Annotated in this window: 47 protein-coding genes, 1 tRNA gene and 2 pseudogenes (1 of these 50 running past the window's edge); 20 read left to right on the top strand and 30 right to left on the bottom strand. The window is 71.4% G+C overall.

The features are described 5' to 3' along the window. Together ACFPIH_RS48230 and ACFPIH_RS48225 are read left to right on the top strand one after the other, a co-directional pair. On the top strand, positions 1-1,208 hold the 3' portion of the coding sequence (locus ACFPIH_RS48230; RefSeq protein ID WP_381173295.1) for a phosphopantetheine-binding protein. Its footprint begins 385 nt before the window's first position; 1,208 of the gene's 1,593 nt are visible here — the last part of the coding sequence; the start codon falls outside the window, past its left edge; the stop codon is at positions 1,206-1,208. 110 nt (positions 1,209-1,318) lie between these two features. Continuing rightward, a complete protein-coding gene (locus tag ACFPIH_RS48225) occupies positions 1,319-2,557 on the top strand; it encodes an MFS transporter (protein WP_381173292.1) in 1,239 nt (412 codons plus the stop codon). Between the two features lie 57 nt (positions 2,558-2,614). On the opposite strand, the gene ACFPIH_RS48220 is transcribed toward ACFPIH_RS48225, so the two are convergent. Then, entirely contained in the window at positions 2,615-3,850 is a 1,236-nt protein-coding gene (locus tag ACFPIH_RS48220) for a cytochrome P450 (RefSeq protein WP_381173289.1), read from the bottom strand. A 31-nt stretch (positions 3,851-3,881) separates the two neighbouring features. Then, positions 3,882-5,165 (bottom strand): FAD-dependent oxidoreductase, encoded by a 1,284-nt coding sequence (locus ACFPIH_RS48215; protein WP_381173287.1) that lies wholly within the window; start codon positions 5,163-5,165, stop codon positions 3,882-3,884. A gap of 258 nt (positions 5,166-5,423) precedes the next feature. Here ACFPIH_RS48215 and ACFPIH_RS48210 point away from each other — a divergent pair, with 258 nt between their 5' ends. From ACFPIH_RS48210 to ACFPIH_RS48200, 3 genes are all read left to right on the top strand, one after another. Then, entirely contained in the window at positions 5,424-7,616 is a 2,193-nt protein-coding gene (locus tag ACFPIH_RS48210; RefSeq protein ID WP_381173285.1) for an MMPL family transporter, read from the top strand. Positions 7,617-7,945: 329 nt separating this feature from the next. Next, positions 7,946-8,242: a hypothetical protein gene (locus ACFPIH_RS48205; protein ID WP_381173283.1), complete on the top strand. Its 297-nt coding sequence runs from the start codon at positions 7,946-7,948 to the stop codon at positions 8,240-8,242. 78 nt (positions 8,243-8,320) lie between these two features. Next, positions 8,321-8,848, top strand: coding sequence for a hypothetical protein (locus ACFPIH_RS48200; RefSeq protein ID WP_381173281.1), 528 nt, complete (start codon positions 8,321-8,323; stop codon positions 8,846-8,848). Between the two features lie 332 nt (positions 8,849-9,180). Here ACFPIH_RS48200 and ACFPIH_RS48195 read toward each other — a convergent pair. Further along, positions 9,181-9,253: transfer RNA gene (locus ACFPIH_RS48195), tRNA-Arg, on the bottom strand. Positions 9,254-9,574: 321 nt separating this feature from the next. Here ACFPIH_RS48195 and ACFPIH_RS48190 point away from each other — a divergent pair. The 4 genes from ACFPIH_RS48190 (at position 9,575) to ACFPIH_RS48175 (ending at position 15,901) form a co-directional block, all read left to right on the top strand. Further along, on the top strand, positions 9,575-11,200 hold the full coding sequence (locus ACFPIH_RS48190) for a dynamin family protein (protein ID WP_381173279.1): 1,626 nt from the start codon (positions 9,575-9,577) through the stop codon (positions 11,198-11,200). 3 nt (positions 11,201-11,203) lie between these two features. After that, positions 11,204-13,378 (top strand): YfjP family GTPase, encoded by a 2,175-nt coding sequence (locus ACFPIH_RS48185; protein WP_381173277.1) that lies wholly within the window; start codon positions 11,204-11,206, stop codon positions 13,376-13,378. A 237-nt stretch (positions 13,379-13,615) separates the two neighbouring features. Next, positions 13,616-14,092 (top strand): single-stranded DNA-binding protein, encoded by a 477-nt coding sequence (locus ACFPIH_RS48180; protein WP_381173275.1) that lies wholly within the window; start codon positions 13,616-13,618, stop codon positions 14,090-14,092. Positions 14,093-14,359: 267 nt separating this feature from the next. Further along, positions 14,360-15,901 carry a TQXA domain-containing protein gene (locus ACFPIH_RS48175; RefSeq protein ID WP_381173273.1) on the top strand — a complete coding sequence of 514 codons (1,542 nt, stop codon included), beginning with the start codon at positions 14,360-14,362 and terminating at the stop codon, positions 15,899-15,901. Between the two features lie 48 nt (positions 15,902-15,949). Here the strand turns inward: ACFPIH_RS48175 and ACFPIH_RS48170 are convergent, their stop codons facing one another. Both ACFPIH_RS48170 and ACFPIH_RS48165 read right to left on the bottom strand, forming a co-directional pair. Then, positions 15,950-16,420 (bottom strand): carboxymuconolactone decarboxylase family protein, encoded by a 471-nt coding sequence (locus tag ACFPIH_RS48170; protein ID WP_381173271.1) that lies wholly within the window; start codon positions 16,418-16,420, stop codon positions 15,950-15,952. A gap of 89 nt (positions 16,421-16,509) precedes the next feature. Then, positions 16,510-17,391, bottom strand: a complete 882-nt coding sequence (locus tag ACFPIH_RS48165) for a sigma-70 family RNA polymerase sigma factor (RefSeq protein WP_381173269.1) — start codon at positions 17,389-17,391, stop codon at positions 16,510-16,512. Positions 17,392-17,604: 213 nt separating this feature from the next. Here ACFPIH_RS48165 and ACFPIH_RS48160 point away from each other — a divergent pair, with 213 nt between their 5' ends. From ACFPIH_RS48160 to ACFPIH_RS48145, 4 genes are all read left to right on the top strand, one after another. After that, a complete protein-coding gene (locus tag ACFPIH_RS48160; RefSeq protein WP_381173267.1) occupies positions 17,605-17,895 on the top strand; it encodes a hypothetical protein in 291 nt (96 codons plus the stop codon). A 246-nt stretch (positions 17,896-18,141) separates the two neighbouring features. Continuing rightward, positions 18,142-19,806 carry an energy-dependent translational throttle protein EttA gene (gene ettA / locus ACFPIH_RS48155; protein ID WP_381173265.1) on the top strand — a complete coding sequence of 555 codons (1,665 nt, stop codon included), beginning with the start codon at positions 18,142-18,144 and terminating at the stop codon, positions 19,804-19,806. Between the two features lie 6 nt (positions 19,807-19,812). Then, positions 19,813-20,223: an acyl-CoA thioesterase gene (locus ACFPIH_RS48150; protein ID WP_381173263.1), complete on the top strand. Its 411-nt coding sequence runs from the start codon at positions 19,813-19,815 to the stop codon at positions 20,221-20,223. Then, positions 20,220-20,894, top strand: coding sequence for a DUF8185 domain-containing protein (locus ACFPIH_RS48145; protein WP_381173262.1), 675 nt, complete (start codon positions 20,220-20,222; stop codon positions 20,892-20,894). Before ACFPIH_RS48150 ends, ACFPIH_RS48145 begins: the two co-directional genes overlap by 4 nt. Before the next feature lie 29 nt (positions 20,895-20,923). Here ACFPIH_RS48145 and ACFPIH_RS48140 read toward each other — a convergent pair whose 3' ends face one another. Then, complete coding sequence (locus ACFPIH_RS48140; protein WP_381173260.1) at positions 20,924-21,337, bottom strand: globin; 414 nt, start codon at positions 21,335-21,337, stop codon at positions 20,924-20,926. 99 nt (positions 21,338-21,436) lie between these two features. Here ACFPIH_RS48140 and ACFPIH_RS48135 point away from each other — a divergent pair, with 99 nt between their 5' ends. After that, the gene (locus ACFPIH_RS48135; RefSeq protein ID WP_381173258.1) at positions 21,437-22,438 is read left to right on the top strand and encodes a methyltransferase domain-containing protein; all 1,002 of its coding nucleotides are present in this window, start codon (positions 21,437-21,439) and stop codon (positions 22,436-22,438) included. Positions 22,439-22,482: 44 nt separating this feature from the next. Here ACFPIH_RS48135 and ACFPIH_RS48130 read toward each other — a convergent pair whose 3' ends face one another. From ACFPIH_RS48130 to ACFPIH_RS48060, 15 genes are all read right to left on the bottom strand, one after another. Then, positions 22,483-24,513 carry an FHA domain-containing protein gene (locus tag ACFPIH_RS48130; protein WP_381173256.1) on the bottom strand — a complete coding sequence of 677 codons (2,031 nt, stop codon included), beginning with the start codon at positions 24,511-24,513 and terminating at the stop codon, positions 22,483-22,485. Between the two features lie 82 nt (positions 24,514-24,595). After that, a complete protein-coding gene (locus ACFPIH_RS48125) occupies positions 24,596-25,942 on the bottom strand; it encodes a vWA domain-containing protein (protein ID WP_381173254.1) in 1,347 nt (448 codons plus the stop codon). A gap of 95 nt (positions 25,943-26,037) precedes the next feature. Next, positions 26,038-27,474, bottom strand: coding sequence for a PP2C family protein-serine/threonine phosphatase (locus ACFPIH_RS48120; RefSeq protein WP_381173252.1), 1,437 nt, complete (start codon positions 27,472-27,474; stop codon positions 26,038-26,040). A gap of 3 nt (positions 27,475-27,477) precedes the next feature. Next, complete coding sequence (locus ACFPIH_RS48115) at positions 27,478-29,937, bottom strand: serine/threonine-protein kinase (RefSeq protein WP_381173250.1); 2,460 nt, start codon at positions 29,935-29,937, stop codon at positions 27,478-27,480. 2 nt (positions 29,938-29,939) lie between these two features. Continuing rightward, positions 29,940-31,265, bottom strand: a complete 1,326-nt coding sequence (locus tag ACFPIH_RS48110) for a hypothetical protein (protein WP_381173248.1) — start codon at positions 31,263-31,265, stop codon at positions 29,940-29,942. A 78-nt stretch (positions 31,266-31,343) separates the two neighbouring features. After that, positions 31,344-32,375 (bottom strand): glutamate ABC transporter substrate-binding protein, encoded by a 1,032-nt coding sequence (locus ACFPIH_RS48105; RefSeq protein ID WP_381173245.1) that lies wholly within the window; start codon positions 32,373-32,375, stop codon positions 31,344-31,346. 14 nt (positions 32,376-32,389) lie between these two features. After that, a complete protein-coding gene (locus ACFPIH_RS48100) occupies positions 32,390-33,757 on the bottom strand; it encodes a hypothetical protein (protein WP_381173242.1) in 1,368 nt (455 codons plus the stop codon). 162 nt (positions 33,758-33,919) lie between these two features. Then, on the bottom strand, positions 33,920-34,891 hold the full coding sequence (locus ACFPIH_RS48095) for an N-acetylglucosamine kinase (RefSeq protein WP_381173240.1): 972 nt from the start codon (positions 34,889-34,891) through the stop codon (positions 33,920-33,922). After that, a complete protein-coding gene (locus ACFPIH_RS48090; protein ID WP_381173238.1) occupies positions 34,882-36,147 on the bottom strand; it encodes a 6-phospho-beta-glucosidase in 1,266 nt (421 codons plus the stop codon). Before ACFPIH_RS48090 ends, ACFPIH_RS48095 begins: the two co-directional genes overlap by 10 nt. Positions 36,148-36,153: 6 nt before the next feature. Further along, positions 36,154-37,047: a carbohydrate ABC transporter permease gene (locus tag ACFPIH_RS48085; protein ID WP_381173236.1), complete on the bottom strand. Its 894-nt coding sequence runs from the start codon at positions 37,045-37,047 to the stop codon at positions 36,154-36,156. Between the two features lies 1 nt (position 37,048). Then, positions 37,049-38,020, bottom strand: coding sequence for a carbohydrate ABC transporter permease (locus tag ACFPIH_RS48080; protein ID WP_381173234.1), 972 nt, complete (start codon positions 38,018-38,020; stop codon positions 37,049-37,051). Positions 38,021-38,022: 2 nt separating this feature from the next. Beyond that, entirely contained in the window at positions 38,023-39,366 is a 1,344-nt protein-coding gene (locus ACFPIH_RS48075) for an ABC transporter substrate-binding protein (RefSeq protein ID WP_381173231.1), read from the bottom strand. Between the two features lie 117 nt (positions 39,367-39,483). Next, a complete protein-coding gene (locus ACFPIH_RS48070) occupies positions 39,484-40,695 on the bottom strand; it encodes an ROK family transcriptional regulator (protein WP_381173229.1) in 1,212 nt (403 codons plus the stop codon). A 216-nt stretch (positions 40,696-40,911) separates the two neighbouring features. Continuing rightward, on the bottom strand, positions 40,912-41,745 hold the full coding sequence (locus ACFPIH_RS48065) for a hypothetical protein (RefSeq protein ID WP_381173227.1): 834 nt from the start codon (positions 41,743-41,745) through the stop codon (positions 40,912-40,914). A 159-nt stretch (positions 41,746-41,904) separates the two neighbouring features. Next, positions 41,905-43,014, bottom strand: a complete 1,110-nt coding sequence (locus ACFPIH_RS48060) for a mechanosensitive ion channel family protein (RefSeq protein WP_381173225.1) — start codon at positions 43,012-43,014, stop codon at positions 41,905-41,907. A 321-nt stretch (positions 43,015-43,335) separates the two neighbouring features. Here ACFPIH_RS48060 and ACFPIH_RS48055 point away from each other — a divergent pair, with 321 nt between their 5' ends. After that, on the top strand, positions 43,336-43,872 hold the full coding sequence (locus ACFPIH_RS48055) for an HNH endonuclease (RefSeq protein WP_381173223.1): 537 nt from the start codon (positions 43,336-43,338) through the stop codon (positions 43,870-43,872). Between the two features lie 144 nt (positions 43,873-44,016). On the opposite strand, the pseudogene ACFPIH_RS48050 reads toward ACFPIH_RS48055, so the two are convergent. Further along, positions 44,017-44,466 (bottom strand): annotated as a pseudogene (locus ACFPIH_RS48050) (FtsX-like permease family protein); the annotation flags it as partial. Next, complete coding sequence (locus ACFPIH_RS48045) at positions 44,456-44,998, bottom strand: PadR family transcriptional regulator (protein ID WP_381173221.1); 543 nt, start codon at positions 44,996-44,998, stop codon at positions 44,456-44,458. The gene ACFPIH_RS48045 and the pseudogene ACFPIH_RS48050, both read right to left, overlap by 11 nt. A gap of 154 nt (positions 44,999-45,152) precedes the next feature. Between ACFPIH_RS48045 and ACFPIH_RS48040 the strand changes: the two genes are divergently transcribed. Both ACFPIH_RS48040 and ACFPIH_RS48035 read left to right on the top strand, forming a co-directional pair. Continuing rightward, on the top strand, positions 45,153-45,986 hold the full coding sequence (locus tag ACFPIH_RS48040) for an SDR family oxidoreductase (protein WP_381173219.1): 834 nt from the start codon (positions 45,153-45,155) through the stop codon (positions 45,984-45,986). A 223-nt stretch (positions 45,987-46,209) separates the two neighbouring features. Further along, positions 46,210-46,878 carry a Type 1 glutamine amidotransferase-like domain-containing protein gene (locus ACFPIH_RS48035; protein ID WP_381173217.1) on the top strand — a complete coding sequence of 223 codons (669 nt, stop codon included), beginning with the start codon at positions 46,210-46,212 and terminating at the stop codon, positions 46,876-46,878. A 79-nt stretch (positions 46,879-46,957) separates the two neighbouring features. Here the strand turns inward: ACFPIH_RS48035 and ACFPIH_RS48030 are convergent, their stop codons facing one another. Continuing rightward, positions 46,958-47,200: a hypothetical protein gene (locus ACFPIH_RS48030; RefSeq protein WP_381173367.1), complete on the bottom strand. Its 243-nt coding sequence runs from the start codon at positions 47,198-47,200 to the stop codon at positions 46,958-46,960. 158 nt (positions 47,201-47,358) lie between these two features. Next, positions 47,359-47,991: pseudogene (locus tag ACFPIH_RS48025) on the bottom strand (DUF6415 family natural product biosynthesis protein); the annotation flags it as partial. A 106-nt stretch (positions 47,992-48,097) separates the two neighbouring features. On the opposite strand from ACFPIH_RS48025, the gene ACFPIH_RS48020 reads away from it, so the two are divergent. Continuing rightward, complete coding sequence (locus ACFPIH_RS48020; protein WP_381173215.1) at positions 48,098-48,640, top strand: GntR family transcriptional regulator; 543 nt, start codon at positions 48,098-48,100, stop codon at positions 48,638-48,640. After that, positions 48,637-49,416 (top strand): GntR family transcriptional regulator, encoded by a 780-nt coding sequence (locus ACFPIH_RS48015; RefSeq protein ID WP_381173213.1) that lies wholly within the window; start codon positions 48,637-48,639, stop codon positions 49,414-49,416. Before ACFPIH_RS48020 ends, ACFPIH_RS48015 begins: the two co-directional genes overlap by 4 nt. Before the next feature lie 27 nt (positions 49,417-49,443). Here the strand turns inward: ACFPIH_RS48015 and ACFPIH_RS48010 are convergent, their stop codons facing one another. The 5 genes from ACFPIH_RS48010 to pepN all read right to left on the bottom strand — a co-directional run bounded on the left by ACFPIH_RS48010 (position 49,444) and on the right by pepN (position 56,252). Beyond that, positions 49,444-49,704, bottom strand: coding sequence for a hypothetical protein (locus tag ACFPIH_RS48010; RefSeq protein ID WP_381173211.1), 261 nt, complete (start codon positions 49,702-49,704; stop codon positions 49,444-49,446). 62 nt (positions 49,705-49,766) lie between these two features. Next, positions 49,767-51,830 carry a 4-alpha-glucanotransferase gene (gene malQ, locus ACFPIH_RS48005; protein ID WP_381173209.1) on the bottom strand — a complete coding sequence of 688 codons (2,064 nt, stop codon included), beginning with the start codon at positions 51,828-51,830 and terminating at the stop codon, positions 49,767-49,769. Continuing rightward, positions 51,831-52,043 carry a hypothetical protein gene (locus ACFPIH_RS48000; protein WP_381173206.1) on the bottom strand — a complete coding sequence of 71 codons (213 nt, stop codon included), beginning with the start codon at positions 52,041-52,043 and terminating at the stop codon, positions 51,831-51,833. Between the two features lie 296 nt (positions 52,044-52,339). Beyond that, complete coding sequence (locus ACFPIH_RS47995; protein ID WP_381173204.1) at positions 52,340-53,455, bottom strand: peptidoglycan recognition protein family protein; 1,116 nt, start codon at positions 53,453-53,455, stop codon at positions 52,340-52,342. Positions 53,456-53,684: 229 nt separating this feature from the next. Next, on the bottom strand, positions 53,685-56,252 hold the full coding sequence (gene pepN / locus ACFPIH_RS47990; protein ID WP_381173202.1) for an aminopeptidase N: 2,568 nt from the start codon (positions 56,250-56,252) through the stop codon (positions 53,685-53,687). A 165-nt stretch (positions 56,253-56,417) separates the two neighbouring features. Between pepN and ACFPIH_RS47985 the strand changes: the two genes are divergently transcribed. Next, a partial coding sequence (locus ACFPIH_RS47985; protein WP_385878994.1) for an MFS transporter occupies positions 56,418-57,671 on the top strand: 1,254 nt, incomplete at its 3' end.

Raw genomic sequence — 57,671 nt, 5'->3', positions numbered from 1 at the left:
CCTTCGGCGACCTGGAGCGCATCGGCGCCGCCGCGCACGCCCAGGGCGTCACCGCCGACTGCGTGCTCCGCATCAACGCGGCCGGCGCCCCCGGCGAGGCCGGCCTGCGCATGACCGGCGGCCCCTCCCAGTTCGGCTTCGACCTCGACGACCTCGCCGCGGACAAGGCCCGCCTGCTGACGCCGGGCACCCGCATCGTCGGCATGCACTTCTTCCCGCTCACCAACGCCCGCGACGAGGACAGCCTCGCCGCCGAACTCGCCCAGAGCGTCCGCACCGCGGCCCAGCTCCGCGAGGAACTCGGCATCCCGCTGCACCTGCTGGACCTCGGCGGCGGCTTCGCGGCACCGTACGCCACCCCCGGCGAACGCCCCGTCTACCGGGGCCTGCGCACCGCCCTGACCGCCGTACTCGACGAGCACCTCCCGGGCTGGCGCGACGGCGAACCCGTCGTCGCCTTCGAGTCCGGGCGCTATCTGGTGGGCGACAGCGGAGTCCTCGTCACCGGCGTCACCGACGTCAAGAACAGCCGGGGCAGCGCGTACGCCGTCCTCGACTCCGGTATCAACCACCTCGGCGGGCTGTCGGGCCTGGGCCGCCTGCTGCCGCTGAAGGCGACTCCGCTGAGCGGCCCGGGGGAGACGGGCGAGGGCACGATCACCCTCGCCGGCCCCCTCTGCACCCCGGCCGACGTCCTCAACCGCGCCGCCGCGCTCCCCGGCATCCGCCCGGGCGACCTGCTGGCCTTCCCCAACGTCGGCGCGTACGGCATCTCAGCGAGCCTCCTCGGCTTCCTCGGCCACCCGGCGCCGACCGAACTCCTGGTCGACGGCGGCGAGGTCGTCTCCACCACCCGTCTGGAACTGCGCCGCCATCCGGTGGCGCCGCCCACCGCCGCGAAGGACGACACCACCGCCATGACCGACACCGCGACCGAGACGGCCGTGCCCTGGGACGAGACCTACGAGGAACTCCTGCACCAGACCCTGCCTCGCCTCGCCGCCAAGGGCCCGCTGCGCACCGACAGCAGCCTCAAGGCGGCCGGCCTGGACTCCATGGCCATGGTGGAGCTGCTGGTCCAGGTCGAGCAGGCGTACGGCGTCTCGATCCCCGACGAGCAGCTCGTCGCCGACACCTTCGCCACCCCCACCTCCCTGTGGGCCGTGGTGTCCGCGCTGCGCGCGCAGGCCGCGGGCCACCGGGCCTGACCGCCCGCACCGGCATCGAGGCCGACCCGGCGGGCAGAGTCGCTGCCCGCCGGGTCGACGTGCGTCCGAACCCCTACCGATCGAACCCCTACCGACCCGAGGTGCATCGCATGACCACCACTCACCGGCGCCCCATGGACGCCGACACCGGGAAGCGGCAGGCGCGACCGCCGGGCAGGCGGATCGTCGTCCTCGCCTTCCTGACCATCTTCCTCGACGGATTCGACACCTCCTCGCTCGGCTTCGTCGTCCCCACGCTCGCCGACGAGTGGAAGCTCGACGAGTCGGCGTTCACGCCCGCCCTCGTCGCCACGAACCTGGGCGTGGTGATCGGGTACGTGTGCTCGGGGCGCGCGGCCGCCCGCTTCGGGCACAAGAACCTGATCGTCACCGGGACCGTGATCTTCGCGGCCGGTTCGGCGCTCACCGTCCCGGTGGACGCGGTCGACTCGGTGGTGCTGCTGAGCGTGGCCCGCCTGGCCACCGCGCTCGGCCTGGGCGTCGTCCTGCCCGCGTGCGTCGCGCTCACCGCGGACCATGTGCCGCCCGCCCGGCGGGAGTCGGTGAGCGTCGCGGTCGTCCTGGCGATCGCCGTCGGCGCGGTCGCCGGGGGCCTGGTCGGCACGCCGCTGATCGAGGCGTTCGGCTGGACGTCCGTGTTCTGGGCGGGTGCCGTGATCCCCGCGCTGCTGGTGCCGTTCCTGGTGCGCGCCCTGCCCCGCACCGCGCCCGTCACCGCGCGTACGCCGACGGCGGCGGACCCCTCCGTACGCCGGCTGTTCGCACCGGGAACCGCGGTCGGGACCGTACTCCTCTGGTCGTTCGCCCTCCTGATGTACACGACCAACTACGGCCTCCTCACCTGGCTCCCGACCCTCCTCACCCGCGGCTACGGCTTCACCTCCGAGCAGGCCCCGGTGGGCGTGTCGATGATCGCCGTGGGCGGTGTGGTCGGCGGACTGGTGATGATCCCGCTGTGCTCGCGCTTCGGTACGCCCCGCGCGCTGACCGGGATGGCGCTGCTGGCCGTCGTCTTCCTCGTCGCGACCTCCCAGGAGCACTTCGGCAGGGGGCCGCTGCTGCTGATGCTGGCCGCGGCCGGCGCGGGCATCGTCGCCGGCGTCCTCGGCCAGACGGCCCTCGCGGTCACCATGTACCCCGCCGCGTCCCGCACGACCGGTGTGGCCTACGCCGCCGCGCTCGGCCGTACCGGCTCCATCATCGGCCCGGCGGTGGGCGGCGGACTCCTCGCCCTCGACGTCCCGGGCCGCGAGATCCTGCTGCTGTCGGCGATACCGGTGGCGCTGGGCGCGGCGGTCGCGTCGGTGTTCGTCGTACGGGACAGGTGAACAGACCACGGCTCCCGGTCGGATGATCCGACCGGGAGCCGTGGTCTGTGCGGTGGTTCACCAGGTGACGGGCAGTGCGGTGATGCCGTGCACCAACATGCCGTGCGGGCGCGGGAGTTCCTCCGGCGAGACCGCCAGCCGGAGGGTCGGGAAACGCTGGACGAGCGAGCCGACGGCGATCTGGAGCTCCAGACGGGCGAGGCCGGAGCCGATGCAGTAGTGCGGGCCGTGGCTGAAGGCGAAGTGCGCGTTGGCCGGCCGGCGGAAGTCCAGCTCGTCCGGGGCGGTGAACTGGCGGCCGTCCCGGTTGGCCGAGGCCAGGCCCGGCAGCACCGCGCTGCCCGCGGGGATGACGACACCGCCGAGCTCCACGTCCTCGGTGGTGATCCGCAGCAGCGCCTCGTCGCCGGGCGGGTAGGCGCGCAGCATCTCCTCCACGGCGTTGCCGATCAGCTCCGGCTCGGCGCGCAGGGCGGCCAGGTGTTCGGGGTGGGTGAGCAGCGCGACCACGCTGTTGGCGATCTGGTTGACCGTGGTCTCGTGGCCGGCCACCAGCAGGCTGATGCCCAGGAAGATGAGTTCCTCGTGGCTGAGCCGGTCGCCGTCCTCGTCGTGGATCTGGACGAGCGCCGAGAGCAGGTCCTCGCCGGGCTTCTCGCGCTTGGCCTCGACCAGTTCGGAGAGGTACGTGAACAGCCCGATCTGGGCCTCCAGCATCTCGTCCTTGGTGCGGGAGGTGGTGGCGAGGAAGGCGGTGGCCCAGGCCGCGAACTTCTCCCGGTCGTCGAAGGGCACGCCGAGCAGCTCGCAGATCACGATCACCGGGAGCGGGAAGGCGAGGGCGGGGATGAGGTCGAGCGGGCCGCCGTCGTGCTCGGCCATCGCGTCCAGCAGCGCGTCGGTGTGCTCCTGGATGCGGGGGCGCAGCGCCGCGACCCGGCGGGCGGTGAACTCGCGGGAGACCAGCTTGCGCACCCGGGTGTGCTCGGGCGGGTCCATGTTGAGCAGGCTCTTGAACTTCTGCGGGGCGGCGGCGAGCCGTGGAGCGCCGTCCTCCAGGGTGGCGGCCCGGCTGAACCGCTGGTCCGAGAGGACGGTGCGGACCTCGTCGTACGTCGTCACCAGGAAGGCGTTGTCACCGCTGGGCATCCTCACCCGGGACACCGGGCAGGTCTCGCGCAGGTTCTTGTAGACCGGGCAGGGCTGCATGGCGGAGGGCCGGTCGAAGGGGTAGGGACGGACGTCGGTCTCTTCGGGGGCGGTCTCGGGCGCGGTCTCGGGCTGTGCGGTCATGGTCGTGGATCCTCTGTGTCAGACGTCTGTGTCAGACGTCGGAGGGGACGGACGGAACAGGTGCTGAGGGGGTCGCGACCCGCACCACCGTGCGCCCACTGCGGTGCGCCTCCTGGAGCGGGTAGTAGATGCCCGAGACGATCCGCCGCTTGAGCGCGCCATTGGCGCTCACCAGCCGGTACGTGAGCCTGCGCAGCGCGACCGGAACCGTGCCGGAGAGCGCGAACGCCCGTTCCTGGCGCAGCTGGAGGCCGCGTGAGCGGGCCACCGCCTGCTCCCGTTCGCGCTGGAAGCGCTCGGTGGCGCGCAGGAGGTCGGACCGTCGGCCGCCCGGGCTGCCGGGGCCGCCGCGCAGGACCGGCGCGACGAGCGGGGCGAGCATCACGGCGTCGGTGATGGCGTGGTTGACGCCCTGCCCGAGCACCGGGGTGAGGGTGTGCGCCGCGTCGCCGATCAGGACGAGGCCGGGCATCGACCAGCGCGGCACCACCGTGGTGAAGATGTCGAGCATGGAGGTGTCGGACCAGCTGGTGACCGACGCCCGTACGCCCTCGGAGATCTCGGGGGCGAGTTCGTCGATCCGCTCGTACAGCGCGCCCAGGCCCTGCTTGCGCATCTCGCGCAGGCCGCCCTTGGGGATGTTGAAGCCGACCCGGACCAGGTCGGGCACGGTGGGGATGAACAGTCCGTGCCGGTCCCCGCGGATACGCACCCGGTAGGTGTGCGGGTCCCAGACCTCCGGCACCGGCACCTTGAACCAGACGAAGTCCCGCTCCAGCGGGATCTTCTCGTACGGCAGCCCGGCCATGTCGCGCACCTTGCTGAACCGTCCGTCCGCGCCCACGGTCAGCGCGGCGCGCACCTCCAGGTCCCCTTCCGGGCCGCGTACCCTGACGCCGGTCACGGCCTCACCGTCGCGCAGCAGCCCGACGGCGGTGGCGCGGCGCAGCAGGGTGAACCCGGGCAGCGCGGCGGCCTCCTCGGACAGCGCGGTCAGCAGCGGCGGCTGCGGCAGCTCCATCGGGTAGCGGCACGGCTGGTCGAACGCGGAGAAGTCGGCGTCCAGGACCACCCGGCCGCCGTCCACGATCTGCATCCGCCGGGTTTCCAGGGTGCTGTCCCGGACCTTGTCCAGGATGCCCAGGCGGTCCAGCAGCCACACCGAGTCGGGGGAGATGGACTCGCCGCGGAACGAGCGGTCGAAGTGCCCGCTCTGCTCGATCACGACGACCTCCACCGACCGGCGGGCCAGCTCCAGACCGAGCGTCATCCCGGCCGGCCCGCCGCCGATGACGCACACCTGGGCGTGGATCACCGCCCCACTCTCTGATCCTTCGGCTCCCGCAGATCCGGTCACGGGCTTCCCTCCTGCACGTCGGCCCCGTGGGTCGGGGAGAGGTCGTCCTACTGGCTGACCCCCGCATGCTGCGAATCGCGACTAAAGCCCCCCTTGCGCCCGCGCGGCCCGCCCTCACCGGGACTACAGCGGTTCTTCAGCGCCCTGCCGGACGCTGGCCGTCGCGGCCCGCGCGTACCCGTAAGCCCCCACACGGGTGGAAGGAAAAGAAGCCCCATGTTCTCCGCTCTCGGTTCGGCCCTGCACCGCCGACGGATCGCCGTACTCCTGCTGGCCCTCCTGGTCACCGCGCTGGCCACCGCCTACGGCGGCAGCGTGTCCGAGCGCCTCTCCAACGGTCTGTCCGACTACGACGATCCCGGCGGCGGCAATGTCGCGGCGAGGGAGATCATCGGGAAGGCCACCGGCACCGACCCCCAGCAGGGCTACGTCCTGCTGGTCCGCACCGACGAACGCGTCACGGCGGACACCGCCCCGCCGGCGGCCGTCACCGCCGCCGCCGGACTGCTCCGCTCCCGCGCCGAGGTCGAGCAGGTCGTCGACTACACGTCGGCCACCGGCGGCGCCGCGCTGATCGCCCGCGACGGCCGCAGCACGGTGGTCGTGGGCGCCGTCGGACCGCTGACGGACCAGGAGAGCGTGCGCGCCACGGACGAACTGCGCGAGGCGATCGAGGACGACCCCGCCCTGCGCGGGCGCACCTGGCTCGGCGGCGCCACCCCCGGCCACGTCCAGGTCGCCGAGGTCTCCGACGAGGATCTCGCCCAGGCGGAACTCCTCGCCATGCCGGTCATCCTGATCGTCCTCTTCCTGGTCTTCCGGGGACTGGTGGCCGCCCTGATCCCGCTGCTCGGCGGAGTCGTCTCGCTCATGCTCACGATGGCGGGCCTGCGCGTCGCCACGGAGTTCACCCAGGTCTCCACCGGCTCGATGAGCCTGGCCTTCGCCCTCGGTCTGGGCCTGTCCATCGACTTCGGCCTGCTGATCGTCTCCCGCTACCGCGAGGAACTCGCCGACCGCGGCCCGGGCGCCGAAGCGATCCTCCGTACGGTCGCCACGGCCGGCCGCACCGTCCTCTTCAGCGCCCTCACGGTCGCCGCCGCGCTCGCCGCCCTGCTCGCCTTCCCGCAGCCCTACCTGCGCTCCATGGGCCTGGCGGGCGTCGTCACGGTCGTCTCGGCGGCCCTGTTCGCCCTCGTGGGGCTCCCGGCCCTCCTCGCCCTCCTCGGCCGGCGGATCAACTCCCTCGCCCCGCGCCGCTGGCAGCGCACGGCCGGCGTGGCGCGCGCCGAAGGCCGCTGGTACCGGCTGGCCCGCACGGTGATGCGCCGCCCGGCCGTCTTCGCGCTGGCGGCCACGGCCGTCCTCCTGACGATCGCCTCACCGCTGCTCGGCGTGCGCTTCACCGGCGTCGACCCCACGGTCCTGCCGGAGGAGACCAGCGCGGGCCGGGTGGCGGCCGTCATGGACAAGGACTACGACGCCCGTGCCACGTCCCCCCTCCAGATCGTCCTGGACACGAAGGGAACGCCGGACGCCTCCCGCCTCACCGACTACACGGACCGCGTCGCGGCGATCCCCGGCATCGAGTCGGCCGGCACCCCCTTCCGCCTGGACGCCACCCACTGGGAGATCGACGCGGTCCTGACCCACAACCCCCTGGACGAGACCTCCAAGGACGCGGTCGCCGACGTACAGAACCTCACCCCGCCCCACCCCGCCCGCTACACCGGCACGACGGCGGACTACCTGGCCCAGCGCGAGAGCATCGCCGACAGCATCCCGCTCGCGGCCGGCATCCTGGTCGGCGTCACCCTGCTGCTGCTCTTCGCGTTCTCGGGCTCGGTGGTGCTGCCGGTGAAGGCCCTGCTGATGAACCTGCTCTCGACGGGCGCGGCGTTCGGTTTCCTGGTCTGGGTCTTCCAGGACGGCAACCTGGGCCTGCCCGCCCAGAACGCGCTGGAGACCACCACCCCGGTCCTGGTCTTCGCGCTGGCCTTCGGCCTGTCCACGGACTACAACGTCTTCCTCCTCAGCCGCATCAAGGAGGCCCGCTCCCAGGGCCTGGACGACCGCGAGGCGGTGGCCCACGGCCTGTCCCGCACCGGCGGGATCGTGACCTCGGCGGCGATCCTGTTCTGCGTCCCGGTGGGCGCGCTCGCCCTGTCCCGCCTGGTCTTCGTCCAGGAACTGGGCCTGGGCGCGGCCTTCGCCGTCCTCATCGACGCGACCGTCGTCAGGGCCCTCCTGGTCCCCTCCCTGATGGCCCTCCTGGGCACCGCCAACTGGTGGTCCCCACCCTTCCTGCGCACCCTCCACCGAGCCCTCCACCTGGACCGCATGGAACACACCCCGGCGCCGCCCCCGGCCGCCCCCCTCCCGGAAAAGGCATCCTCCTCGGCCCTCTGACCCCCACACGAAGAGCGCCCCGCCAGAGCCTCACCGCTCCGTTGATGTCAGCGGAACAGCTGCGGCACCGGGCAGGCATCCAATGGCTCCTCCGGCCGGTCGGCCCAGCCCCACCAGACATGCCGACCGGTACACCTCCACAGCGACCGGCAGGCTCGTCGGCCGTCGTCCTCCCGCCGGGACAGTACGAAGCCACCGGACTCCATGGGCCGGCCGCAATCAGGACAGGCCGGGGCGTCGTTGGTCATGCGGCGGACCCTAGCGGAGCAGGCAGTCATGAACTCACCGGTTCACGGGGCGCTGTCGTAGGGCTCGGCTACGTTGCACGCATGACTGACAGGGATCCGCTCGTGCCGGCACTCACCGGCGTGCTCGTCGATGTCGTGTGGTGGCTGGAGAGCTGCGGGGATGAGGAGGTGGATCCCGATTCCGCGGTGAAGATGATGGAGAGCGTCGGCGGAGAACTGCTGCGCCTGCCCTCCGGCCAACGCGAGCGACTCGTGCAGGTGCTCGCGGACTTGGCCGAAGCGGAGCAAGACCCTGCGAGGCGCGACTTCCTGAAGTCGTTCCCCTTCGCCATCGGCCTGGCCGAGGACCAGGAGAGTCGAGGCACGGCTGGCTGGTAGGCACCAGTTCAGCTGTCGCCCTGGGTACGTCGCGCCTCGACGGCAAGCAGGCGGCGGCCCGTCGACAAGCGGTCCTTGATGAACGCGGACCAGGCGGCGGCCCTCCTCGACTGGATCCGGCGCCGGCCCCGTGGAGGAAAGCGGCTGCGCGCGTTCTTCGCCACGCTGAACTTCTGCGGTCTGCGACCGGAAGAAGCCGTAGCCATGCGCGTGCAGAACGTGACGTTTCCCAGCTCCGACGCCGGGGACCAGTGGTGCGAGCTGCTGATCCACACCGCGACCCCGGAGGTCGGCAAGCGGTGGACCGACACCGGAGAGAGTCACGAGGAACGTGACCTGAAGGGCCGTGCCGAGGGCGAGACGCGCACCGCGCCGGGGCATCCCGCCCTGACGCGCATCATGCGGCAGCACATCGAGGACGAGCAGTTCAAGCCCGGTGACCTGCTGTTTCAGGGGGAAGGCGGGCGGCATTTCCCGCCGGATCGGTCATCCGCCGCGCGTGGCGCAGTGCGCGCAAGGCCGTCCGGCCCCCGCACGCCTTCGAGTCGCCCACCGGAGGCGGGTGTACGACAGCCGGCACGCGCGCCTCACGAAGTGGCTCGATGAAGGGCTCCCGCCCGCTCAGGTGGCCGACTGGGCCGGGAACGGCGTGCCGGTGCTGCTGGCCGATTACGCTCGGTGCGCCGAGGGGCAGCTGCCTGGCCTGAAATGGCGCCTGGAGGCCGCGGGGGATCTCCGCGAGCTGCCCGACGCGGGCTGAGGCCTCTCGCCGAGAGCTTCGACACGTATTCGACACGGTCACCCGCGAAAACCCGGTGAAAGTCGGACAGCCCCGGAACCTCTCCTTGATCGTCGGGGGAGTGTCCGGGGCCTCGTCGTGGCGAGTGAAACCCGCTCTGACCAGTAAAAAGCCCTCCCAAAGGGAGGGCGGAGACTTGCGCCCCCGGCAGGACTCGAACCTGCGGCCAAGCGCTTAGAAGGCGCCTGCTCTATCCACTGAGCTACGGGGGCCGGGTGTGGTGGCCTCGTACGTGCTGCCCGGGTGTGGGCCGATCCGTGACGTTGCCGGGGACAAGGATAGGGCTCCCGGTTCCTTGTCCCGGTTGCTTCGCCTCCGTGGCTCAATGTGGAGGTTCGGTGAAGCGGTCCTGATAATCGCAGGCAGGTGCGAATCGTGCACCGCTTTTGCCGCCTCGAACCCCGGGTGTTGTGCACTCGTTATGCCTGGACTGTGGCGGTGTCCCAGTCGCACCTTCCGTCCCTTGTGTCCTATCGGCGCGCAGACATGCCTATATGCTTCATAAATCCCCTAAAATTGGGCATTCTTCGCATGTGGTGACCTTGGACGTACGGCCTCAGCTGCTCGACGCACTTTCCGCCCTGCGCGACCGTGTCGCCGCCGCACGCTTCCCGCTGCCCCTGGCCGGAGCGCCACGCGCGCGTGCCAACCGCGACGAACTGCTCGCCCAGCTCGACGACTACTTGGTGCCCCGCCTCAGACAGCCCGAAGCGCCACTTCTGGTCGTCATCGGCGGATCCACCGGCGCCGGAAAGTCAACACTTGTCAACTCCCTGGTGGGACAACGGGTCAGCGAGGCCGGCGTGCTGCGCCCGACCACCCGCACCCCCGTCTTGGTCTGCCACCCGGAGGACCACCACTGGTTCAGCGGCATGCGCGTCCTGCCCGACCTCACGCGCGTGTGGGTGCCCCACCAGGAGCCCTCGGACGACCTGTTGCTCCCCGGCGAGGAGGGCCGCCGCGCCCTGCGCATCGAGACCGCCGCGACCCTCCCGCCCGGCCTCGCACTCCTTGACGCCCCCGACGTCGACTCCCTTGTCGCCGACAACCGCGTCCTGGCCTCCGAACTGATCTGCGCCGCCGACATCTGGGTGATGGTCACCACGGCGGCCCGCTATGCCGACGCCGTCCCCTGGCACCTCCTGCGCACCGCCAAGGAGTACGACGCCACCCTCGTCACCGTCCTCGACCGCGTCCCCCACCAGGTCGTCGGCGAGGTGTCCCGGCAGTACGCCGCCCTCCTCACCAAGGCCGGCCTGGGCGACGTACCCCGCTTCACCGTGCCCGAACTGCCCGAGTCCGCCTGGGGCGGCGGGCTGCTGCCCGCGACCGCCGTGGCGCCGCTGCGCGCCTGGCTCGTCCACCAGGCCGAGGACCCCGCCGCCCGGCGCGGTGTCCTCGCCCGCACCGCCCACGGCGTCCTCGACTCCCTCAAGTCCCGTATGCCCGAACTGGCCGGCGCCGCCGCCGCGCAGTACGCCGCCGCGCTGCGGCTCACCACGGCCGTCGACGGGGCGTACGACAGCGAGTACGCGCGCGTACGCGGCCGTTTGCAGAGCGGCGCCGTACTCGCCGGGGACGCCCTCAAGCGCTGGCGGGCCTTCCCCCTGGACTGCACCGCCGGCGAACTCCTCGACGCCCTGGTGGAGAGCCTCGGCGCCCTCCTGCTGTGCGCCGTCACCGCCGCCGACGAACGCGTACAGGAGGCGTGGCGCCGTGAACCGGCCTCCGACGCACCGGAGCTGACGGACCGCGATTCCACACCGGACCACCCGGGCATCCCCGACAGCGCGGAACACCGTATCGGCATGGCCGTACGACGGTGGCGGCGCGAGTTGGAGGAGTACGCCGAGGACGAGGTGCGCGCCATGGAACGCGGCGCGGCGCCCGACCCCGAGGCGGTCGCCGCCCTCGTCGCCACCGCCCTGCTGGGCGGGCGCCGGGCCCGCGTCGCCGGCGAGGGCCTGGCCGAACGCCTCGGAGCGCACGGCGCGTTGCGGCTGCGCGACCGCGGCGGACGGCTGCTCGCCGAACACCTGGACCGCGTCATGCACAACGAACGCGAACGCCGTCTCGCGCCCCTCGACGGACTCGACGTCCACGCCGAACCCCAGGCCGAACTCATCGCCGCGCTGTCCGTACTGCTGAAGGAGAGGTGACCGGTGACCGCCGTCACTGACCAGGACCACACGGATCACTCAGACCACTCAGGCAACTCGGATAACGCGAGCAATTCAGAAGAGTCAGGAAGCCCAGAGAACCCAGAGAACCCAGAGAACCCAGAAAACTCGGATAATCCTGGTAACTCGGATCGCGCGGACCATATTGGCTCGAGGGAGTGCGTGGCAGACGCCCGGGGGGCGGCGGAGAACACGCCGTCCGCCGGACACCCCCGGGCGGAGCGCGAGACCCAGGAAGCCCCGGACCGGGCGGAGACACCCCCCGAGCCCGCCGAGGAACCCGACGGGGCCGCCCACGCGCGTACGGAGCCCTCCGCGGACCTCGTCGACCCCTGGGCGGGAACCTCGGGCCGCACCCGCCCCCGCGCCCCTGTGCGCATGGACGTCCCTGCACGCGCGGGCGCCCCGGTTGGGACGGAGCCCCCCGTGGCCCCCGCGGACCCCGCCGAAGCCTGGGACGACGGCCTCATCGCGCGCCGGGTGACCGAGGAGACGGCCGCCGCCCAGCACATCGTGGCGGCGGAGATCCGGTCGGGCGGCGGCACCTCCCTGCCCCCGATCCCGCTCGCCTACGACGGTCCCCTGCGGTCCCGCCTCGACGCGCTCCGCGAGCTCGTAGGCCTCTCCCGTACCCGTCTGGACAGCCGGACGCTCTTCGAGGCGGGCCGGGTCCTGGACGAGGCGGCGGCGCGCCGCAAGCTCTCCGGGCAGCACACCGTCGTCGCCATCGCGGGCGCGACCGGCAGCGGCAAGTCCCAGCTGTTCAACTCGCTCGCCGGGGTGACCATCTCGGAGACCGGCGTACGGCGCCCGACGACCGCCGCGCCGATCGCGTGCAGCTGGAGCGACGGCGCCGCGAACCTCATCGACCGCCTGGGCATCCCCGGACGGCTGCGGCGGCGCCCTGTGCAGACCCCGGAAGGGGAGGCCCAGCTGCGCGGACTGGTCCTGATCGACCTTCCCGACCACGACTCCGCGGCCGTACAGCACCGTGAGCAGGTCGATCGGATCCTGGCCCTCGTCGACGCCGTCATCTGGGTCGTGGACCCGGAGAAGTACGCCGACGCGATGCTCCACGAGCGCTATCTGCGGCCCATGGCGGGCCACGCCGAGATCATGTTCGTCGTCCTCAACCAGGTCGACCGGCTGCCCGGCGAGGCCGCCGAGCTGGTCCTCGACGACCTGCGCCGGCTCCTCGACGAGGACGGCATCGCACTCGGCGAGTACGGCGAACCGGGCGCCACGGTGCTCGCGGTGTCGGCCCTCACCGGGGACGGCATCGGCGAACTGCGCGAGCTGCTCGGCCAGTTCGTCGGGGAGCGCGGCGCGGCGGCCCGCCGGGTCGCGGCCGACGTGGACGCCGCGGCGGCCCGGCTGCGGCCGGTCTACGTCACGGGCGGGCGCACCGGGCTCAGCGAGGAGGCGCGGGACGAGTTCGCCGCCCGGCTCGCGGACGCCGTCGGCGCCACCGCGGCCGGTGAGGCCGCCGAACGCGCCTGGCTGCGCAACGCCAACCGCGCGTGCGGGACGCCGTGGCTGCGGCTGTGGCGGTGGTACCAGGACCGGCGTGAGCCTCCCAGCGGCCGGTTCCAGGTCCGCACCCAGGCCGACGAGGAGGCCACCGCCCGCCAGCGCGTCGAACAGGCGGTGCGGACGGTGTCCGACCGTGCCTCGTCGGGGCTGCCCTCGCCCTGGGCGCAGGCGGTGCGCGAGGCGGCCGTACGAGGCGCCCAGGGGCTGCCCGAGGCGCTGGACGAACTGGCCGGCCGGGCCGGACTGCCGTCGGGCCGCCCGCCGCGGCCGGGCTGGTGGCCGGCGGCGGTCCTGGCACAGGCGGCCATGACGCTCCTCCAGGTGGTCGGCGGGCTGTGGCTGGTGGGCCAGATCGCCGGGGTCATGGCACCGAACCTGGGGGTTCCGGTGCTGCTGATGGTGGCCGGGATCGTCGGCGGCCCGCTGGTGGAGTGGAGCTGCCGGATGGCGGCGCGGGGCCCGGCCCGGCGGTACGGCCAGGACGCGGAACGGCGACTCCGGGAGGCCGCCGCAGGGTGCGGCCGGGCCCGGGTCCTCGACCCGCTGGCGGCGGAGCTGCTGCGGTACCGGGAGGTACGCGAGCAGTACGGAAGGGTGGTGGGGGTGGGTGCGGGGATGAGGTGAGTCCGCGTATGGGGGTGAGTCCGTGTGTGGGGCTGTGTGTCTGGGGTGATGCGTCCGTACGGGGGCGCGGCTCACTCGTCCGGGTGGCGGGGTTTTCCACAGGTGGACGGTGATCCACAGCGCTGAGCGGGACCGCCCCGGCGGAGGCAGTCTGGCTGCACGGCGGTCGCGAGGGACGCGGCAGCCGCAGCAGCCGTACGGGGCGGTCCCGTACGCGCGTCGGGAGGGGTTCAGGACATGAACGAGACGATGGTGTGCGCGGTCGGAAACGTGGCGACGCAGCCGGTCTACCGGGAACTGGCGGCAGGACCGTCGGCGAGGTTCCGGCTGGCCGTGACCGCCCGCTACTGGGACCGCGAGAAGAACACCTGGGCCGACGGCCACACCAACTTCTTCACGGTGTGGGCCAACCGCCAGCTGGCGACGAACGTGGCGGCCTCGCTGAACGTGGGCGAGCCGGTGATCGTGCGGGGCAGGCTGAAGGTGCGCACGGAAGTGCGCGAGGGCCAGCAGGGATGGGCGTCGGCGGACATCGACGCGGTGGCGATCGGTCACGACATCACGAGGGGGACGTCGTTCTTCCGCCGCTCGGCCAAGCCCGAGCCGGCGGTGACGGCCGCGTCACCGCCCCGCCCGGAGCCGGACTGGGAGACCCCGGCCGAGGACTCGACGGCGGACACGGAGCAGTCCGAGCCGGCAACCGCCGCTGTCTGAACCTGGCTTATCGGCGGATCCAGCCCGATGTCCCGCTATGGCAAGTGCATTTGTCGACAAGCCGAGCGCGTGCGGGACTCGTAGTCGATCTTGGGGATAACGATTCCGATTCGGATCGGCGATCGGATGAGATGACCGGGAAGTGCGCTGTGCGGCGTCTCTAGGATGCCGGTCATAGCTGATGCCTACCTGGCTCATGAGCTTTCCGATTCTGCCTGTGGGACCGTAACCCCCCACGTCAACGGGTCCTGCTCGAAGGGGAATTGCGTGATTTCTTCGCTCTCCGTGCCGTTCGCGCGCCGGCGTGCCGCGGCCCGTCTCGCCGCGGCGACGCTGGTGTCCGGGCTCGTCGCGGCCGGCGTGATCGCCTCGGCGGGCACGGCTGTCGCCGACTCGGCCGCCGACGACACGGGGGTCGGCGACACGGCCGCCGGGGGCACGGGGGCCGGTGACTCGGCCGCCGGGGGCACGGGCGTCGGCGACACGGCCGCCGGGGACACGGGTGTCGTGGCCGGGGTGGCGCGGAGCGAGGGCGGGGCCACCGCGTCCATGGACGGCCTCAAGACGTACGGCGCCGCGGTGATCCACGGCGACGCCGGGGACACGGAGGTCTCGGCGGGCCTGTTCGAGATGTCCGTCGAGGGCGGCGGCACCCTGCAGACCTACTGCGTCGACCTGCACAACCCCACACAGCGGGACGCCAAGTACGACGAGACGCCCTGGAGCGGCAGCTCGCTGGGCGCCGACGGTGACGCGGGCCGGATCCGCTGGATCCTGCAGAACTCCTACCCGCAGGTCAACGACCTCGCCTCGCTCGCGAGGAAGGCCGGCATCACCGGCGGCCTCACCGAGCAGGACGCGGCGGCCGGCACCCAGGTGGCCATCTGGCGCTACTCGGACGACACGGACGTCGTCGCCGTGGACCCGCAGGCCGAGCAACTCGCGGACTACCTGCACAAGGCGGCGCGCGACACAGCCGAACCGGCCGCGTCCCTGGCCCTCGACACGGGCGCCGTCTCGGGCCGGCCCGGCGAACTGCTGGGACCGGTCACGGTGCACACCGACGCGGACGCGGTCACGGTGACCCCGCCGACGGACGCCGCCGCCGACGGCGTACGGATCGTCGGCGAGGACGGCAAGGCCATCACCTCCGCGCGCAACGGCAGCCGGCTCTTCTTCGACATCCCCGAGGACGCCGACCCGGGCTCCGCCGAACTGACCGTCCAGGCGTCCACGACCATCCCCGTGGGCCGCGCCTTCACCGCCGAGAGCCGCAGCCAGACCCAGATCCTGGCCGGCTCCAGCGAGTCGACGGTGTCGGCGACGGTCACGGCGACCTGGGCGAAGCAGGGCGCCGTACCGGCCCTGTCCGCGGCCAAGAACTGCGCTGGGGCCGGTGTGGACCTCTCCGCGGCCAACCAGGGCGATGCCGCCTTCACCTTCGACCTGATGGGGATGACCTACACCATCCCCGCGGCGGCGTCCCGGACGGTCACGATCCCCCTCCAGGAGGACCAGGCCTACGACTTCACCATCACCGGCCCCCAGGGCACCGAGAGCCGCTTCACCGGCGTACTGGACTGCAAGACCCAGACCGCCGAGATCTCCAACCTGACCACCCAGACCCTCAGCGAGCCCAGCCCCGCCACGGTGGGCGGCACCGCCTCCGACACCACCGACACCAACCTCGCCGAGACCGGCGGCTCCTCCGCGACCCCGCTCATCGCGGGCACGGCCATCGGCCTGGTGGTCATCGGCGGCGCGGCACTCCTCCTGGTGGCCCGCAAGGAGAACGAGGCCCGCGACTGACGTACGCGGAACGCATCACGGAGCCTGCACCCGTGCCGGGACCTCCCGTCACCCGAACTGCCCGGGCTGGTAGTCGCCCCCGGGCTGGCGGAGGATGACGTTCAGCCGGTTGAAGGCGTTGATGAGGGCGATCAGGGACACCAGCGCCGTGAGCTGCTCCTCGTCGTAGTACTTGGCCGCGTTGGCCCATGCCTCGTCGGTGACACCACTGCCGTCGGCGAGGCGGGTGCCCTGCTCGGCGAGTTCCAGCGCCGCCCGCTCCTCGTCGGTGAAGACCGTCGCCTCCCGCCAGGCCGCGACCAGGTGCAGCCGTACCGGAGTCTCTCCCGCGAGTGCGGCGTCCTTGGTGTGCATGTCGAGGCATCCCGCGCAGCCGTTGATCTGGCTGGCGCGGATCTTCACCAGTTCCTGTGTCGCCTTCGGCAGCGTCGAGTCGGTCAGGACCTTGTCCGTCGAGACGAGGTGCTTCACGATCTTCGGTGCGATCCGGGTGCCGAGGGCGTTGAGCCGAGCCTGCATGAAGATCTCTCCTTGGTTGTCGCCGAGGTTCGTCGCGCTTCCACCTCCTTCGACGAACGGGCCCGCCACGACGTAACAGCTCCACGGCGCTACTCGGGACGTGCCGGGAGATCAATGGAGGCGAGGCGCCGCGGGTCGTTCACGGACAGGATCTCGACGATCCGGCCGTCGACGACGGTGCACGCCATCACACCCAGCAGCCTGCCGCTCGCGGCCCACACCACGAGCCCGGACTCACCGTTGACCAGGGCGGGACGCGCGGTCACCACGGCCCGCACCCCGCGCTGGACCCTGACGGCCACCTCGGCCGCGCCCACCCTGTCGACCACGCCACGCGCGCTGTAGGAGCGCCATGTCACCTCCGGGTCGAGCACCCGCAGCAGCCCTTCGAAGTCCCCGCCGCGCGCCGCCGCGAGAAACGCGTCGACCACCGCACGCTGCCGCCGCCGTTCGTCGCTCGGACGGTGTGTGCCCCGCACCTTTCTGCGGGCCCGGCTGGCGAGCATCTTGGTGGAGTCCGTGGACCTGCCGATGATCTCGCCGATCTCCGCGAACGGCACCGCGAACATGTCGTGCAGCACAAAGGCCAGCCGCTCGCTGGGACCGAGGGTGTCGAGCACCACCAGCAGCGCCAGCCCGACGGATTCGGCGAGCAGCGCGTCCTCCTCGGGCGCCGTGCCGTCGTCCTCGGTCACCACCAGCTCGGGCAGCCGGTCGTCGTACGACGCCTCGGGCCGGGCCCTGCGCGAGCGCAGCACGTCGATGCAGACCCGGCCCACCACGGTGGTCAGCCAGCCGGCGAGGTTGTCGATCGTGCCCGGGTCCTGCCGCGCCAGCCGCAGCCACGCCTCCTGCACCGCGTCCTCGGCGTCCGCCCGAGACCCGAGCATCCGATGGGCCACCCCCACCAGCCGCCCCCGCTGCGCCTCGAACTCCCCCGCCAGAGCATCCCCCGCGCCTACTCCGCCCATGTCCTCACCTTCCTCGCCCAAATCCCCTCCCACCCATGACGCACCCGGAACCCCCGAGGTAACCGACACCCGAGCCCCCACCAAAACCCCAGCCCACAGCCCCCCGACCGCCCGCGAGCATCGGCAGGCGACCTGGCCCTCACAAACGCAGGCGAACCCCCTGAACGCAGACCGGCAGTCCACCAAGCCGATCGCTTTCGCTGGGTCCTCCGCATGTCGGAGGGCGTGATCAACGTGACCGTCCATGAGTTCCCCGACGTCGCCGTCAGCCCTGACCATCCGGATTCGGACGGCACGGTGATCTGGCAGTCGGTCCAGCCGCGTCCGGTGTTCGCTCACGCTGTTCTGGACGCGGCCCACACTGTGCTCCGGGAGCATGGCGAGGCCGGCTATCGCGCCAAGTGGGCGATGCATCCCTACCCCTTCGGACCGGTCCAGGACCTTCGCAGGCTGCACATACGCGGCGATGTCTGCGACCTGCCCCACGACCTGCGGTGCCCGTAGGCGGTACGCGCGACTGTCTCGTCCTCGTTCCCATGAGCAGACCGCCCTACGGAGCTGGAACCCCCGGAAGCCGACCGCGCGCTCGAGACCACAGCCGCAGGCACTGACAACGGGCGTGCCAGTGATCGACCCCGAACCCCCAGGTCAGCCGCCCCCCACCAAACGGGTTAACACCCGAGGGTGGCGGTCAGGCAAGATGGGGTGTATCTGCCCACTGCCAGATTTCAAACTGCCGGACGGTTTCTCTTGGCTGAGTTCATTTACACCATGCGCAAGGCGCGTAAGGCGCACGGCGACAAGGTGATCCTCGACGACGTGACGACGAGCTTCCTGCCGGGGGCGAAGATCGGCGTCGTCGGCCCGAACGGCGCCGGCAAGTCGACGATCCTGAAGATCATGGCGGGTATCGAGCAGCCCTCCAACGGTGACGCCTTCCTCACCCCCGGTTACAGCGTCGGCATGCTCCAGCAGGAGCCCCCGCTGACCGAGGACAAGACCGTCCTGGAGAACGTGCAGGAGGGAGTCGCCGAGGTCAAGGGCAAGCTCGACCGGTTCAACGAGATCGCCGAGCTGATGGCCACCGACTACTCCGACGCGCTGCTCGACGAGATGGGCAAGCTCCAGGAGGACCTCGACCACGCCAACGCCTGGGACCTCGAGGCCCAGCTGGAGCAGGCCATGGACGCGCTGGGCTGCCCGCCCGGCGACTGGCCCGTCACCAACCTCTCCGGTGGTGAGCGCCGCCGCGTCGCGCTCTGCAAGCTCCTCCTCGAGCAGCCCGACCTGCTGCTCCTCGACGAGCCCACCAACCACCTCGACGCCGAGTCCGTGAACTGGCTGGAGCAGCACCTGGCCAAGTACCCCGGCACCGTCGTGGCCGTCACCCACGACCGGTACTTCCTCGACAACGTCGCGCAGTGGATCTGCGAGGTCGACCGGGGCCGTCTCTACCCGTACGAGGGCAACTACTCCAAGTACCTGGAGACCAAGGCCGCCCGCCTCAAGGTCGAGGGCCAGAAGGACGCCAAGCGCGCCAAGCGGCTCAAGGAAGAGCTGGAGTGGGTCCGCTCCAACGCCAAGGGACGGCAGGCCAAGTCCAAGGCACGCCTCGCCCGGTACGAGGAGATGGCCGCCGAGGCCGACAAGATGCGGAAGCTGGACTTCGAGGAGATCCAGATCCCGCCGGGCCCCCGGCTGGGCAGCGTGGTCGTCGAGGTCGAGAAGCTCGGCAAGGCCTTCGGCGACAAGGTGCTCATCGAGGACCTGAGCTTCACCCTCCCGCGCAACGGCATCGTCGGCATCATCGGCCCGAACGGCGCCGGCAAGACCACCCTCTTCAAGATGATCCAGGGCCTGGAGGCCCCGGACTCCGGCACCATCAAGGTCGGCGAGACCGTCAAGATCTCGTACGTCGACCAGAGCCGCGAGAACATCGACCCGAAGAAGACCCTGTGGGCCGTCGTCAGCGACGAGCTCGACTACATCAACGTGGGTCAGGTCGAGATGCCGAGCCGGGCGTACGTGTCCGCCTTCGGCTTCAAGGGTCCCGACCAGCAGAAGCCCGCCGGCGTGCTCTCCGGCGGTGAGCGCAACCGCCTCAACCTCGCGCTCACCCTCAAGCTCGGCGGCAACCTGCTGCTCCTCGACGAGCCGACCAACGACCTCGACGTCGAGACCCTGTCCAGCCTGGAGAACGCGCTCCTCGAGTTCCCCGGCTGCGCCGTCGTCGTCTCCCACGACCGGTGGTTCCTCGACCGCGTGGCGACGCACATCCTCGCCTACGAGGGTGAGTCCCGGTGGTTCTGGTTCGAGGGCAACTTCGAGTCGTACGAGAAGAACAAGATCGAGCGACTCGGTGCGGATGCCGCTCGTCCGCACCGCGCCACCTACAAGAAGCTGACCCGGGGCTGATCGATCTTGCGCCACATCTACCGCTGCCCACTGCGCTGGGCGGACATGGACGCGTACGGCCACGTCAACAACGTGGTGTTCCTCCGCTACCTGGAGGAAGCCCGTATCGATTTCCTGTTCCGTCCGGAGAAGAACTTCCAGCAGGGGTCCGTGGTGGCGCGCCACGAGATCGACTACAAACGGCAGCTCGTCCACCGGCACACCCCCGTGGACATCGAGCTGTGGGTCACGGAGACAAAGGCCGCGTCCTTCACCATCACCTACGAGGTGAAGGACGGGGACGTCGTCTACGTCCGCGCGTCCACGGTCGTCGTGCCGTACGACTTCGCCGAGCAGCGACCGCGCCGGCTCACCGCCGATGAGCAGGAGTTCCTGGCGGAGTACCGGGACGACGCCGAGAAGGCCGTCGCCGCATGACCGCGCTCCACCTCGCCGACGAGGGGGAGGCGGCGGACTTCGCGGCCTTCCTCTCCCGGCTGCTCCACTACGACCGTGGAGCAGCGGTACGCCTGCAGGCGGCCGGGACGGCGCTCGCCGTGTTCGGCCGGCCGCCGTCCTTCGAGGTGCTCGCGATCCGTACGGCGCGGCTCGCCAAGCCGTACGAGGACGGACTCGACGTCACCCTCGACGTGACCGTGTCCGCCGGTGAGCTGCTGGAGACGGTGGACGAGACCGCGGCCACCGCACAGGTCCCCGCGGCCGTCACCGGGCCTCCGTGGGCGGGGGTGCTGCCGCCCCGCGGCGGATGGCGGCCCGAGACCGGGCTGCCGGCCCCCGACGCGCTACGGGCCACCGTGGGCGCGGCCGTCGGTGAATTCCGGCGCCGCAGCGAGGAGTTGGCGCCCGAGAACCGTACCCGGGCCGAACTCGACCGGATCGGGCGGGAGATATGGTCCCGGACGGTCGCGGCCACCGGGCTGCCCGTACGGGCCCTGCACGCCGCCCAGTCCCTGGGCTTCCTGCGCGCCGAGGCACCGGTGACCCTGTTCTCGTCGGGCGCGTGGCTGCGGCTGCGCACGCCGTACGGATCGGTCGCCGTACGGCGTGCGGGGGCGGGACTCGGGATGCCTGCTTTCAGCGTCCGCTGAGCCGCCCCCTCCGACACCGCGACACCGGCTCACTCCGGGGCGTTCACCATCGACGCCGCCGCGTACGTCAGGTAGTTCCAGAGCGTCGTCTCGTGCTCCTCGGACAGGCCGAGTCCGTCGACCGCGTCCCGCATGTGCTTCAGCCAGGCGTCGTGCGCGGCCCGGTCGACCACGAACGGCGCGTGCCGCATCCGCAGCCGAGGATGGCCGCGGTTGTCGCTGTACGTCGTCGGACCGCCCCAGTACTGGATCAGGAACAGCGTGAGCCGCTCCTCCGCCGGGCCGAGGTCCTCCTCGGGGTACATGGGCTTGAGGATCGGGTCCTCGGCGACCCCCTCGTAGAAACGGTGCACCAGCCGGCGGAAGGTCTCCTCCCCACCGACCTGCTCGTAGAAGGTCTGCTCCTGAAGCGTGCCGCGCCGAATCTCTTTCACGTCCCCCATGGTCTCAGACGGGGAGACGGAGGCCGGAAGACGTAGGACTACGGCCGGAAGCGACCGGCACGCTCGCCTCCGGGCGGGTTCCGCCGCACAGTGGACGGTATGGGCGCCCACGCTCTCGGGAACGACCTGGAGGCTCTCGCCGTCTCGGCGAGGGCGCGGCTGCTGCGCCGGATCGACGCGAGCGGCGCCCTCGCCGGCGACCCCGGCTGGCGGGCGGCCTTCGCGGCGGTCCCGCGCCACCTCTTCGTGCCGTACTACTACGTCAGCGGCTCCGCCGGATACGAACGGTGCTGGGGCGAGAGTCCCGACCCGCGCATCCGGGAGCGGTGGGTGCGCGGCGCGTACGAGGACACCCCGCTGGCCACCCGGCTGCGCGACGGGGAGCTGATCTCCTCCAGCAGCCAGCCCTCCCTCATGGCGCTGATGCTGGCCGCGCTGCGCGTCCGGCCCGGCGACCGGGTGCTGGAGATCGGCGCCGGAACCGGTTACAACGCGGCGCTGCTGTCGTACCGGCTCGGCGACGCGAACGTCACCACCGTCGACATGGATCCGGAGATCACCGAGTCGGCGCGGGCGCATCTCGCCGCCGCCGGGTACCGGCCGGCCGTCGTCACCGGGGACGGCGCCCGCGGGGTGCCGGAGCGGGCGCCCTTCGACCGGATCGTCGCGACCTGCCAGCTGGCGTCGGTCCCGCGGGCCTGGATCGCCCAGTGCCGGCCCGGCGCGCTGATCCTGACACCGCTGGCCACCGGACTGGCCGCGCTGACCGTACGGGACCCCGAGCACGCCGAGGGCCCGTTCCTGCACACGCCCGCCTACTTCGTGCCCCTGCGCGGGGAGAGCCGGCCCGAGCCCGAGACCGTCGCGCTCGGCGGGGTGCCGCACCGGGCCCGGGAGAGCGACCTGTTCCGCTTCCTGCTGGCGCTGAGCCGGGACACCCTCGAACCCCAGGAGGCGTACGCCCTGTGGGAGCGCGAGGGCATGCCGGACCGGCAGCGCTACGGCGTCACGGTCGGCCCCGAGCGCGCCTGGGCGTGGCTGGACGACCCGGAGGGCCCGTACGCCTGGCCCCTGCCGGGTTCCGAACGCCGTACGTTCTGACCGCGGTACGTCCCGCCCGCCGTACGTCCCGCCCGCCGTGCTTTCTAACCGCGGCGGATCGTGATCGTCGTCCAGGCGCCGACGTGGACCCGGTCGCCGTCCTGGAGGGGTACCGGGACGAACGGCTGGATCGGTTCCTCGCCGTTGTTGACCGTCGTGCCGTTGGTGGAGTTCTGGTCGACGACCGCCCAGGTGCCGTCCGGCTGCTGGACCAGTACGGCGTGCTGGTGCGAGACGCCCGGGTCCTCCGGCGGCACCGACAGGTCTATGTCGGGGGTCTCGCCGGTGGAGTGCCGGCGGCGGCCGATGGTGACCTGGTTGCCGGTGAGCGTGCGCTGCTGCTCGGGCGAGTACGCGGGCAGGTTGAGGCCTGCCGCCTCCGGGCCCGAGCGATGCATCATCGCCATGAAGTACGCGCGGTCCGGGCCTATGGTGGCCATCCAGGTCGCCGGCTGCTGCGGGAACGCCGGGCCGGGCGGGGGCGGCGCCTGCGTGGCACCGGTCTGCGGATAGCCGTAGCCGCCGCCCTGACCCTGACCCTGGCCTTGGCCCTGGTGGGAGGGCGGGGATATCACCCAGTCGTCGTCGGCGCCGCCGAAGCCCGGACCGCCCTGCGGTGGCCGACGGGTCTCCTGCGGGTAGCCGGGCGGGACCTGCGTCGGCGCGGGGGCGCCACCCGGGCCACCCGGGCCGGAGGGCTGGAAGGCCGAGGGTGCCTGGGGCATGCCCGGGCCACCGGGGCGGTTCGGTGCCGACCGGGAGGGGTCACCACCGAAGGCGCCCGGACCACCGGGGCCGCCGGGACCGGCAGGCCCACCGGGGGCCGACGGGCCGGCGTGCCGGCCGCCTGGGCCGGACTGCTCGCGGCCGAAGGGGTCGGCGGACGGTTCGGAGGGGTCGCGTCGGAACGGGTCCGGCCCGGAAGGACCGGAAGGACCGAACGGACCCGACGGACCGGACTGCTCGCGCCCGAAGGGATCGCCGGGAGGAGGACCGGACTGCTCGCGGCCGAAGGGATCGCCGGGAGGAGGACCGGAAGGCTCACGCCCGAAGGGGTCGGGGGAGGGACGACCACCAGGCCCACCGGACCCGCCGGAACCACCAGGCCCGCCAGACCCACCACGTCCCCCCGGGCCACCGAAGCCGCCGGGCTCGCCGTAGCCACCACCGGGCTCGCCGTAGCCACCGGGCTCACGGCCGAACCCGCCGCCGGGAGAACCCTGCCCCGACGCCCCGGGACCACCGGGAGGACCCGACGGCTCACGTCCGAAGGCACCGGGACCGCCACCGGGACCGCCCGGTCCGGAAGGTTCACGTCCGAAGGCACCGGGACCGCCCGGGCCACCCGGACCGCCGCCCTGGCCAGCAGCCGTACCGCCCGGCCCCGAAGGCTCACGCCCGAAGACGTCCGCACGACTGGCACCACCCGGGCCACCGGGACCACCGGGGCCGCCAAGGCCACCGGGCCCACCGGCCGTACCCCCTGGCCCCCCGGGCCCCGCCGGCCCCCCGAACCCCCCGGGCCCTCCCGAGGGCGAAGGCTCGCGGCCGAACGGTGAGGCGCTCCCCTGGCCGCCCGGGCCCGACGGCCCGGAGGGATCCGCGCCGAACGGGGGTATCGGCTCCGCCGGCCGGTTCACCTGGGACGGGCGGGAGCTCTGGTAGTCGAAGGAGGAGTCGCCGCCGTACGACGGAGGCGGGGGCGGCGCCTGATAGCGGGCGCCGGGGTCGCCCGGACCCGCGCCCGGGCCGGAGGCCGGCGGGCGAGGGGCGGCCGGGGTGTACGAGGTCGCCGTGTTGGTGAGGAAGTTCCACCGGCACTCCTCGCAGAACGGCGCACCGCCCTCACGGGGCGTACGGCACTGCGGGCAGAGCTCCGGCTCGAAGCCCGGTACGGAGGACAGGTGCCGCCCACCGCCCTGGCCCCCCTGCGGGGGCGGCGGTGGGTAGCCGTAGCCGCTCGCTGCGGGAGGCGGCGGGGGCGGCGGCGGAGGTACGGCACCGGCCATGCGGTGACCGCAGACCTCGCACCAGTCGTCGGAACCCGACTGGTGTCCGTTCGGGCAGGTCGGCATGTCGGCGCGTCCCCCTCTCGTATCAGGGTTCTCGTATCGGGGCTTTACGGCACTTCGTTACGTCTTTACTTCTTCAACGTCTTTACTTCTTTACACGAACAGTCTTTGTGGACCGCGTCTCGAGAGTCATCTCGTCGGCCTCCGCGACCTTCGCCTTCAGTCGCACAGTACCTGTCGTGGCATCGACCACGTCCACCACCTTCGCAAGCAGTTTCGCAGTATCCGCGTTCCCCGAGACACTCGCGAGCTGGACGGCCCTGCCCAGTTTGGCCGTGGCTCCGTCCATGTCGCCCGCTTTGCGGAGGTCCAGCCCCTGCTGGATGACCTCTGCCAGTTCGGCCTGTCCCGTGTAGTGCGCGACCTGCGGATTGATCGAGGTCGAGGCGGCCATGTCGTCGGTCCACACGGCCCGGACCAGGCCCTGCGCTCCCAGGTTGTGAACGCTTCCGTCCGGCTGCGGGACGATCAGTGAGACGCGCGCGGCCAGCATCTCCTGGCCCAGGCTCGCCACCGGGACCTCGACGCACACGTGGTAGTCGCGGGACTCGTCGCCCCAGGAGCCCGTGGGGTAGTCGCCCGCGCGCGGGCCCGCCTCCGTACGGCGGTCGGTCAGCTCCTCGACCGTCGGCGCGACCTGCTTGACGAACTTGACGGCGGTGCCCTGCGGGGTCCACAGGCGCAGCGCGACGTCCGCGACCTCCTTGCCCATGGCCGTCTCCATCATGCGCGTGAAGTCGGTGGCGAGACCGGACGGGTCGGCGACGATGTCGGCGGTGCCGAGCAGGGCGGAGGCGATCCCTGTGACTTCTTTCACTTCCCAGTCGGTGCCCACACCGCGGGCGTCACAGGTGAACCGGCCCGCGCAGTCGTCGAGGGCGGCCTTGAGGTCGGTCGGCGACTCGTGCTCGTTGCGGCCGTCGGTGAGCAGGATGCCGTGCCGGATGCCGACGCCGGCGGTGGACAGCAGCCGGTCGGCCAGCCGCAGCCAGGTGCCGATCGCGGTGCCGCCGCCCGCGCTCAGCCGGCGCAGGGCCTGCTTGGCCTGCTCGCGGGTGGCGGCGTCGGCGACCGCGAGGCGGCCTCCGCCCGGGTAGACCTCCTTGGCCACGTGCGTGCCGCCGACCACCGCGAAGTGCGTGCCGTCGCGCAGGGTGTCGATGGCGGCGGCCGTGGCGTCACGGGCGTTGCGCATCTTGGTCGGCGGGTAGTCCATCGAGCCCGAGCAGTCCACCATGATCGCCACGGCGGCGGACGGGCCCTGGCCGGGCGCGTACAGATGCGGCGCGCCGACCGCGCTGCCGGTGGTGCCGCCGCCGGTGGCGGTCACCGTGACGATCGCGTTGACCTCACGGCCGCCCTCCGGGAGGTACTCGTTCTGGTAGACGTCCACCGAGAACTGCGGCACGTTCGACTTCGAGAAGTTGGCCATGGCTGATCGAATCCCCCTCGCTGGATACGGACCGGTCCCCTCCGGTCCGCGGGCGTGATCCCGTTGTTTCCCCGTTTGGGCGCCCTGAGTCGTTCTCAGGCGTTTCCTGCCCCCTGGGCGGGGGCCGGGAACGGCAGAACGGCCACTGTTACGTTGTCGTGGCCCCCGCCGTCGAGCGCGTGACCGACCAGGACCCGCGCGCCGTGCAGCGGCCGTACGGCGGCGTCGAGGGGGACGGCCTCCGCCATCTCCTCGGCTCCTTCCGCGTAGTTCCACAGGCCGTCGGTGCACACCACCACCACACCAGGCCGGTCCGGCTTGAAGGAAGCGGTGTGAGGCTCCAGTTCGTACGCGTCGGCGCCGAGCCAGCCGGTGATGGCGTGGGCGCGCTCGTCGGCGTAGGCCTCCGCCTCGCTCATCAGGCCCGCGGCGACCATCTGGGCGGCCCAGGAGTCGTCCTCGGTGAGCCGGGCCGGGGGCGTGGCGCGGTCGGCCGGGACCCAGTAGACCCGGCTGTCGCCGACCCAGCCGACGACCAGCAGCCCGGACGTGACGACCGCGCCGACCAGTGTGCAGGCGGGGGCGTTCTGGTGCGGGGTGTGCTCGCGGGCGGTGGCGGGCTCGTCGGCCAGCGCGTTGACGGCGTGCGAGGCGGCGACGATCGCCTCGTGCATCGCCTGCTGCGGATGCGTGCCGTGCGGCAGGGCGGCCAGCAGGGACTCGCTCGCCACCCGGGCCGCGGCCGTGGAGGCGTCGTCGGGGCGCGTCGCCGACGACACGCCGTCGCAGACGATCGCGACGAGGGCGGGGGTGCCGTCGGGCAGCGCGGTGTGGCCGAGGCCGAAGGCGTCCTCGTTGCGGTGGTGGCGCAGACCGCGGTCGCTGACGGCGGCCAGCGGGCCCGACTCCAGCTCCATGTGGTCGCGTTCACGGGGCTGGGCGTGCCCGCAGTTCTCGCAGTAGCCGTCGTCGTCCACCCGCCCGGCCCGGCAGGCCACGCACACCTTCGCCGCCTCGGCGACGGCTGCGGCCTCGGCGGCCACCCGCGGATCCGGAGCCTGTAGGGGGTACTCCTCGGGCTCCGGGGGCCGGTCGAACCGGACACCGGAGACGGCGGAACCGGGGCTGCCCGGCTGCGGAACGGCCCCACCGGGGGGCGGGGGCACAGGGCCACCCGGAGACGAAGACATGGCGGCACCTGCAGACGGGGGGAGCGGAACGCCCGGGGGCGGGGGGAGGGGAACACCATGGACACCATGGACCGACGCGTGCGGAGATCCGGGCGGGGGCACCGGAAGGGCCGCGCCGGCGATCCCGGCGGAGCCGGGCACACCGTGGACACCGGCCGGCCCGCCGGCGCCGACCGGGCTCACCCCCGACCCGTTCATCGTCAGGGTCGGGTGATCGGTCGGCCGGGGCGGTACGGCCGTCAGGTCGTATCCGCACGCACCGCAGTAGCGGTCTCCCGCGTCGAGCGGCTCCGCGCAGCTCGGACACGTCGGCAGTGCGGCCTGCCGGGGCATCTGGTACATCAACTACACCCACGTCCGGGGGCGGTAACGGTTGGCACGTTCCACCAGGTCGATCCTCTCCTCACCGCCGGTCGCCAGCCGGGCGAGCGTGCGGTACGAGCGCTCCAGGCCGAAGCGCAGCCCCCGCTCGTCCGGTTCGCTGCCGAGCAGCGGCCGTCGGGTGTCGGGACCGGCACCCTGGCCCCCGGAGAGTATCCAGTCCAGCGCGCACCCGAGGACTTCCGCCGACAACTGCTCCCGCCGGGTCGGGTCGAGCCCGTACGCGTCCAGCGCCTCGACCTGCGCCGCGCCGGCGGTGAGATCCTCCTGGAAGGGTACGTCGTCGGCGGCGGCCGTCCGCCGCCGAAGCCGGGCCCGGACGGCGGCCACGCGCGCGGCGGTGTAGTGGATGGACGACTCCGGCACCGACTCCAGGGTCCGTACGGCGGCCCCGCGGTCCCCCGCCGCGAGCTGCACGCGCGCGAGGCCGAACGCCGCGCTCACATAGGACGGGTCGGTCGACCACACCAACTTGTAGTACTCGGCCGCGTTGTCCAGCTGGCCGAGCACCTCCGCGCACAGGCCGAGCGCCAGCTTGGGCGCGGGCTCGCCCGGGAAGGCGTCGTAGATCGCGTCGAAGGCGAGCGCGGCGCCCTCGTGGTCGCCGGTGACCAGCCCGGCCAGGCCTCTGTACCAGACGACCCGCCAGTCGTCGGGCCGTTCGCCCTCCAGCGTGCCCAGAGCGGTCAGGGCGGCCTGGTGGTCGCCGTTCTCCAGCCAGGCGCGGACCTGCCGCAGCCGGGTCTCCACGGACGACGACGGCACCGCCCCGAGGGCCGTGATCAGCTCGGTCGGCGCGGAGGCCAGCAGGCCCGCCAGGAAGCCCGCGTTGGGGTCGCCGGGGTCGACATGCGGGACGGGCAGCGCGAGGGCCGCGGCGGGCGCGGGGACGGTCTTCACGAGCGCCGCGGAGACAGCGGCCGCCGACTCCGAACTCCCGTTGGTCCCAGGCGACTTGGCGATACGTGTCCCCAGCCGCGACACCTCGCCGTCCAGCCTGGGGAACAGCTCCGTGTCGGTGACCTTCACCTCGGGCCCGAACAGCGTGGACAGCGCAGGGCGGGCCCGCCCGCTCTGCAGCGAGACGACCTCGCGCAGCACACCCGTCAGCTGCTCGGCCATCTCCTGCGCGGAGGCGAACCGGCGGGCCGGGTCGGGGTCGGTGGCGCGTACCAGCAGCCGGTAGAACGACTCGTACTGCCGGAAGACCTCGATGTTGTCGGGGTCGGGGAGGGAGTCGGCGAAGACGGTCGTGTAGCCCTGGAAGTCGAACGTCATCACCGCGAGCGTGCGGCCCACCGTGTAGAGGTCGGAGGCGACCGACGGGCCGACCTCCGCGACCTCGGGCGCCTGGTAGCCGACCGTGCCGTAGATGGCCGACTCGTCGTCGTCCATACGGCGCACCGCGCCCATGTCGATCAGCTTGAGCTGGTCCTCGGTCTGGATCGCGTTGTCGACCTTGAAGTCGCAGTACAGCACGTTGCGGCTGTGGAGGTGACCGAGCGCCTCGAGAGCCTCGATGCCGAAGGCGCAGGCCTGCTCGACCGGCAGCGGGTCCCGCTTGCCCTCGGCCGTGCGGCGGTCGTTGGCGATCTCCTTGAGGGACTTTCCGCCGACGTACTCCATGACGATGTAGCCGTCGAGGGAGCCGGTGCGCTGGTCGAGGTGCTCGACGAAGTTGTAGATCCGCACGATGTTGGAGTGCTCGATCTCCGCGAGGAAACGCCGTTCGGAGATCGCGGCGGCCATCGCGTCCTGGTCGCCCGTGTCGAGGAGGCCCTTGAGGACCACCCAGCGGTCGGAGACCGCGCGGTCCACCGCCAGATAGATCCAGCCCAGGCCGCCGTGCGCGAGACAGCCCGCGACCTCGTACTGGCCGTGCACGACGTCCCCGGACTTCAGCTTCGGGACGAACGAGTACGGGTTGCCGCACTTGGTGCAGAAGCCCTCCGTGCGGCCCTCGCGCTCGCCGCGCGAACGGCCCACCGGCGCGCCGCAGTCGGAGCGCGAGCAGAACCGCTTGCGCTCGGGCACCTCGGGGTTCTCGAGGACCATCGCGCGCGGGTCGGGGCGCGGCACCTGCGGCACCGTGACCAGGCCGACGCCGAGCCGGGCCCGCCCGGAGGAGCCGGCCGTCGAACCGGAGCTGCGCACCGACACCGAGCGGCCCGTCGACTTGCCCGACACGGAGCGCGAGAGGCGCCCCGACACCGAGCGCCGCGACTTCGCCGACTGGGACGACGTACGGGAGCTGCGGGCCGAGCGCGCCGAACGGGCGGAGCGCGCGCTGCCGCCGCCCGCCGCGCCGCTCGCGGAGACCACCGGGGCGAGCCCGCATGTGTCGCAGTACAGCTCGCCGCCGCCCACGTCCTCGTACGACCCCTCGCAGCCCGGCCGCTGACACGACTGTCCTGCCTGACTCATGGCTACCGCTCCCCCCTGTGGTCCTCGGGTCCGCCCTGCTCGGGCACGCGCGGGGCGGCCAGCAGTTCGGCCGCCGCCCGCTGGTAGCGCAGGACGGCCTGTTCGGCGACGCGCAGATCGCAGGGCGCGCTCCACAGCATGCGGCGCGCCACGTCGTAGCGCTCGATGAGGAACCGGTCCTCGGCGAGCCCGTGCCGGGCGACCTTCGCCTTGTACGCGTCGAGGCGCCCGCGCAGCTCCGCGCGGACCGCGAGCGGCGCGGTGACCGCCGTCAACGACTCGCGGGCGCGCAGCAGTTCGTCCTCCGCCTTCTGCTCCAGGGACTCCAGGAGCGGGGACAGCCGGTGCCACTGCGCGTGTCTGCGGTACTCGGCGGCCGTCGCCAGCTGCTCCTGGAGCACGGTCGGCGGTCCGCCGACGACCGGCACCTCGGTCGCGGCGATCTTCGCGAGCACCTCGCCGCGCGCGTTGCGCGCCTCGGCGAGCGTCCGGTCCGCGCGGCTGAGGACGTCCCGCAGCCGCAGCAGCCGCTGCTCGGCATCCTGACGGACCGTCAGCACGGCGTCGATCTCCCGCCGAACGTCCTCCAGCGCGCGTGCCTCACGGTCGTACACCGTGGTGTCCGGGCGTCCGCCGCCGGGCGCCGAACTGCCCTGCGCGGGCACCCAGTACGCCAGTGGATCCGACACCACCTGCTCACGCAGGTGCGTGAGGGTGTACGTGATGCGCTCCAGGTCGTCGCCCGCCGGGTGCTCGCCGGGCCGCACGCCCACGGAGTGCGCGAGACGGCGGGTGCGCTGGAGCTCCGCGGCCAGTAAATCTATCCGCGCGGGCAGCGCCGACCACACCGCGTCGGCGGCGACCACCATGTCCAGCGACGAGGCGTACAGCTCGTTCATCCGGTCGACCAGACCGGCCAGCGAGAAGCTCTCGCTGAGCCGGCTCGCGCCGATCAGCGTCGGCGCGTTCGCCGCGGCCGTCGTCGAGCCGGCCACCGTGACGGACTCACCGCGCAGCAGCTCCGTCAGCTCCACCAGGTCCTCACGGCTGGACCAGCGGCGGCGCGAACGGATCTCCCGCGCGGAGCGCAACGCGTCCGCGTACGCGTCGAAGTACGCCCACAGCAGGGTGATCGACGCCTCCGCGGACGCCCAGCGCTCCTTGGTGACCCCGGTGAGCTGCGCGCCTTCGAGGAGCCTGCGGCCCGCGTGGTCCTGCAGGGCGAGGAGCGAGGTCTCGATCGCCTCGTGCTCCGCGCCGAGCCGCGCCAGCGCACGGTCCACCTCGTCCCGGTCCATCACCGGCCCGGGGGCTCCCGTGACGCCCATCGATCACCTCTCCGCTGCTGTGTCGGTCGTTCGGTCGTTCTCCGGTCGCGTGTGCCCGCCTGCTTGCCTGTCTGCCCGTCAGGTCTTGCGGAGATACTTGGGAGAGGGCGGTTTCGAGGTCGCCGCGTCGTTCCCCAGTGTCGCCGACAGCCATCGGTCGTACGAGGTCTGCCAGCCGCTCGCGCGGTACTCCACGAGGATCTGGTTGACCCGGCGTACCAGGTCGTTCGCCGTCTTCTTCATCGCCACGCCGTAGAACTCGGTGGTGAACGGGGCGCCCTTGAGCTCGACCGTCGGGTCCTGGGCGGCCTGGCTCGCCGCGAGCGCGCCGTCGGTGACCACCGCGTCGACCTCCCCGAGTTGCAGCCGGACCAGGCAGTCCAGCTGATTGGGGACGACGGTGGTGAGGTCGACGCTCTTGGGTATGACGCCCTTGTCGCGGTCCCGGGTCAGCTGGGTGTTGGCCGTCGAACTGGCAGCCGTGCACACCTTCTTCTTCGCCAGTGTGTCGTTGTAGCCGGTGATCGTCGAGGACTTGGGGGCGAGGACCTGCTGCCCGGTCTTGAAATAGGGCGCGGAGAACGCGACATCGTTCAGCCGTTCGCAGCTGATCGTCATCGTGCGCACCACCATGTCGACCCGGTTCTCCTGGATCGCCGGGATGCGCTGGTTGGTCGGGATGGCCTTGAACTGGACCGCGTCCGGGTCGCCGAGGATGTCCTGCGCTATCCGGTGCACCAGGTCGATGTCGAAACCCTCCAGCTCCGCGCCCGTGTTGTTGGGGTCGCGGTAGCCCCAGCGGTAGCTGTTCTGGTCGACGCCGACGATCAGCTTGCGCTTCTCGCCCTGCCGGGCCTTGATGGCGGCGATCGTGTCGCCGTCCGCGCCGGACGGCGACAGCGTCTGGTTCTGCGGGTCCGTGCAGGTGGCGTCGGCCGCCTGGCTGCCCTCGGCGACACCGGGGCCGCCCGAGGCCGTGGAGCCGTCGCCGGTCGACCGGGTGGTCAGCGGCAGCAGCAGGACGCAGGCCAGCGCGAGGGCGCAGACGGCCGCCATCGCCCCTACGCCGCCCCAGCCCCTGAGACCGGCCCGCACACGTCGCGCAAGCATCGTCACGCCCCCTCTCACCGGTACTCCGACAGCCTGCGGCCGATGCCGAGGACCGCGCCGGCCGCGCCCAGGACGGCGAGTACGGCTGCGCCGACCGCCAGCCCCGTGAACGCGCCCAGGCCGTCCCCGGCCGCCCGCGCGAACTCGGCCTTCTCGTGGCCGAGCGCGTTGTCCAGGTTCTTGTCGACGCTGTCGAAGCACGCGCCGGTCGCGTCCTTGCCGCCGATCACCATGGCCAGCGCCTGCTCGTAGTTGCCGTAGTCGTCCTGCTCGCGGGCCGCGGTGTGGCGCTCCTTCCACTCCGCCATGTTGCTCTCCGCCGACTCGACCGGCCGCTCTCCCGCCTGGTCGTCGGCGAGCTTCGCCGCCAGGGTGAGGCCCTTGCCGAGGGTGCCGATGTCGGTGGCGAAGTCGTGGTCGAACTTGTCGACCGTCTCCGTCTTGCCGTCGGTCGTCACCTTCACCGTCTCGGCGCCGCGCGCCACCAGGGTCAGGTTCTCGTTGCCGCGCGCCTTGAGGGAGGCGATCCGCGCGTCCTGCAGCACGTTCATCGAGCGTACGCCGTTGTCGTACGAGTCGTTCAGACCCGCGCGGGCCACGCTGTGGCCGACGACCAGCCACAGCAGTACGACCGTGACGGAGGCCGTGGCCGCGACCAGGCCGTGGTTCAGGACCCGGTTCGTACGGCGGTAGTTGCGGTGCTGCGCCCAGACCAGGCCGGCCAGCACGAGGACGCCCAGCGCGATCGCCGCCCACGGATAGGGCGTCGCGTCGCCGTAGTCGGCCTTCAGGCGCTGGTTCTGCTTCTTGTACAGGTCCTGCGCGGCCGGGAGCATCTCGCCCTGCATCTTCTCGTTCGCGTACCGCAGATAGGCGCCGCCGACGGGGAAGCCCTGCCGGTTGTACGTGCGGGCCTGTTCGACCAGGCCCTTGTACTCCGGGAGCAGCTTGTTCAGCTTGGTGATGGCCTCGGCGGACGGGGAGCCGGGGTCGGAGTTGTTGGCCGCGGTGACCAGCCTGGCCGCGGCCTTGTCGATGTCGTCCTCGTAGCGCTGCCGGGACGCGGCCGTCTCCGTGCTGCCGGCCAGGAAGCCGCTGGAGGCGGTCGTGTTGGCGTCCGCGAGGGAACGGTAGATGTCGGCCGCCGCCGCGCTCAGCGGCTGGCTCCTGTGCAGCACGTCGTCGGCGGCGGCCTCGCGGTCGGTCACCTGCCACGCGGTGACCGCGCCGAACGCGACGACCAGGACGGCGAGGACGGCGCCGATGATCCGCAGCCGGCCGGGCTCGGTGGTGGCCGCCGCACGTGCCTTGTCGACGCCCTCGGCGAAGGCCGTCCGGCGGGTGGGCGGCGGTAGTGTACTGGTCGTTGGCGGGTTTGCCACTTTCTGACCTCCCCCGTGGTCACGTTCTCGCCGCAAGTATTGCGGGCGGGAGTGACAATGCGAACCCGCTTGGCTGGATCTTGATCAGATCGCAGTCACCCTCTGCCCTTGAATACGCTTTGGGCGGGTGTTCGGTTCCTTCACGGGGGGTGTCGTGTCAGGTTATTTCTCGAAGAATTCCCTGGTCCTGTCCTGTGCCTCCGCTCCTGCTCCCAGTCTGTCGAGGCCCAGCAGCGCGGCACCCAGCACCGGGCGCGCCTTTACCACCCTCGCCACCGCCTTGGGTGCCTTCTCCGCCAGGAGGGTTCGTACGCCGTCGTCCAACTGGTCGTGTCCTGCCGTGAGGACGCCGCCGCCCAGGAGGACCGGGGTTTCCTCCTCCAGGAGTTCCAGGCGGGTCAGGGCCACCGTCGCCATGGTCACCACCTCCTCGGCCAGGCGGTCGACGATCCTGCGGGCGAGCGGGTCGCCCTCCGCCGCCGTCGCGAACAGGACCGGGGTCAGTTCGTGACGGCGGATGTCCGGGATGTGTTCCAGGTGGAACGCCTCGATCAGGCCGTAGACCGAGGAGAGGCCGAAGTGGGCGGGGAGGGTGCGGGTGAGGGCCGTGTGCGGGCCTCTGCCGTCGGCCGCCCGCGCCGCGTGCCAGATCGCCTCCTCGGCCAGGCCCCAGCCCCCGCCCCAGTCGCCGGAGAGGCGGCCCAGGGCGGGGAAGCGGGCGGTGCGGCCGTCCGGGCGCATGCCCACGCAGTTGATGCCGGCGCCGCAGACCACGGCCACGCCCCGGGGGTCGGGGACGCCCGCCCGCAGGATCGCGAAGGTGTCGTTGCGGACGTCCACCGACGTGCCCCACGCGCGTGCGTGCAGGGCCGCCGCCAACTGCTCCTCCTCCACCGGCAGATCGGCGTTGGCGAGACAGGCGGAGACATGGGCCACCGAGGTCACGCCGGCCGCGGTGTACGCGCGCGTGACGGTGTCGGCGAGGTCGTCCACCGCGGCGGTGACGCCGACCGCGGGAGGCCGGAAGCCGCCGCCGCGCGCCGTGCCGAGCACCTGCCCGTCGGCCGCCACCACCGCCACGTCGGTCTTGCTGTTGCCCGCGTCGATGGCGAGGACACTTGCGGTCAGGCCCACGCGAGGTGCTCCCGGTTGTGTGCGATCAGTCGGTCGGTGAGCTGCTCGGCGTACTCGTACTGGCCGACCAGGGGGTGGGCCAGCAGGGCGCGGAAGACACGGTCCCGGCCGCCGCGCAGGGCCGCGTCCAGGGCGAGGTCCTCGTACGTCGTCACATTCGCGGTCAGGCCCGCGTAGAGGGGGTCCACGGAGGTCACGGGGAGCGGGGAGGCGCCCTTCTGGCCGATGGCCGCCTGGACCTCGATCACCGCGTCGTCGGGGAGGAAGGGCAGCGTGCCGTTGTTGTACGTGTTCACCACCTGGTAGGTGCTTCCGGTGCCGGTGAGCAGCGCGGCGGCGAGGTCCACGGCCGCCTCCGAGTAGAAGGCGCCGCCCCGCTTGGCGAGCAGCGCGGGCTTCTCGTCGAGCGCCGGGTCGCCGTACATCTCCAGCAACTGCTGCTCCATGGCCGCGACTTCGGCGGCACGCGAGGGCTTCGTACGGAGTTCCCGTACGACCTCGTCGTGGGCGTAGTAGTAGCGCAGGTAATAGGACGGCACGACGCCCAGGCGGGCCAGGAGGGGGAGGGGCAGGCGCAGGTCGGCGGCGATGGCCTCGCCGTGGTCGGCCAGGAGTCGCGGCAGGACGTCCTCGCCCTCGGGGCCGCCAAGACGTACCGCAGTCTCCCAGGTGAGGTGGTTGAGGCCCACGTGGTCGAGGTGGACGTCGGCCGGGGTGACGTCCAGGAGGGCCGCGAACTTGCGCTGGAGGCCGATCGCCACGTTGCACAGGCCGATCGCCTTGTGGCCGGCCTGGAGCAGGGCGCGGGTGACGATGCCGACCGGGTTGGTGAAGTCGATGATCCAGGCGTCCGGGTTGGCCCGGCGGACGCGTTCGGCGATGTCCAGGACGACCGGGACCGTGCGCAGCGCCTTGGCCAGGCCGCCCGCGCCGGTGGTCTCCTGGCCGACGCAGCCGCACTCCAGGGGCCAGGTCTCGTCCTGCTGGCGGGCCGCCTGGCCGCCGATGCGCAGCTGGAGCAGGACGGCGTCGGCGCCGTCCACGGCCGCGTCCAGGTCGGAGGTCGTGACGATCCGGCCGGGGTGGGCCTGCTTGGCGAAGATGCGCCGCGCCAGCCCGCCCACCAGCTCCAGGCGTTCGGCGGCCGGGTCGACCAGGACCAGTTCCTCGACGGGGAGGGAGTCCCGTAGCCGCGCGAAGCCGTCGATCAGTTCGGGGGTGTAGGTCGAGCCGCCGCCGACCACGGTGAGTTTCATGTCTGGTTAACCCTTTACTCCGGTGAGGGTGACACCTTCGACGAACGCCTTCTGGGCGAAGAAGAACACGAGGATCACGGGGGCCATGACCAGCACGGTGGCCGCCATGGTGAGGTTCCAGTCGGTGTGACGCGCGCCCTTGAAGGACTCCAGGCCGTAGGAGAGGGTCCACGCCGCCGGGTTCTCCGAGGCGTAGATCTGCGGGCCGAAGTAGTCGTTCCAGGCGTTGAAGAACTGGAACAGGGCGATGGCGGCGATGCCGGGCTTCGCCATCGGCAGGATGACCTTCAGCAGCGTGCGCAGATCACCGCAGCCGTCCACCTTCGCCGCGTCCACGTACTCGTTGGGGATGGTCATCAGGAACTGGCGCAGCAGGAAGATCGAGAACGCGTCGCCGAACGCCATCGGAATGATCATCGGCCACAGTGTGCCCGTCAGGTCCAGCTGCTTCGCCCAGAACAGGTACATCGGGATGACGACCACCTGCGGAGGCAGCATCATCATCGAGATCACCAGCATGAGCGAGAGGTTCCGGCCCCGGAAGCGGAACTTGGCCAGCGCGTACGCCACGGGGACCGACGAGACGACTGTGAGGACTGTTCCCAGTCCCGCGTAGATCAGGGTGTTCTTCCACCAGGTGAGGAAGCCGGGGGTGTCGAAGACCTTCCGGTAGTTGGCCCATTCCCAGGTGTGCGGGATCAGGTCGCGGCTGAGCGCCTGCGAGTCGCTCATCAGGGAGGTCAGGAAGACGAACACGAAGGGGAGCACGAAGAAGAGGGCGGCGGCGACCCCGAGGGAGTGGATCGCGATCCACTCCAGGAGAGCCCTGCGCCGGGCGGTGCGCTCGGCGGGCGAGGCGGGGCTCTTCAACTCCACCGGCCGGTCCAGTACTTGAGCCATGTCAGTCACCTGCCTGGATGAGGCCGCCCTTGCGCCGCATCAACAGCGCGGTGAACGCCATCGACAGGGCGAACAGGACCAGGGCGACGACACAGGCGGAGCCGTAGTCGAAGCGCTGGAAGCCGAGGTTGTAGACGAGTTGGGGGAGGGTGAGGGTGGAATGCTCGGGGTAGCCGGGCTCGAAACTGGTGCCCGCGCCCTGGATCACGCCCGAGGCGACCTTTCCGGCCACAAGTGGCTGCGTGTAGTACTGCATCGCCGCGATGACGCCGGTGACGACGGCGAACATGATGATCGGGGAGATGTTGGGGAGCGTGACGTAACGGAAGCGCTGCCACGGCGTCGCGCCGTCCAGCTCGGCCGCCTCGTACTGCTCCCTCGGTACGTCGAGCAGCGCGGCCATGAAGATGACCATCAGGTCGCCGACGCCCCACAGGGCGAGCAGGGTGAGGGCGGGCTTGGACCAGCTCGGGTCGTTGAACCAGGCCGGAGCCGGGATGCCGATCTTCTCCAGGATGGAGTTGACCGGTCCCGTACCGGGGTTGAGGAGGAACGCGAACGCCATGGTCGCGGCCACCGGCGGGGCGAGGTAGGGCAGGTAGAAGAGGGTGCGGAAGACACCCGTACCCGTCTTGATCTTCGTGATGAGCATGCCGATCCCGAGCCCGAAGAGGACCCGCAGAGTCACCATGATCACGACCAGCCACAGGGTGTTGCGCAGGGCGGGCCAGAAGTAGGGGTAGGACTCGAAGACGTACGTCCAGTTCTTCGTCCCGCTCCAGGTCGGCGGCTTGAAGCCGTCGTAGTGCATGAACGAGAAGTAGACGGTCGAGATCATCGGGTACGCGAAGAAGACCGTGAACCCGATCAGCCAGGGCGAGAGGAAGGCGAGGGTGCGCAGTGCCTGTTTCCGCTGCTTCGCAGCGAGGCCGGAGCGCCGGCGCTCCGGCCGCAACGTGAGGGTGTCCGTCATGGTCACTTCGCCTGCGCGATGTCCGTGTCGATCTGCGCGGCGGCCTTCCGCAGTCCGGCCTGAAGGTCGGTGAGCTTGCCGCTCTCGTAGTCGAAGCCGACCTGCTGGATGGTCGTGAGGTACACGCCGCCGTTGATCGAGGACGGGGCGGTGGTCGAGTCCGGGTTCGCGGCGATGTCCAGGAACGTCTTGAAGCGCGGGTCGTACTTCAGCTTCGGGGACTTCAGGGCCGCCAGCGTGGAGGGCACGTTGTGGATCGCGTTGGAGAAGCCCACCACCGCGTCCGTGTCGGTGCTGATGTACTTCACGAACTCCCAGGCCGCGTTCTGCTTCTTGCTGGTGGCGGCGATGCCGGCGATGGTGCCGGTGATGTAGCCCTTGCCGTACTGGTCCACCTCGTCGTCCGCGACGGGCAGCGGGGCGACGCCGATCTCGAAGCCGGGCTTGGCGTCCAGGGCCATTCCGAGGCGCCACTCACCGTCCAGCTGCATGGCCACCTGGCCGGTCTGGAAGGGGTGCTTGGGGCCCCACTCGTCGCCCAGGCCGGCGCGGTACTTCTCCAGCTTCTTGTAGCCGCCGAGTTCGTCGACGAGCTTCTTCTGGACGGTCATGGCGTCGGCGACGGCCGGGTCGGTGGCGATCGTCGACTTGCCGGAGGCGTTGAAGTAGGACGGCCCGAACTGACCCATGTAGTGCTCGGTCGTGGTCTCCCAGCCGTGGTAGTTCGGCATGAAGCCGAGCTGCTTGTACGAGTCGCCCTGGGTGATCGTCAGCTTCTTGGCGTCGGCCTCGAACTCGGACCAGGTCTTGGGCGGGCTGGCGATGCCGGCCTTCTCGAACGCGGTCTTGTTGTAGTAGAGGCCGTAGGCGTCGCCCAGCAGCGGTACCGCGCAGCGGTTGAGCTCGTACTGCGTGTACTCGTTCATCGCCTTCGGGAAGGTGCTGTTCGCGTCGATCCCCGACTTCTTGAAGAACGGGTTGAGGTCGGTCAGCGCGCCCGAGGAGCAGAACTTGCCGACGCTGTTGGTGGTGAACGACGAGATCACGTCGGGCGCCTTGCTGCCGCCCCCGCGCAGGGCCTGGTTGATCTTGTCGTCGGTCATGTTGCCGACGACGTTCACGTGGATGTTGGGGTGGGCCTTCTCGAAGCCGGCGACCAGCGCCTTCACGCCCTTCACCTCGTTCGGCGCGCTCCAGGCGTGCCAGAAGGTGATGGTCGTGTCCTTGGACGCGTCGTCGGAGGCGCCGGAGGACGCCTGGCCGGTACAGCCGGCGGTGAACAGAACTGCGGAAGCAGTCAGGGCAAAAGCCGTGTTTCGGGCGGCTGAGGGTATGGCTGAGCGCATGACGGGGTCTCCCAGGTGGGCGGGGGTGATGAGGTGAGGTGAGGGAAGAGGGGCCGTGCGGGGAACAGCGGTGGTGCGGGTGTGCGGGGTGCGGGTGGGGCCGGTGGTGCGGGTAGGTCAGCGGGAGGTGTCGAAGACCTCGTCGCGGGTGGCTGACAGCGCGCTCTCCAGCGCGCCGCGCAGCACGGGATGGGCGGTGACGTCGCCGACGACCAGCTTCGGCCGGGACGCGGCGAGTTCCTCCAGTTCGGCCTGGACGAGGGCGCGCAGCACCTCGCCGCCGGCCGTCAGGGAGGCGCCGCTGAGGACGACGAGTTCGGGGTCGAGGACGGAGACGAGCGAGGCGAGACCGGTGGCGAGCCGGGTCGCGTAGGTCTGGAGCAGCAGCCGGTGCAGGACGGTGTCCTCGGCGACGGCCCGCTCGACGAGTGCGGCGGCGACCTCGGCGTACGGCCCGGTCGGGATGCCGCTCATGCCGATCTCCAGGGCCAGCCGGGGGATGGCCTGCGAACCGGCCAGCTCCTGGTAGCCGCCACTGTTGGCTTTCGTCACCTGCCGGACCAGGGGTACGCCCGGAACCGGAAGGAAACCCACCTCGCCCGCGCCGCCGGTCCAGCCGCGGTGCAGCCGGCCGCCGAGGACCAGGGCGGCGCCGAGGCCGCCCTCGTTCCACAGCAGGACGAAGTCCGCGTGGTCGCGGGCCGCGCCGAGCCGCTGTTCGGCGAGGGCGACGAGGTTGACGTCGTTCTCGTACTCCACCGGCATCGGCAGCGCGGCGGCGAGCTCGTGGAGCAGGCCGGCCGCGTGCCAGCCGGGGAGGTGGGAGGCGTAGCGCAGGCGGCCCGTGTTGGGGTCGAAGGCGCCGGGGGTGCCGATGACGAGCCGGTGGACGTCGTCCCGGGCGAGCCCGGCGGCCTTCACGGCGCCGTCGAGGGCGTCGGTGACGTGCTGGACGACGGTTTTCGCGGACTGTCTGCCGGGGGTGGGCAGTTCGTGGGAGCCGACCGTGCGACCGGTGATGTCGGCGACGGCGGCGCGGATGCGTTCGGGGGTGACGTCGAGCCCCGCGGCGTACGCGGCGGCCGGGTTCACCTCGTACAGCTGGGCGTTGGGGCCGGGGCGGCCCTCGGTGGTGCCGGTGGCGAGAACCAGCCCCGCCGCCTCCAGTCGGGCGAGGAGCTGGGAGGCGGTCGGCTTGGACAGCCCGGTGAGCTTGCCGATGCGGGTGCGGGAAAGGGGGCCGTGCGTGAGCAGGAGGTCCAGCGCGGCGCGGTCGTTCATGGCGCGCAGGACGCGCGGGGTGCCCGGCGTGCCGGCGGTTCCTGCCATGGGGTCGACACCTGCCTTTCTGAGCTGTCCAGCTTCTCAGCGCCGTGGGACGCCAGTCCACTTCCGGTCATTGTTAGGAAAGTTTCCTATCGGTGGAAGGGAAGGTAAGCCCGGCATGAAGCGGGCGTCAAGGCAAGAAAACGGAAACCGCCCCCGAGGCAACGGAGTCGTTACCTGGAGGGCGGTCGGGTGGTGCGGGTGTTACCTGTGCGGGCGTTACTTCACCTGGACGTAGTCCCCGGCGGCCGTCTTGGCGGCGGTGGTGGAGGTGCCGGCGAAGACGAAGCGGTAGTAACCGCTCTTGCTCGCCTTGACGGTGGTGGAGAGGGCGCCTCCGGTGCCGGAGGTGATCCCCTTGACGTTCTTGTAGGTGCTGGTGCCCTTCGCCCTGAACTGCAGGGCGACCTTCTGGCCCTTGTACCCGGTGTACTTGCCGCTGTTCCAGTCGGCGCGGGTCAGCTTGCCCTTGACGGTGAGCGTCTTGCCGGCCCTGACGGGCTCCGGGGCGGCGTCGACCGTCAGCTTGGAGGCGCGCTGGACCTTCGCCCGCGCCGAGTTGGCCCACAGGTCGTAGCCGAGCTCGAAGCTGATGTGCCCGTCGGAGTCGTCGTCGTCCTGGTCGATACGGCTGTAGAAGCCCGCGGCCTTCCAGGTGGTGGCGTCGGCGGCCTCGGAGAGGCTTTCCTCCGGGTCGATGACGATCGTCTCGGTGCAGGACTGGGTCACCGTGGTGTCGGTGGTGGACGTGGTGGTGCAGGTCGGCACGGTCTCCGGCTCGACCAGGTTCTCCTGGGTCTTCAGCGTGCCGCGGTAGAGCATGACAGCGGCGAAGTTCGTCTTGTAGTCGATCGTCAGGTCGGCCGGGCGGGTCAGCGTGTACGTGACCGGAACCTTCACCGCGGCGGTCGTCCCGACGACGATCGCCTTCCCCTTGTTGACCGTCACACCCGCGAACGTCAGGTTCGGCGAGGCCGCCTGCGCGGCGGGCGCGGTCAGTACCCCCAGAGCCAGGGCACCGGACAGGGCGGTGCCTATGGCGAGTTTTCTCATCAATCCCCACATTCGAAACGGGCCCCTGGGCTTTGCGCTCCAGAACAAGGGCCCGGATACATGGGGTGACGATATGTGGTGGTGTGGCGTGGAGGAAGGGCGGGGCGCCTGTGAAGATCCTTAGAGGTCTTCCTCGAACGAGTGTGCTGAATCGTTCGCCTACTTCGGTGCCGCCGTAGGGGTCACGCGCTGCGGTGCGATCGGGGAAGCCGCGGCCACCTGCGGGGAGTCCGTGTTGGAGAAGACCGAGGGGGCCGCGACCGCGGCGGTCGGGTCGGCCGCCTCCACGTCCTCGGTGGCGGTCGCGCCGCCCACGATGCGGATGTCCGCCGCGTCGAAGGCCCGCTTGACGCGCCAGCGCAGCTCCCGCTCGACGGAGAGGGACTTCCCGGGCATGGTCTTCGCGGAGACGCGCACGACCATCGAGTCGAGCAGGACGCTGTCCAGGCCGAGCACCTCGATCGGGCTCCACAGGAGCTCGTTCCAGGGTTCCTCCTTGCTCATCTTCTCGGCGACCGCGTCCAGCGTGGCCTTGACCCGGTCGAGGTCCTCGGACGACTTGACGGTGACGTCGACACCGGCCGTCGCCCAGCCCTGCGAGAGGTTGCCGATCCGCTTGACCTCGCCGTTGCGGACGTACCAGATCTCGCCGTTGTCGCCGCGCAGCTTGGTCACGCGCAGCCCGACCTCGATGACCTCACCGCTGGCGACGCCCGCGTCGATCTGGTCACCGACGCCGTACTGGTCCTCGAGGATCATGAAGACGCCGGACAGGAAGTCCGTGACCAGGTTGCGCGCGCCGAAACCGATCGCGACGCCCGCGACGCCGGCGGAGGCCAGCAGCGGGGCGAGGTTGATCTCGAAGGTGGACAGGACCATCAGCGCGCCCGTGCCGAGGATCAGGAAACTCGCCACCGAGCGCAGCACCGAGCCGATCGCCTGGGAGCGCTGACGGCGGCGTTCGTTGTTGACCAGCAGCCCGCCCAGCGTCGTCCCGTCGGCCGACTCGACGGTGTGGTTCATGCGGTCGATGAGCTTGGTGATCGCCCGCAGCACGAACTTTCTCAGCACCGCCGCGATGACGAGGATCAGCAGGACCCGCAGACTGATCGCGAGCCACGTCGACCAGTTCTGCTCGACCCAGCTGGCCGCGTTGGTCGCGCTCTCCTGGGCGTCCTGGAGGGACGGGACGGTCACCGCGGTCGGGGACTCCGAGGGAGTCGGCGACGGCGACGGACCGGCGGCCAGTAGGACGGCGGACAAGGACACGGCGGGCACCTCCAGGCACGACGTCTGCCTCCGGCGCGGCGGTCACGGTCGTCAGGTCTTCAAGGTCACGAAAAGGTCACCGGAAGGGCAGCACCACCACACTAACGGGGCATTGTGAGCGCTTCGCCGTGATGTGTGAAGGAGAGACCGGCCTCACCCGTGCTTGAACAGGCCACAGCGTGGGGGATGAATCCTGGTGTGGTCGAAAACACTCCCAGCCCGTTACCGGGACATGGTGGCGCGTCCACCAGGCAAGAGGGGAGACTGACTACAGATCGTCCCGGCGCGAGCCACGCGCCGCCGACGCCCAAGGAGGCATCCGTGCCGCATGTCCTGGTCCTCAACGCGTCGTACGAGCCCCTCGGCGTCGTACCGCTCCGCCGCGCGCTCATCCTCGTCCTGGAGAACAAGGCGATCTCCCTGGAAGAGTCAGGCGCCTTTATGCACAGCGCAACCGTCACAGTCCCCGCACCCAGCGTGGTCCGGCTCAAGCGATTCGTCCGGGTTCCCTACAGGGGGCCCGTTCCTCTCACCCGTCGAGCGCTCTTCGCGCGGGACGGGGGCCGGTGCATGTACTGCGGTGGCGTCGCAACCAGCGTCGACCACGTCATCCCACGCAGTCGCGGGGGCCGACACGTGTGGGACAACGTGGTGGCGTCGTGCCGTCGCTGCAACCATGTCAAAGCAGACCGCCATCTCGTCGAGATCGGCTGGCGGCTGCGTCACAAACCCGCCCCGCCCACTGGCCTTGCCTGGCGCATCATCGGCACAGGCCATAGGGACCCGCGCTGGCTGCCGTACTTGCAGCCATACGGCGCGGACGACGCCTTGGCCCGGATCGACGGCATCTCCGCCTGACGACCCGGGCTTCTTCATGCCCCGTGGCACCCGCTGTGCAGGCCGGTTCGCCACGGGGCCTCTGACGAGTGCCCGGACCGGGCCCCGGACCCGGGAGTCCCCTGCGCCCCCGGCCCCGGAACCGCCCCCCGGCCCCGGCCCCACTCACGCGTACCGCAGCTCCGCCGGACGGACCGAGCGGCGCAGCAGCGGCAGCGAGGTGGCCGCGGCCAGCACACACGCCGTGTACACGGCGACCGGCACCAGCAGCGCCGGCCACGGCGTGCCGGCGTCGGCGGAGCGGTGGCTCGCCAGCGAGGCGTACCAGAGGCCGACGGCCATCCCTCCGGCGCCCGCGAGCAGCACCGCCGGCGCGAGCGGCAGCGCCGTCTCCAGGAGCAGCGTCCGCCCGAGCACCCGCCGTGGCACCCCGGCCGCCGTCTGCGCGGCCAGCCCCCGGCGGCGGCCGGCCAGTGATTCGGCGGTGCCGACGGCGAGCCCGCCGAGGGTGATCAGCAGGGCCACCAGGATCGCGGCGGCCGTGAGGTCCAGTCCGGTGGTGTAGAAGGACAGGTTCGCGCCGAGGGTGCCGTCGCGCTCCATCTCACGCAGGGTGGCCTGTGTCGACCTCCGCGGTCAGGGTGGTGAGCCGGGCCGCCGTGGTGGTCATCCAACGGAGGTCGGCGTCGAGGTGGTTGAGGGCGTAGTCGGCCGAGAGCACGGTCGACAGGTCGGCGCCCTGGGCGGTCTTGACCGCCGTGAGTTCGCGCATCCGCTCCATGTGCGCGGTGCGCTGGGCCCGCAGGTACGTCGCCGCGTCACCGCCGGCCAGGATCGAGACGACGACCTTGGCGAAGATCTCGTTCGTCACGAAGGGCGCGGGCGGGGCGATCTGCCCGGCCCACTCGGCCAGCTCCAGCGCCCCCTCTCCGGTCGACCGGTACCGCGTCCGCTCCGGGCCGCCGTCGGCGTCGGTGCCGTCGACCTCCGCGAGCCCGTCCCGGACCAGGCGCTGCAGGGTCGTGTAGACCTGCCCATAGGCCAGCGGACGCGCCTGCGGGAAACGTTCGTCGTGCCGCCGCTTGAGGTCGTACCCATGGCTCGGCCCGGAGGCGAGCAGGCCCAGCAGGATGTGGCGGGTGCTCATGGCGATCATTATGCACTGGATACATGTACTGAGTGAATAGTGATCCTCATTGACACTCGCTCGACACTCGGTTGACCTGAAGCGCGGTCGAGGTTCTAGCGTCAGCCGGGTCGATCATCGATCGATCATCAGCTGACGGCGGGAGACAGCCCTCATGATCCTCGTGACCGGTGCCACCGGAAACATAGGCAGGACCCTGGTGAAGGGGTTACTGGCGGTCGGTGCCGGGCCGCTCCGGGGACTCACCCGTGATGCCGCGCGGGCTGCGTTTCCCCAGGGTGTCGAAGCCGTGGAGGGCGACATGACGAGGCCGTCCTCGCTCGGGGCCGCACTCCAGGGGGCGCGTTCACTCTTCCTGCTGTCACGCATGGGCCCGGATGCCGAGATCCTTCGGTCCGCCCGGCGGATGGGCGTGGAGCACGTGGTGCTGGTGTCGTCCATTACCGTCCAGAGCCACCCCCATCTGGGCCCGGCCCGCGAGAACCTGGCCGTCGAACGGCTGGTCGAGGACAGCGGCATGGCGTGGACGATCCTGCGGCCCACACAGTTCGCCTCCAACGCCCTGTGGTGGGCGGACGCGGTCCGTGAGCGCCGTCCGGTCCGGATCCCGTACCCGGACGTCGGCCTGCCGGCCATCCACCCGGCGGACATCGCATCGGTGGCGCGCGCGGCACTGACCGAACCCGGCCACGAAGGACTGACGTACGCGCTCACCGGCCCGGAGCGGATCACTCCCCGCCGGCAGCTCGCGGCCATCGCGAGAGCGGTGGGGCGGGACATCCCGCTCACCGAGATCAGCCGGACGGAGGCCCACCGAGACCTGGCAGCACTCCTCGGCGACGAGGCCGCGTCCGCCGTCCTCGACATCACCGGCGGCGACATCAACGAGGAACTGCTCACGATCCACGACACCGTCCCCCGGCTCACCCGCGTCGCTGCACGGACCTTCGGGCAGTGGGGCGCGGAGAACGCGGACGCGTTCCGCTGAACTCCCGGCGTTTCAGCTCGATCTTCACGACCACGCCCCGCCGCCGGTAGAACATCCGGATCGGTACGACCGTCGTGGCCACGCGTGCGGAACAGTCGGCGCCCACTGTGCCCACTCCGTTTCGCGCCCCGGTCAGAGCCGGTTCCTGATGCGGCAGTGCCATGACGGTGGTGGTGGTCCTGGGTTCGTTGCACGCGCCCGTCGGCCGTGGTTGGCTCGTCCGATGGAGCTTCTGTTGACGGCGAGTGGCCTGCGCAACGAGACATTGCGGGATGCGCTGCGGGACATGCTGGGAAAGCCGTTCGGGTCGGCGAACGTCGTGTACGTTCCCACGGCGTCGGTTGCCGAGCCCGGGGATCACGGGTGGTTCGTCGCGGACATGAACCGACTGCACGGCCTCGGCTGGCGGGAGTTCGACGTCCTGGAGCTGAACGGTCTTCCCCGGCGGATGGTGCTCGACCGGCTGCTCCACGCCGACGTCATCTATGTCGCGGGCGGCAGTCACTACCACCTTGCGCGCAGCGTCACCGGCAACGACCTGGCCGACGGTTTCCTGGAGGCGCTGGCGAGCCGGGTCTATGTGGGGGTGAGCGCCGGATCAATGATCTTCAGCCGGAACCTCACCGAGCACTCCGCCGACGTCATCGGGGACACCAGGGACCTCCACGTGCTCGGCGCGACGACCGTGGAGCCGCCGTTCGGCCTCTTCGACTGGTATCTCAAGCCCCACCTGTACTCGCCGAATTTTCCCGAGCGGGACGACTCCTGGGCTGATCGCATTGCCTCGCGGGCGGACTTCCCGATCTACTTCATCGACGACGAGACGGCCATTCGCGTCAGGGACGACAAGATGGATGTCATTTCTGAAGGCCGGTGGCGGTTCCACCCGTGACTCAACGCGTGGTGGGGAGCCCCGGGCGGGGCAGTGCCGCGCTCAGCGGCGCGCTGACGCGGAGCCGTCAGGAGCCGAATCAGGTGACCTGAACCAGGACGATCCGTTCGCCGCGTGCATCTGTCAGATAGGTGAGCATGAGCAGCCCGCGACTCTCCGTGCGCACACCCGGCCCTGGTCCGGCATAGGAGGAGCCTTCCAGGAAGACCATGGACTCGCGGACGGCGAACTCGGTGGCCAGCCGCTCCGTCTCGGCGCGTGCCGGATCCGGGAGTCCGTCCAGCAGGTCGTCCTGGAAGAGCTCCCAGTGCCAGTCAGCCACCGGCGACCTCGTGGTGTGCGGCGCGGACGATCTCCCCGGCTTCCCGGATGGCACGGTCGCGTACGGCCGGATCCGGATCGCTGATGGCTCGCTCGGCGGTGATCGCGCAGCGCCATGACGGATCGCGCCAGCTGCTTCACACGTTCCACTTCACCGTTCAGCCCCGGGCGCTCGGCCATGCCGAGTCGACGGCGGGCCTCGCCGACCGCCGCCAACGCGACCAAAGCCCGCAGGTCGTCCTGGGCTCGCCCGGCCGCCAGCCGCTCGACGTGCGGGATCACCTGCTCCAGGTGGTCCCTGAACTCCTCACCAAGGCGTTTCACGGTCTGATGGCGCGGCAGCGTCTCCTGGGCAAGAAGCCAGGACGCCGCAGCACCCACCATGGGCTTGGCCGGCGACAGGGCTTCCTGCTCCGTCCGAAGCGGCTGCGGCTCCTCCGGCTCCGTTGAAGTCGAAGCGGTCTTGAACACCGCCCACACGGTCTTGCCCAGGTCGTGCACCGTCACGCCGAAGTCGTCGGCGAGAGCCATCACGAGGCGAAGTCCTCTGCCGCGACACTCCTCGGCGTTCCCCTGCGCCGGCTCCGGACACCCGCCCCCGCTGTCCCGCACTCCGACACGGATCAGCGGACCGCCGAAGTCGAGCTCCACACAAAACTGGCGCCCTGGCGGGACCCCGTGCAACAGGGCGTTCGTAGCGAGTTCCGAGACGCACAGCCGCACGTCGTCGTGCCGGTCGCCGCAACCCCATTCCGTGAGCGCTTCGAGGACAAAGGCGCGTGCGGCGCCCACGGAGCTGCGAGCCCGAGGGAACCGGCGTTGCAACGGCGGCAGGGCTTGGGAGCGAGTCGCTTAACGTGTAAAGCGGCAAGGTCGGAACCCCACGCAGGAGGACACCGTGAGCGACAGCACGTGGGTCAGTACCTCGATGCCGTACCTGACGCCGCAGAAGCAGGGTCAGCCAGACGCCTGGGGAGCGGAGGCCGCCGCCCGCGGTGGGAAGGGCGGTCAGCGCATCGCTTACGCCGGCGAGGTGCCCGCTCCGGACGAGGTTGCCACCCTGCTCGGCCTGCCCCCGGGAGACCCGGTCGTCGTACGCCGCAGGATCATCGAACTCGACGGTGAGCCCTGCGAGTTGACGGACACCTACTACCCGGTGCCCATCGCACGCGGCACCCGACTCGCCGAGAAGGGAAAGATCCCCGGCGGCGCCGTGACCTACCTCGCCGAGCGAGGCCACGTCGGCGCACAGGTGCAGGAGGACGTGACCGCGCGCATGCCCGACGCGGAGGAGCGCGAAGCCCTGCGGATGGGCCAGGACGAGCCGGTCCTCCGACTGAGCAGGGTCACGCTCGACGGCAGGGACAGGCCCATCCAGGTCGACATGATGGTCATGCCGGCTCATCGACAGCGGCTGCGCTACGAGATCCGGATCGGATGACCATGCCCACTATCGACACGCACCACCTGGACCGGCGCTCGCTCCACGAGCGGATCGCCGCCGACCTCCGGGACGAGATCATGAGCGGCGACCTGACACCAGGCACCCCTCTGCCCTCCACCGCCCAGCTCAAGGTCCGCTTCGACGCCGCCAACGCCACCATCCAGAAGGCGCTCCAGATCCTCAAGGACGAGCGGCTCGTCGTAGGCCGTGCCGGGGCAGCGGTCACCGTGCGCGAACATCGTCAGCAGACCATGCGCCCCGCCGCCTACATGGCGCCGGCCGCCCCGGGAGAGCCCTACCGGTGGCTGACCGAGGCCGAGAAGCTCGGAACACGGGCGAGCAGCACGCTGCTGGACGTGGCGGAGGTCCGGCCGCCCGCAGACGTCTCGGCGGCCCTGCGCCTCTCCGACGGCGACACGGCAGTCCTGCGCCACCAAGTCCTCTCCGTCGACGACGAGCCGGTCGAGTTGGTGAAGTCCTATTACCCGCCGGCCATCGCCCGGGGCACCGCGATCGTGGAGAAACGGAAGATCAGAGGCGGTACCCCGGCGCTCCTCACCGAACTCGGATTCCCGCCGCGCCTGAGTACCGACCGGGTCTCCGCCAGGGTGCCCACACAGGAGCAGTACCAGTCGCTGGAACTCCCCAGCGACCTTCCGGTGCTCCGCACCCTGCGCGTCGTGTACAGCGACCACGACCTCCCGATCGAAGTCACCGTCATGGTCAAGGCGGGTCACCTGCATGAGGTGCAGTACGACGTCACAGCCGATTGACCGGCCGAAGCCCGGAGGGCGAAGGCGTCAGGCCTTGGGCTTGGTGGGCTTGAGTACGCGGTGTTCCGTCTTGGACTTGTCGAGGACCATCACCAGGCCGGTGATCACCGCGAAGATCACGATCGGGGCCGCGACGTAGAGGCCGAGCGTGTCGGCGATGCTCAGGCCCGGGCCGGGGTCGTCGCCGTCGTCGCGGGTCAGCGCGAGCGCCGGGGACGACATGAGCAGCATCATCAGCGTCGTACCGGCCGCCAGGGCACCGGCGCGCAGAGCGTTCTTCTTGTCCACCGTGCAAAAGTAGCGAACGCGTGGAAGCGCCGCGCGCCCGGGGTGCCGTATGGGGGCGTGCCCTACCCCTCGTCCTCCTCTCTCAGGACCTCGAACAGCGCGTGCAGGCGCGGTGAGGCCGTCAGTTCCTCCAGGGGCATCGGCCGTCCGTCCCCGTCGGCGATCGGCAGGCGCCAGTTCGGGTACTGGTCCCAGGTGCCGGGGAGGTTCTGCGGGCGGCGGTCGCCGACGCCGTCCGGGAGCCAGACGCCGATCATGCGGGCGGGGGTGCGCAGCAGGAACCGGTGGACGGCCTGGACCTGCGCCTCCTCCGAGGACGGGTCGCCGCCCCCGCCGCTGCCGGCCAGCAGCCCCAGCCGGGTGAGCAGGGCCAGCCACTCCGCCGTGTCGGCGGCGGCCTCGGCCCGCTCCTCCTCCAGCGGGCGGGTCAGCAGGCCGAGCCGCTCACGCAGTTCGACGTGTTCGCCGGTGAGCCGGGCCGCGGTGGACGGCAGGTCGTGGGTGGTGGCGGTGGCCAGGCAGTCGGCGCGCCAGCGGTCGGGAGGCAGGGGGCGTCCGTCACCGTCCCAGTCCCGTTCGAACCACAGGACGGACGTGCCGAGCACCCCGCGCTCGCGCAGTGCCTCGCGCACACCCGGCTCCACGGTGCCGAGGTCCTCGCCGATCACGATCGAACCCGCCCGCGACGCCTCGAGGACGAGTACGGCGAGCATGGCCTCCGCGTCGTAACGGACGTACGTCCCCTCCGTGGGCGGCTGCCCCTGCGGCACCCACCAGAGCCGGAAGAGGCCCATGACATGGTCGATGCGCAGGGCGCCTGCGTACCGGAAGAGACCGCGCAGCAGCCGGCGGTACGGCGCGTAGCCGGAGTCGGCGAGCCGGTCGGGGCGCCAGGGCGGCAGGCCCCAGTCCTGGCCGCGCGCGTTGAAGGCGTCCGGCGGGGCGCCGACCGACATCCCGGCGGCGAAGAAGTCCTGCTGCGCCCACGCGTCCGCGCCCCCGGGGTGCACCCCGACGGCCAGGTCGTGCACGATCCCGATCCCCATCCCCGCCTCGCGCGCGACGCGCTGGGCGGCGGTGAGCTGGGTGTCGGTGAGCCAGGCGAGCCGGGAGTGGAAGTCGACCCGGTCCATCAACTCCCGTCGCGCACGGGCGGTTTCCGCCGACCGGGGATCCGTCAACCCCGCCGGCCACCGCTGCCACTCCGGCCCGTGCGCCTCGGCGAGCGCGCACCAGGTGGCATGGTCCTCGAGCGCCTGCCCCTGCTCGGCGAGGAAGTCGCAGTAGGCGGCACGGCGACCGGGCCCGAGGGGCACGCCCCCGATGGCCTCCAGCGCCTCCCGCTTCAGCTCCCACACCGCGTCCCGGTCGATCAGCTCCCCCTTCTCCAGTACGGCGTCCCGCAGCCGCGCCGCCCGCTCCGGCAGGGAGCCGGGGTCGACGTACGCGTACTCGGGGACGTCCTCCACCCGCAGGTGCACGGGGTCGGGGAAGCGGCGCGAGGACGGCCGGTAGGGGGAGGGGTCGGTCGGCGCCCCGGGAACACCCGCATGCAACGGGTTGACCTGCACGAACCCGACCCCGAGCGTCCGCCCCGCCCACCCCGAGAGCTCCGCCAGATCCCCGAGATCACCCATCCCCCAGGAACGCCGGGAGAGGAGTGAGTACAGCTGGACGAGAATCCCGTACGACCGTCCCGTCGGCGGCGCGGGCAGCCGGGGCGGCGCTACGACGAGGTGTGCGTGGTCGGTACGGCCGTCGGGGGCGGTGACGGTCAACTGGTGAACGCCGCAGGGAAGCTCATCGAGGTCGTCGCCCACCTCCCCCTCCTCCGTCTCCACCCGCACCCGGGTCCCCTCGGGGAGCGCGGCGAGCGCCTCGCACGGGCTGCCGCTCCACTGGACCACGGTCGGCGGCAGCAGCCGTTCCCGCAGTTCACCCTCCCTCGCGTCGAGCGCGGCCCGGACGGCTTCCGGCGTACCGGCGTCGACACCGAGGGCGGCCAGAACGCCGGTCACCGCGGCGGCGGAGGCGGTGACCGTGCGGTCCGGGGAGGGCTGGTAGGAAACGGCGACACCGTGCAGCGCGGCGAGCCGGGCGAGCTCCTCGCCGAGGGGTTCGGTCATCTACGGCCTCGTGGAGTCGGGGTCCGCGGCGGCGAGCGGCGGTTCACTGGTCAGGGGCTCGGCATCAGGGAGTGGGGGTTCGCTGGTCAGCGGGGGTTCGGCGGAAGCGCCTTCCGAGCTCAGCGGGGCTTCCGCGAGCTGGTCGAAGGGCTCCGCCGGGCGTTTGGAACGGACCGGTGCGATCACGATGGCCTCCTTGTGCGGGTACGGCATCGGCTACCGCAGCCCTACCCAGCGGACGCGAGGCCAGACGTCTCTCACCGCCGAAGAGCCCTTACATCCCGTACGAGCGCGCAGACAGCGCTGAGGACGACGAGCCCGGCCACCCCCGGCCGGAACTCACGCACCCCGACCAAAAGGAACAGCAGGCTGGCGAGAACACCGAAGACAGAAACCGACACGCTGACGCCATTGCTCACACCCGCCACACTAGCGCCGCGGACGCGCTGCACTCCGTCCAGGCGGCGGGGCGTGCGGAGGCGGCGCCTTTTGGTGTGTGTGCGGGCCTCTCAGGTGGTGGAGCGGGCTGTCGCTACCGCCTTGCGGAGGTCGGGGAGGTTGCCGTAGAGGGTTGTGCCGGGGCAGTCGGTGGCGAGCCAGTCGCGGTGGCCGCTGATCATCTGGACGTCCTTGGTGACGCCGTTGACGGGGTTGACGAAGGTGACGGCGGCCTTGGGGTCGAGGTCGTGGTAGTCGGACAGGGCCGCGAGAAGCCTGGTCAGCGACGCGCCGGCCGCGGCGGTCGGGGCCTGGCTCTCGAAGGTGCCGAGCACCGCGATGCCGAGGTTGCCCGAGTTGAAGCCGGACGTGTGGAAGGCGGTGACCATCTTGCCGTCGGCGTTGTGGGCCGGGATGCCGTCGGTGCCCGTGTAGCGGCCCTCGTAGACGAGACCCGCCTCGTCGATGAGGAAGTGGTAGCCGATGTCGCCCCAGTCGTTCGTGATCGCGTGCAGGTAGTAGTACGCGCGGATGGTGGCGGCCGGGTCGGTGTCGCCGTTGGCGCCCGCCGTGTGGTGCACGGTGAGGGTCTGGGCCGGGTAGTAGGTCTGCGGCGAGTTCTCGGTGCCGTCGGCCTTGAAGCGGAGGGACTCGTCGGCGCCCCAACCCGCCCGGGTGATGTACTCGACGCCCCGGAACGACGCGGTGTCGGTCTTCACGGTGACGTCGAAGGTCGGGCCGTTGACCGTGTCGATGGCGGTGGAACGTACGTCGGTCGCGCCGTCCGGCATCCGGAGTTCGTAACCGGAGGCCCCGCCGACGGGCACCAGCACGCTCGCGCTCTTCGCAGGGTCCCCGGCGTCCCCGTCGGCCCCGGCCGCGCAGACCGGCTTCAGGGTCTGCCACGCGCCGGCCTTGCCGTCCTGGTCGAGCAGTCTGATGGCGGCACCCCGCTGCGCCCCGGTCCAGGTGACCCCGACGAACTCGACGGGGAAGGCCGACTCCACGGACCGCGCCGCGGCACCCGAGAACGTCTTCGCCCGGGTACGGGGAACCCGCCGTGTCCGTGTCGAGGGCTCCGCCTGGGCGGCCGAGGCGAGGACGGGGACGCTGACAGCGGCGCCGGCCGCGAGACCGGCCGCTTCGAGGACGGTACGGCGGGTCAAGGCGCGCTTGTTCTGACGCAAGGCTGATCCCTTCGGGGCGTACGAGGTGTCGTGCGGACATCCTCGGCCAGAAGAGATCTTCCGGTCCGGATCACCTCCGTCGCCGTCCGGCCACGCTCCAGCACATGCCCAGGTGAAACGCCGTTCCAGGGACGGGAGTTGCCCTCGAAGGCGCGCACAGAGTGCACCAGATCTGCCCGTGAAAGGGCGCCCGGTGTGTCACCGGGCGCCCATGTCACCGTACGGACGACTACGAGGCGTCGGCCGCCTGGGCCCGCAGTGCGCGCTCCACGCCCGCGCGGGACTCGGAGACGAGGCGGCGCAGGGAGGCGTTCGGCTCGGCGGCGGACAGCCAGGCGTCCGTCCTGTCCAGGGTCTCGCGGGAGACGTGGATCGTCGGGTAGAGGCCGACGGCGATCTGCTGGGCGATCTCGTGCGAACGGGAGTCCCAGATGTCCTTGACGACGGCGAAGTACCGGTCCGCGTAAGGGGCCAGCAGCTCACGCTGGTCGGTCTGGACGAAGCCGCCGATGACGGCCTCCTGGACGGCGTTGGGCAGCTTGTCGTCCTCGACGACCGACGCCCACGCCTCCGCCTTGGCCTCCGGCGACGGGCGGGAGGCACGGGCGGTCGCCGCGTGGCGCTCGCCGGCGGCGGTCCTGTCGCGCTCGTACTCGGCGGCGATCTCCGCCTCGTCGAACCGGCCGACCGCTGTGAGCCGCTGGACGAAGGCCCAGCGCAGCTCGGTGTCGACGGCGAGCCCCTCGACGGTCTGCGTGTTGTCGAGCAGGGCCTCCAGGAGGTCCAGCTGCTCCGGCGTACGGGCGGTCGCGGCGAACGCGCGGGCCCAGGCCAGCTGGTGGTCGCTGCCGGGGGCCGCGGACCGCAGATGGGCCAGGGTGGCGTCGGTCCAGCGGGTGAGGAGGGCCTCACGGGTGGCCGGGGCGCCGTACAGGTCGATGGCGAGCTTGACCTGACGGTGCAGCGACTGGACCACCCCGATGTCGGACTCCTTGCCGATGCCGGACAGCACCAGGGACAGGTAGTCGCGGGTGGGCAGTTCGGCGTCCCGGGTCATGTCCCAGGCCGACGCCCAGCACAGGGCGCGGGGGAGCGAGGACTCGAAGTCGCCGAGGTGGTCGGTGACGAACGCGAGGGACTGCTCGTCGAGGCGGACCTTCGCGTACGAGAGGTCGTCGTCGTTGAGCAGGACGACGTCCGGACGGCGCTTGCCGACCAGTTGCGGTACGGCGGTCAGCGCGCCGTCGACGTCCAGCTCCACACGCTCGCCGCGCAGCAGCTTGCCGCTGTCCTCGTCGAGGTCGTACAGGCCGACGGCGATGCGGTGCGGGCGGAGGGTCGGCTCGCCCTTGGCGCCGGCGGGGAGGGCGGGGGCCTCCTGGCGGATCGCGAAGGACGTGATGACACCGTCGGCGTCCGTCTCGATCTCGGGGCGGAGGATGTTGATGCCCGCCGTCTCCAGCCACGCCTTCGACCAGGCCTTCAGATCGCGGCCGGAGGTCTCCTCCAGCGCGCCCAGGAGGTCCGACAGACGCGTGTTGCCGTAGGCATGGCGCTTGAAGTACGCCTGCACGCCCGTGAAGAACTCGTCCATTCCGACGTACGCGACGAGCTGCTTGAGGACGGACGCGCCCTTGGCGTAGGTGATGCCGTCGAAGTTGACGAGCACGTCGTCGAGGTCGCGGATCTCCGCCATGATCGGGTGGGTGGAGGGCAGCTGGTCCTGCCGGTACGCCCACGTCTTCATGGAGTTGGCGAACGTCGTCCACGAGTGCGGCCAGCGCGACTGCGGGGCGTACGCCTGGCACGCGATGGAGGTGTACGTGGCGAACGACTCGTTCAGCCACAGGTCGTTCCACCACTCCATGGTGACCAGGTCGCCGAACCACATGTGGGCCAGCTCGTGCAGGATCGTCTCGGCACGCACCTCGTACGCGGCGTCGGTCACCTTGGACCGGAACACGTACTGGTCGCGGATCGTCACCGCGCCCGCGTTCTCCATCGCGCCCGCGTTGAACTCCGGCACGAACAGCTGGTCGTACTTCTTGAACGGGTACGCGTAGTCGAACTTCTCCTGGAACCAGTCGAAGCCCTGCCGGGTGACCTCGAAGATCGCGTCCGAGTCGAGGAACTCCGCGAGGGAGGGCCGGCAGTAGATGCCGAGGGGGACGCTCTGCCCGTCCTTCTCGTACACGCTGTGGACGCTGTGGTACGGGCCCACGACGAGAGCCGTGATGTACGAGGAGATCCTCGGCGTCGGCTCGAAGGCCCAGACGTCGTCCTTGGGCTCCGGCGTCGGGGAGTTGGAGACGACCGTCCAGCCGCTCGGTGCCTTCACCGTGAACTGGAAGGCGGCCTTCAGGTCCGGCTGCTCGAAGCTCGCGAACACCCGGCGCGCGTCCGGCACCTCGAACTGGGTGTACAGGTACGCCTGTTCGTCCACCGGGTCGACGAACCGGTGCAGGCCCTCACCCGTGTTGGTGTACGCGCAGTCCGCCACGACCCGCAGGACGTTACGGCCCTGAAGCAGGCCCGGCAGCGCGATCCGGGAGTCCTTGAAGACCTCGGCCGGGTCGAGCGGGTCGCCGTTGAGGGTGACCTCGTGGACGGCCGGCGCCACCAGGTCGATGAACGACTCGGCTCCGCCCTCCGCGACATCGAAGCGCACCGTCGTCACGGACCTGTAGGTGCCGCCCTCCTGCGCTCCGGAGAGGTCGAGATCGATCTCGTACGAGTCAACGGTGAGCAGCTTCGCCCGCTGCTGCGCCTCTTCGCGAGTCAGGTTTGTGCCAGGCACGCGGTCATCTCCTCGTTATGTGTGGGTTGCGCCATCCTTCCACGGGAGGGGTGCGTGGGGCGACGACGTTCCTGGCGGCCGGAGGCGCGGATACCCGGCGGTCGCGCGGTCCGGTCTGCGGGACGGGGGTGGGACGGCGGGTCTTCGGGGCTGAATGGTGGAACCATGCCTTCCACCTCGCCCCCCGCCGCTGTCTCCCCGGACCTCTTCTCCGTACCGTCCCGGCCCTGGGCCGGCGTGCTCGCTCTCGGCGGTGCCACCTTCTCCGTCGTCTCCACCGAGATGCTGCCCGTCGGACTGCTCACCCCCCTCGACGACGGGCTGGACGTCTCCGCGGGCACCGCCGGGCTCACGCTCACCCTGCCCGGACTGGTCGCCGCCGTCGCCGCGCCGCTGCTGCCGGTCGCCGTACGGCGGGCCGACCGGCGCCGGGTGCTGTGCGCGTTACTGCTCCTGCTCGGCGCCGCCGATCTCCTCTCCGCCCTCGCCACCGACATCGCGGTCCTGCTCGCCGCCCGCGCGCTGGTCGGGATCTGCATCGGCGGGGTGTGGGCGCTCGCCGCCGGGCTCGCCGTACGGCTCGTTCCGGCGGCCTCGGTCGGACGGGCCACCTCCGTCGTCTTCAGCGGGATCGCCGTCGCCTCGGTCCTCGGGATCCCGGCCGGCACGCTCCTGGGCGCGCTCGCCGGCTGGCGGTGGGCGTTCGCCGCGCTCGCCGTCCTGGCGGCCGTGACCGCCCTGGCACTGGCCCTCGCCCTTCCGCCGCTCCCTGCCGAACAGCCCGTCCGGCTGGGGGAGTTGCGGCGGCTCGCGGGCGACTCCCGGGTACGGCGCGGGGTGGGCGCGGTGGCGGTGCTGGTCGTCGGCCACTTCGCGGCGTACACCTACGTGCGGCCGGTCCTGGAACGCGTGCCCGGACTCGGCTCCGGGCAGATCGGCATGCTGCTTCTCGGCTACGGTCTCGCGGGCGTCGTCGGTACGTTCGCCGGGGGCGTCCTCGCCGCGCGGTCTCCGCGGCGCACGCTGGTCGTCATAGCGGCCGGGCTCGGCACCGTCGTTCTCCTCCTCGTGCCCGCCAGGGCTTCCGCCGGTGCCTCCGCCGCCCTGCTCATCCTCTGGGGCCTGGTCTACGGCGGTGTCTCCGTGTCCGCCCAGACCTGGCTGTCGGCCGCGGTGCCGCAGGCGCGTGAGCCGTTGTCCGCGTTGCTCGCCGGTGTCTTCAACACCGCGATCGCCCTCGGGGCGTTCACCGGTGGGCGTACCGTCGACGCGCTGGGCCTCACGGCGGTCCTGTGTGTCGGCGCGACGTCGGCCCTGCTGGCGCTGCCCCTGCTCTTCCCACCCTCCCACCCGTCTCGGTTGTCCAGAAGGCGCCCCCCCGGGGGCTCCGCCCCCAGACCCCCCTTTGCCCACCCACCC

Origin of the sequence: Streptomyces vulcanius, assembly GCF_042653945.1 — a bacterium.
GTDB classification, from domain to species: domain Bacteria; phylum Actinomycetota; class Actinomycetes; order Streptomycetales; family Streptomycetaceae; genus Streptomyces; species Streptomyces mangrovi.
Note: the sequence above shows the minus strand (reverse complement) of the source record. Positions and strands in the feature narration are given on the sequence as shown.

Bases quoted from the DNA above. Each gene is read 5' to 3' on its own strand.
- ACFPIH_RS48225 (WP_381173292.1), top strand. From the start codon at position 1,319: ATGACCACCACTCACCGGCGCCCCATGGACGCCGACACCGGGAAGCGG.
- ACFPIH_RS48220 (WP_381173289.1), bottom strand. From the start codon at position 3,850: ATGACCGCACAGCCCGAGACCGCGCCCGAGACCGCCCCCGAAGAGACC.
- ACFPIH_RS48210 (WP_381173285.1), top strand. From the start codon at position 5,424: ATGTTCTCCGCTCTCGGTTCGGCCCTGCACCGCCGACGGATCGCCGTA.
- ACFPIH_RS48205 (WP_381173283.1), top strand. From the start codon at position 7,946: ATGACTGACAGGGATCCGCTCGTGCCGGCACTCACCGGCGTGCTCGTC.
- ACFPIH_RS48200 (WP_381173281.1), top strand. From the start codon at position 8,321: ATGAACGCGGACCAGGCGGCGGCCCTCCTCGACTGGATCCGGCGCCGG.
- ACFPIH_RS48180 (WP_381173275.1), top strand. From the start codon at position 13,616: ATGAACGAGACGATGGTGTGCGCGGTCGGAAACGTGGCGACGCAGCCG.
- ACFPIH_RS48170 (WP_381173271.1), bottom strand. From the start codon at position 16,420: ATGCAGGCTCGGCTCAACGCCCTCGGCACCCGGATCGCACCGAAGATC.
- ACFPIH_RS48165 (WP_381173269.1), bottom strand. From the start codon at position 17,391: ATGGGCGGAGTAGGCGCGGGGGATGCTCTGGCGGGGGAGTTCGAGGCG.
- ACFPIH_RS48160 (WP_381173267.1), top strand. From the start codon at position 17,605: ATGTCGGAGGGCGTGATCAACGTGACCGTCCATGAGTTCCCCGACGTC.
- ACFPIH_RS48145 (WP_381173262.1), top strand. From the start codon at position 20,220: ATGACCGCGCTCCACCTCGCCGACGAGGGGGAGGCGGCGGACTTCGCG.
- ACFPIH_RS48140 (WP_381173260.1), bottom strand. From the start codon at position 21,337: ATGGGGGACGTGAAAGAGATTCGGCGCGGCACGCTTCAGGAGCAGACC.
- ACFPIH_RS48135 (WP_381173258.1), top strand. From the start codon at position 21,437: ATGGGCGCCCACGCTCTCGGGAACGACCTGGAGGCTCTCGCCGTCTCG.
- ACFPIH_RS48130 (WP_381173256.1), bottom strand. From the start codon at position 24,513: ATGCCGACCTGCCCGAACGGACACCAGTCGGGTTCCGACGACTGGTGC.
- ACFPIH_RS48125 (WP_381173254.1), bottom strand. From the start codon at position 25,942: ATGGCCAACTTCTCGAAGTCGAACGTGCCGCAGTTCTCGGTGGACGTC.
- ACFPIH_RS48120 (WP_381173252.1), bottom strand. From the start codon at position 27,474: ATGTACCAGATGCCCCGGCAGGCCGCACTGCCGACGTGTCCGAGCTGC.
- ACFPIH_RS48115 (WP_381173250.1), bottom strand. From the start codon at position 29,937: ATGAGTCAGGCAGGACAGTCGTGTCAGCGGCCGGGCTGCGAGGGGTCG.
- ACFPIH_RS48110 (WP_381173248.1), bottom strand. From the start codon at position 31,265: ATGGGCGTCACGGGAGCCCCCGGGCCGGTGATGGACCGGGACGAGGTG.
- ACFPIH_RS48105 (WP_381173245.1), bottom strand. From the start codon at position 32,375: ATGCTTGCGCGACGTGTGCGGGCCGGTCTCAGGGGCTGGGGCGGCGTA.
- ACFPIH_RS48090 (WP_381173238.1), bottom strand. From the start codon at position 36,147: ATGAAACTCACCGTGGTCGGCGGCGGCTCGACCTACACCCCCGAACTG.
- ACFPIH_RS48085 (WP_381173236.1), bottom strand. From the start codon at position 37,047: ATGGCTCAAGTACTGGACCGGCCGGTGGAGTTGAAGAGCCCCGCCTCG.
- ACFPIH_RS48080 (WP_381173234.1), bottom strand. From the start codon at position 38,020: ATGACGGACACCCTCACGTTGCGGCCGGAGCGCCGGCGCTCCGGCCTC.
- ACFPIH_RS48075 (WP_381173231.1), bottom strand. From the start codon at position 39,366: ATGCGCTCAGCCATACCCTCAGCCGCCCGAAACACGGCTTTTGCCCTG.
- ACFPIH_RS48070 (WP_381173229.1), bottom strand. From the start codon at position 40,695: ATGGCAGGAACCGCCGGCACGCCGGGCACCCCGCGCGTCCTGCGCGCC.
- ACFPIH_RS48065 (WP_381173227.1), bottom strand. From the start codon at position 41,745: ATGAGAAAACTCGCCATAGGCACCGCCCTGTCCGGTGCCCTGGCTCTG.
- ACFPIH_RS48045 (WP_381173221.1), bottom strand. From the start codon at position 44,998: ATGAGCACCCGCCACATCCTGCTGGGCCTGCTCGCCTCCGGGCCGAGC.
- ACFPIH_RS48040 (WP_381173219.1), top strand. From the start codon at position 45,153: ATGATCCTCGTGACCGGTGCCACCGGAAACATAGGCAGGACCCTGGTG.
- ACFPIH_RS48035 (WP_381173217.1), top strand. From the start codon at position 46,210: ATGGAGCTTCTGTTGACGGCGAGTGGCCTGCGCAACGAGACATTGCGG.
- ACFPIH_RS48015 (WP_381173213.1), top strand. From the start codon at position 48,637: ATGACCATGCCCACTATCGACACGCACCACCTGGACCGGCGCTCGCTC.
- malQ (WP_381173209.1), bottom strand. From the start codon at position 51,830: ATGACCGAACCCCTCGGCGAGGAGCTCGCCCGGCTCGCCGCGCTGCAC.
- ACFPIH_RS48000 (WP_381173206.1), bottom strand. From the start codon at position 52,043: ATGCCGTACCCGCACAAGGAGGCCATCGTGATCGCACCGGTCCGTTCC.